This window comes from Psychrobacter sp. (genome assembly GCF_030454045.1).
Lineage (GTDB): Bacteria > Pseudomonadota > Gammaproteobacteria > Pseudomonadales > Moraxellaceae > Psychrobacter.
In genome coordinates this window covers 1-57,671 of the sequence record NZ_JAKDJE010000004.1, presented here as the reverse complement: position 1 = coordinate 57,671, position 57,671 = coordinate 1, and the positions used below count along the sequence as shown (strand labels likewise).

The 57,671-nt window shown below is 45.2% G+C and carries 42 protein-coding genes and 1 pseudogene (1 of these 43 running past the window's edge); 23 read left to right on the top strand and 20 right to left on the bottom strand.

Going from position 1 to position 57,671, the window contains the following annotated elements; translation table 11 throughout:
* The 7 genes and pseudogenes from L0G63_RS01495 to L0G63_RS01465 all read left to right on the top strand — a co-directional run.
* Positions 1–2,416: pseudogene (locus tag L0G63_RS01495) on the top strand (condensation domain-containing protein); it begins 565 nt to the left of the window's first position.
* 105 nt (positions 2,417–2,521) lie between these two features.
* Entirely contained in the window at positions 2,522–3,859 is a 1,338-nt protein-coding gene (basC, locus tag L0G63_RS01490) for a putative histamine N-monooxygenase (RefSeq protein WP_301449068.1), read from the top strand.
* 333 nt (positions 3,860–4,192) lie between these two features.
* Positions 4,193–5,134: an ABC transporter permease gene (locus L0G63_RS01485; protein ID WP_301449067.1), complete on the top strand. Its 942-nt coding sequence runs from the start codon at positions 4,193–4,195 to the stop codon at positions 5,132–5,134.
* Positions 5,131–6,081 (top strand): iron chelate uptake ABC transporter family permease subunit, encoded by a 951-nt coding sequence (locus tag L0G63_RS01480; protein WP_301449066.1) that lies wholly within the window; start codon positions 5,131–5,133, stop codon positions 6,079–6,081. Before L0G63_RS01485 ends, L0G63_RS01480 begins: the two co-directional genes overlap by 4 nt.
* Entirely contained in the window at positions 6,078–6,854 is a 777-nt protein-coding gene (locus L0G63_RS01475; protein ID WP_301449065.1) for an ABC transporter ATP-binding protein, read from the top strand. Before L0G63_RS01480 ends, L0G63_RS01475 begins: the two co-directional genes overlap by 4 nt.
* Positions 6,851–7,825: a siderophore ABC transporter substrate-binding protein gene (locus tag L0G63_RS01470; protein ID WP_301449064.1), complete on the top strand. Its 975-nt coding sequence runs from the start codon at positions 6,851–6,853 to the stop codon at positions 7,823–7,825. Before L0G63_RS01475 ends, L0G63_RS01470 begins: the two co-directional genes overlap by 4 nt.
* Before the next feature lie 295 nt (positions 7,826–8,120).
* Complete coding sequence (locus tag L0G63_RS01465; RefSeq protein ID WP_301449063.1) at positions 8,121–10,424, top strand: TonB-dependent siderophore receptor; 2,304 nt, start codon at positions 8,121–8,123, stop codon at positions 10,422–10,424.
* 346 nt (positions 10,425–10,770) lie between these two features.
* Here L0G63_RS01465 and L0G63_RS01460 read toward each other — a convergent pair whose 3' ends face one another.
* Positions 10,771–11,259, bottom strand: coding sequence for a hypothetical protein (locus L0G63_RS01460; RefSeq protein WP_301449062.1), 489 nt, complete (start codon positions 11,257–11,259; stop codon positions 10,771–10,773).
* A 226-nt stretch (positions 11,260–11,485) separates the two neighbouring features.
* On the opposite strand from L0G63_RS01460, the gene L0G63_RS01455 reads away from it, so the two are divergent.
* Positions 11,486–12,151, top strand: coding sequence for a hypothetical protein (locus L0G63_RS01455; protein WP_301449061.1), 666 nt, complete (start codon positions 11,486–11,488; stop codon positions 12,149–12,151).
* Between the two features lie 155 nt (positions 12,152–12,306).
* Here L0G63_RS01455 and L0G63_RS01450 read toward each other — a convergent pair whose 3' ends face one another.
* The 6 genes from L0G63_RS01450 to L0G63_RS01425 form a co-directional block, all read right to left on the bottom strand.
* Positions 12,307–13,038, bottom strand: a complete 732-nt coding sequence (locus L0G63_RS01450; RefSeq protein WP_301449060.1) for a zinc-dependent peptidase — start codon at positions 13,036–13,038, stop codon at positions 12,307–12,309.
* 422 nt (positions 13,039–13,460) lie between these two features.
* A complete protein-coding gene (uvrA, locus tag L0G63_RS01445) occupies positions 13,461–16,028 on the bottom strand; it encodes an excinuclease ABC subunit UvrA (RefSeq protein WP_301449059.1) in 2,568 nt (855 codons plus the stop codon).
* A 234-nt stretch (positions 16,029–16,262) separates the two neighbouring features.
* Positions 16,263–17,507, bottom strand: coding sequence for a DUF819 domain-containing protein (locus tag L0G63_RS01440; protein ID WP_301449058.1), 1,245 nt, complete (start codon positions 17,505–17,507; stop codon positions 16,263–16,265).
* Between the two features lie 253 nt (positions 17,508–17,760).
* Positions 17,761–19,386 carry a DEAD/DEAH box helicase gene (locus L0G63_RS01435; protein ID WP_301449057.1) on the bottom strand — a complete coding sequence of 542 codons (1,626 nt, stop codon included), beginning with the start codon at positions 19,384–19,386 and terminating at the stop codon, positions 17,761–17,763.
* Positions 19,387–19,948: 562 nt separating this feature from the next.
* The gene (locus L0G63_RS01430) at positions 19,949–21,040 is read right to left on the bottom strand and encodes a DUF1176 domain-containing protein (RefSeq protein WP_301449056.1); all 1,092 of its coding nucleotides are present in this window, start codon (positions 21,038–21,040) and stop codon (positions 19,949–19,951) included.
* 258 nt (positions 21,041–21,298) lie between these two features.
* Positions 21,299–21,466, bottom strand: coding sequence for a hypothetical protein (locus L0G63_RS01425; protein ID WP_301449055.1), 168 nt, complete (start codon positions 21,464–21,466; stop codon positions 21,299–21,301).
* A gap of 252 nt (positions 21,467–21,718) precedes the next feature.
* Here L0G63_RS01425 and L0G63_RS01420 point away from each other — a divergent pair, with 252 nt between their 5' ends.
* A complete protein-coding gene (locus L0G63_RS01420; protein WP_301449054.1) occupies positions 21,719–23,095 on the top strand; it encodes a DHA2 family efflux MFS transporter permease subunit in 1,377 nt (458 codons plus the stop codon).
* A gap of 90 nt (positions 23,096–23,185) precedes the next feature.
* Complete coding sequence (locus L0G63_RS01415) at positions 23,186–23,437, top strand: GNAT family N-acetyltransferase (RefSeq protein WP_301449053.1); 252 nt, start codon at positions 23,186–23,188, stop codon at positions 23,435–23,437.
* Positions 23,438–23,547: 110 nt separating this feature from the next.
* Here the strand turns inward: L0G63_RS01415 and bfr (L0G63_RS01410) are convergent, their stop codons facing one another.
* From bfr (L0G63_RS01410) to L0G63_RS01400, 3 genes are all read right to left on the bottom strand, one after another.
* Complete coding sequence (gene bfr, locus L0G63_RS01410; RefSeq protein WP_301449052.1) at positions 23,548–24,030, bottom strand: bacterioferritin; 483 nt, start codon at positions 24,028–24,030, stop codon at positions 23,548–23,550.
* Between the two features lie 60 nt (positions 24,031–24,090).
* A complete protein-coding gene (bfr, locus tag L0G63_RS01405; protein WP_301449051.1) occupies positions 24,091–24,579 on the bottom strand; it encodes a bacterioferritin in 489 nt (162 codons plus the stop codon).
* A gap of 382 nt (positions 24,580–24,961) precedes the next feature.
* On the bottom strand, positions 24,962–25,153 hold the full coding sequence (locus L0G63_RS01400) for a bacterioferritin-associated ferredoxin (protein ID WP_075107600.1): 192 nt from the start codon (positions 25,151–25,153) through the stop codon (positions 24,962–24,964).
* A gap of 362 nt (positions 25,154–25,515) precedes the next feature.
* On the opposite strand from L0G63_RS01400, the gene L0G63_RS01395 reads away from it, so the two are divergent.
* Entirely contained in the window at positions 25,516–25,845 is a 330-nt protein-coding gene (locus L0G63_RS01395) for a helix-turn-helix transcriptional regulator (RefSeq protein WP_301449050.1), read from the top strand.
* 134 nt (positions 25,846–25,979) lie between these two features.
* Here L0G63_RS01395 and L0G63_RS01390 read toward each other — a convergent pair whose 3' ends face one another.
* The 5 genes from L0G63_RS01390 to L0G63_RS01370 form a co-directional block, all read right to left on the bottom strand.
* Positions 25,980–26,702 (bottom strand): sulfate/molybdate ABC transporter ATP-binding protein, encoded by a 723-nt coding sequence (locus tag L0G63_RS01390; RefSeq protein WP_367618346.1) that lies wholly within the window; start codon positions 26,700–26,702, stop codon positions 25,980–25,982.
* 97 nt (positions 26,703–26,799) lie between these two features.
* Positions 26,800–27,738 (bottom strand): sulfate ABC transporter permease subunit CysW, encoded by a 939-nt coding sequence (gene cysW, locus L0G63_RS01385; protein ID WP_301449049.1) that lies wholly within the window; start codon positions 27,736–27,738, stop codon positions 26,800–26,802.
* Between the two features lies 1 nt (position 27,739).
* The gene (gene cysT, locus L0G63_RS01380; RefSeq protein ID WP_301449048.1) at positions 27,740–28,624 is read right to left on the bottom strand and encodes a sulfate ABC transporter permease subunit CysT; all 885 of its coding nucleotides are present in this window, start codon (positions 28,622–28,624) and stop codon (positions 27,740–27,742) included.
* Positions 28,625–28,842: 218 nt separating this feature from the next.
* Entirely contained in the window at positions 28,843–29,931 is a 1,089-nt protein-coding gene (locus L0G63_RS01375) for a sulfate ABC transporter substrate-binding protein (protein WP_301449047.1), read from the bottom strand.
* 284 nt (positions 29,932–30,215) lie between these two features.
* Entirely contained in the window at positions 30,216–31,343 is a 1,128-nt protein-coding gene (locus L0G63_RS01370; protein ID WP_301449046.1) for a sulfate ABC transporter substrate-binding protein, read from the bottom strand.
* Positions 31,344–31,704: 361 nt separating this feature from the next.
* Here L0G63_RS01370 and L0G63_RS01365 point away from each other — a divergent pair, with 361 nt between their 5' ends.
* A complete protein-coding gene (locus L0G63_RS01365) occupies positions 31,705–32,247 on the top strand; it encodes a hypothetical protein (protein WP_301449045.1) in 543 nt (180 codons plus the stop codon).
* Between the two features lie 122 nt (positions 32,248–32,369).
* On the opposite strand, the gene sat is transcribed toward L0G63_RS01365, so the two are convergent.
* The gene (gene sat / locus L0G63_RS01360) at positions 32,370–33,638 is read right to left on the bottom strand and encodes a sulfate adenylyltransferase (protein WP_301449044.1); all 1,269 of its coding nucleotides are present in this window, start codon (positions 33,636–33,638) and stop codon (positions 32,370–32,372) included.
* 355 nt (positions 33,639–33,993) lie between these two features.
* On the opposite strand from sat, the gene L0G63_RS01355 reads away from it, so the two are divergent.
* The 3 genes from L0G63_RS01355 to L0G63_RS01345 are packed head-to-tail and all read left to right on the top strand — an operon-like array spanning position 33,994 to position 36,952.
* The gene (locus L0G63_RS01355) at positions 33,994–35,679 is read left to right on the top strand and encodes a nitrite/sulfite reductase (RefSeq protein ID WP_301449043.1); all 1,686 of its coding nucleotides are present in this window, start codon (positions 33,994–33,996) and stop codon (positions 35,677–35,679) included.
* Positions 35,672–36,262, top strand: a complete 591-nt coding sequence (locus L0G63_RS01350) for a DUF934 domain-containing protein (protein WP_192993100.1) — start codon at positions 35,672–35,674, stop codon at positions 36,260–36,262. Before L0G63_RS01355 ends, L0G63_RS01350 begins: the two co-directional genes overlap by 8 nt.
* Before the next feature lie 51 nt (positions 36,263–36,313).
* A complete protein-coding gene (locus tag L0G63_RS01345) occupies positions 36,314–36,952 on the top strand; it encodes a phosphoadenosine phosphosulfate reductase family protein (protein ID WP_301449042.1) in 639 nt (212 codons plus the stop codon).
* A gap of 205 nt (positions 36,953–37,157) precedes the next feature.
* On the opposite strand, the gene L0G63_RS13670 is transcribed toward L0G63_RS01345, so the two are convergent.
* On the bottom strand, positions 37,158–37,340 hold the full coding sequence (locus L0G63_RS13670) for an SDR family NAD(P)-dependent oxidoreductase (protein WP_367618348.1): 183 nt from the start codon (positions 37,338–37,340) through the stop codon (positions 37,158–37,160).
* A 281-nt stretch (positions 37,341–37,621) separates the two neighbouring features.
* Here L0G63_RS13670 and cysG point away from each other — a divergent pair, with 281 nt between their 5' ends.
* The 3 genes from cysG to L0G63_RS01330 all read left to right on the top strand — a co-directional run bounded on the left by cysG (position 37,622) and on the right by L0G63_RS01330 (position 45,001).
* Positions 37,622–39,223 (top strand): siroheme synthase CysG, encoded by a 1,602-nt coding sequence (gene cysG, locus L0G63_RS01340; protein ID WP_301449041.1) that lies wholly within the window; start codon positions 37,622–37,624, stop codon positions 39,221–39,223.
* Positions 39,224–39,425: 202 nt separating this feature from the next.
* Positions 39,426–41,042 carry an exonuclease SbcCD subunit D C-terminal domain-containing protein gene (locus L0G63_RS01335; RefSeq protein WP_301449040.1) on the top strand — a complete coding sequence of 539 codons (1,617 nt, stop codon included), beginning with the start codon at positions 39,426–39,428 and terminating at the stop codon, positions 41,040–41,042.
* An 80-nt stretch (positions 41,043–41,122) separates the two neighbouring features.
* On the top strand, positions 41,123–45,001 hold the full coding sequence (locus tag L0G63_RS01330) for an AAA family ATPase (protein WP_301449039.1): 3,879 nt from the start codon (positions 41,123–41,125) through the stop codon (positions 44,999–45,001).
* 118 nt (positions 45,002–45,119) lie between these two features.
* On the opposite strand, the gene L0G63_RS01325 is transcribed toward L0G63_RS01330, so the two are convergent.
* Positions 45,120–49,964, bottom strand: a complete 4,845-nt coding sequence (locus L0G63_RS01325; protein ID WP_301449038.1) for an NAD-glutamate dehydrogenase — start codon at positions 49,962–49,964, stop codon at positions 45,120–45,122.
* A 454-nt stretch (positions 49,965–50,418) separates the two neighbouring features.
* Between L0G63_RS01325 and purD the strand changes: the two genes are divergently transcribed.
* Both purD and L0G63_RS01315 read left to right on the top strand, forming a co-directional pair.
* On the top strand, positions 50,419–51,726 hold the full coding sequence (gene purD, locus L0G63_RS01320; RefSeq protein ID WP_301449079.1) for a phosphoribosylamine--glycine ligase: 1,308 nt from the start codon (positions 50,419–50,421) through the stop codon (positions 51,724–51,726).
* Between the two features lie 413 nt (positions 51,727–52,139).
* Positions 52,140–53,534, top strand: a complete 1,395-nt coding sequence (locus tag L0G63_RS01315) for an AarF/ABC1/UbiB kinase family protein (protein WP_301449037.1) — start codon at positions 52,140–52,142, stop codon at positions 53,532–53,534.
* Positions 53,535–53,591: 57 nt separating this feature from the next.
* Here L0G63_RS01315 and L0G63_RS01310 read toward each other — a convergent pair whose 3' ends face one another.
* Complete coding sequence (locus tag L0G63_RS01310) at positions 53,592–54,281, bottom strand: DUF938 domain-containing protein (RefSeq protein WP_301449036.1); 690 nt, start codon at positions 54,279–54,281, stop codon at positions 53,592–53,594.
* Positions 54,282–54,463: 182 nt separating this feature from the next.
* Here L0G63_RS01310 and L0G63_RS01305 point away from each other — a divergent pair, with 182 nt between their 5' ends.
* The gene (locus L0G63_RS01305) at positions 54,464–54,655 is read left to right on the top strand and encodes a DNA gyrase inhibitor YacG (RefSeq protein WP_301449035.1); all 192 of its coding nucleotides are present in this window, start codon (positions 54,464–54,466) and stop codon (positions 54,653–54,655) included.
* Positions 54,656–54,696: 41 nt separating this feature from the next.
* Entirely contained in the window at positions 54,697–55,878 is a 1,182-nt protein-coding gene (locus L0G63_RS01300; protein ID WP_301449034.1) for an aspartate aminotransferase family protein, read from the top strand.
* A 112-nt stretch (positions 55,879–55,990) separates the two neighbouring features.
* On the opposite strand, the gene L0G63_RS01295 is transcribed toward L0G63_RS01300, so the two are convergent.
* A complete protein-coding gene (locus L0G63_RS01295; RefSeq protein WP_301449033.1) occupies positions 55,991–56,890 on the bottom strand; it encodes a LysR family transcriptional regulator in 900 nt (299 codons plus the stop codon).
* A 720-nt stretch (positions 56,891–57,610) separates the two neighbouring features.
* Here L0G63_RS01295 and L0G63_RS13665 point away from each other — a divergent pair.
* Positions 57,611–57,671: hypothetical protein (locus L0G63_RS13665; protein WP_367618347.1), on the top strand; the 61-nt coding region annotated here is incomplete at its 3' end.

Sequence of the window (57,671 nt, the reverse complement as noted above, 5' to 3'; positions counted from 1 at the left end):
TGTCTGCTTTTTTGATTGGCATGAGGCCATGCAAGCAGATGCAAGCATCAAGCAGCGCCATCATAGAGACAAATCATGGTGGCGGGCGCGTCTTCCAGGCATCGCTCCAATGCCCTCATTACCAGTGGGTGATAGCGCAGCAAAAACGGCGCAGAGTCATTGTCTCAGTGAGCAGCTGACAAGCGTAGAGTACCAAGCGTTACAGCAGCTGGCGCGTCAGCGAAAAATCACCTTTTCTAGCATAATGCTTGGTCTGTTCGCTTTTGCCTTGAGTCAGGCCACCCAAGATACTTTCTTTAGACTCAATGTCCCAACCTTTTGGCGCGCGCCTGTGGTAGACCATATTGACCAGTGTATTGGCGATTTTTCTAATTTTGTCATTGTCAATATAGACACAGCGACAGCCAAAACCTTGGGTACGCTGTGTCAAAATGTGGCTGATCAGATGATTGAGCTGCTAGACCATGCCCATTATGCGGGTGTCAACATCATGAGGGATTTGTCTCGCTATCATGGTGCGGCCCAGCAGACGCCTGTGGTGTTTACTGCCGCTTTGGATTTACCGCAAGGAATGCTGTTTTCTGAAAATGTCAAACAAGCCTTTGGTGACATGATATGGACAACGTCTCAAGGTCCGCAGGTTGCCTTGGATGCTCAGGTGGTACGCGTAGAGAGTGGGATATTGGTAAATTGGGATATACGTCTGGACACATTGCCACTGGCGTGGGTCACCGCGCTGTTTCACTCATTTATCGGCTTATTGAGAGAAGTTAGTCAAAATCCTACTGTTCTTGATATGGCGTTTAATCGACTGCCCAAAGGCATTATTTATCAACCTGAGCCGCAAACTAGTCATCAAAGCGAGCAGCCATCTGATCATAAAACCATAGTGACTGACGAGCAGCCATTGTCCGCGATACAAGAAGCCTATCTACTTGGTCGTACGACACAGTTGCCGCTTGGCGGCGTTGCCATGCAGGAGTTCCGTGAATACTATGGTCGTATGGATATGACTGTGCTCAAGCAGCGCTTGACGGATATTGTTAAGCGGCATGAGAGTCTACGCACTCATATCAATATGACCACACTGACTCAGTATGTGTGTAATGACCTCTATGTCAATCTACAAGAGATTGATCTGCACCACCTCTCAGCCAAAGAGGCCACTATCTATCTACAGTCTTATCGAGAGACGTATACGCACCAAATGTTTGATTTGCAGGGCGCGCCTTGGAACATCACGGCCTTTCATTTAACAGATGGCTTGTTGCGCCTCTTTATACGTTTTGATGCGCTCATTCTTGATGGCCGCGCGATCGCGTCTTTAATGCTTGAGCTGTTTACAGCGCCGTCTGCCACAACCAAGGCTGTGACTGTGCCCGCTGTGATAACAGATATGCCTAAGGCTGAATCTAAAGCGGCGTCACGTGCAGCGGACATGGCCTATTGGGTACAAAAACTGTCTACCGTTACCAACGTGCCTACATTGCCATGGATCAGACCATTAAATGAGCTGGGCGCTGCCCATTTTGTGCGCCGCAGTTTGGTCGTACCAGCGGAGACGTTTCGGCAATTGGGAAAAATTGGGGCAAAACAAGGGCTGTTCAAAAACTCTGTGATTATGGCTCTCATTCTAGAGCTGCTCTCACAAGTGCAGACGAAGCAATCCATAGTGGTTGCGGTGCCTGTTTTACCCTTATACACAGGCACGCTTGTCAATAACTCCACGTTTATGGCGGTTGAGTGGCTAGTTGGTTCAGAAAATTTCGTTAAGCAAGCCTCAAATTTGCAAGTCGATGTGCTCGAAGGCTTACAGCATTTGTCATTTTCAGGGGTGGATTTGGCGCGATTGCTCTTTGAAAAACTCAATGCCGCGCCTGTGTTGCCTATCGTGATTACCAACGGTCTGTCTTGGCCGGTACTGACCATAGATCATGACATGTGCTTAGAACGTGGACTGACGCAAACGCCGCAGGTAGCGATCGATATTCGCTTTACCACTCAGCATGATGGCGCGCTCGTGTTTGATATTGACCATGTGCCCAAAGCCATTGCTACCAAGACCATTGACTGCTTATTGCAGGCTATAGATACCGCGATTCATCAAATTGTCGCCTCACAAGCCTTTCACTTTGATGTCTCACCATATCTTCCTGTCGCTATAGAGCACAGCGCTGACATGACGACCACGTTTTGCCAGCAAGCCTTATTTGATATTTATCTAGACATCATCGGTCAGGTGAGTGATACGCCTGTCGATAAAACCATGAATTTTATGACCATGGGTCTGCGTCCTCAGCACCTCAAAACCATCTCAAAGCGCCTTTATGACACTTATGCAGTGCAGCTCTCGCCAGCGCAGCTATTGCATTGCCGCAATGTAACTGAGGTGCAGCGGCTCTTAAAGACTGGATAGGCCACGCAACAAAGCGCCGCAAAAGAGACATGCTGCTGCAACGACATATCAAAAAACCAGCACTATTGAATATTGGAACCGTTTGACATTAAGGGCTTATGCACAATGAATAAAAAAATTGCTGACATTATAGGTATTGGTCTTGGACCCTTTAATCTGGGCTTGGCGGCATTGCTCTCAGAGCACCGCACTGTTCAGGCGAGATTTTTAGAGCGTAAGCACGAGTTTCAGTGGCACAAGGGACTGCTTTTGTCTGGTGCGACGCTACAAGTCCCTTTTTTTGCCGACCTTGTCACGATGGCAGATCCGTGCCATACGCTGAGCTATTTGAACTATTTACATCAGCATGACCGCTTATACCAGTTTTATTACTATGAACACTTTTTAATCCCGCGCGTTGAATACAATCACTATTGCCGCTGGGCCGTCACACAGTTACCCAGCTGCTATTTTGGTGAGCATGTCGATGATATTACTTATGATGCCAAGCAAGACCACTTTGTCATCGACAGCACATTAGCATCAGGAGAAAAAACGCAATATCGCAGCACCAACTTGGCCATTGGTATTGGTACAAGACCGAATATGCCCAAATGGCTGGCCGATAGTAATCATCCTTTGGTCAAGCATGCCGCTGAGTTTGCCTCCTTACAACAAGCCTTAGCGCAATGCCAAAAAGTGACCGTTGTTGGCTCAGGACAAAGTGCGGCTGAGTGTGTACTAGCACTGCTAGGATCATTGACACCTACTCAAGTTGCCGCAGGAGCGGGCATTCGCTGGATCAGCCGCTCAGCAGGATTTCATCCTATGGAGTCCTCAAAGCTTGGTCAAGAGTGCTTTACACCCGCTTATATGCAGTACTTCCAAAGCCTGTCTCGAGAGAAACGCCGTGACATCGCAGGGGATCAAGGGCTGTTATATAAAGGAATCAGCTGCTCAACCATCGCCGATATATATGATCTGCTGTATGAGCGTTCCATCGGTGGAAAGCCTACGGGCTTATCTTTACATCCAAACTGCGAAGTGGAATCTATTGTAGAAAACGCCCAGTCAGGGGCGCTTGAGATCAAGTGTTTGCACACGCAGCTAGCGCAGCGCTTTACCCTAGAGACAGACGCCGTGATTGCTGCTGTCGGTTATGTGCATGACTGGCCACAATGGCTCACGCAATTAAAAGGGTCGGTACTGGCAACGGACAGTAAGGATGATTTTATAGTGCAAGAAGACTTTACGGCGCTTAGGTGTGATACAGGTTTGGGGCGAATCTTTATACAAAATTCAGAAATATTCCAACAAGGGGTCGGTTCTCCAGATTTGGGTATTGGTGCCAATCGAAATGCAGTGATTATCAATCAGGTATTGGGGCGCGAGGTGTATCGCATTCCTAGCTGTACGGCCTTTCAAACGTACGGTATTCCTAAGGATGCGCTCTTAGATCAGTAATGAGGCTTAGGGTATTTTGATCAGGGTAAATAAATGAACCACTTACGTGTTTGGTGGTCAACAAATGGGATGCTGTCTTACTGACAGTAAGCACAGCCTTTTTTTCTGTTTTTTATTATAAGTATAGTGGGGCATGTCCGCATCGGTCTTATGATTCCGATAGTGTGTGTTAAAACAGCTGAATTTTGTTAGACCGTGCCAAGTATGGCTATATTTACAGCAATGTTTTTTGCTGTTTATGGCGATATTTGTGGTTTGACGCATCACTAACACAGCTGTGTCACCACTGATGCTTATGAGTGAAACTCTATTCTCAAGCGCAGCAGATTTTTCATGATATTAAGGTTGTCAGTTTTATTTGCCACGTTATGTCTGGCCTCTCTTATGATTGGTACCAAACATATAATGTGGTCGGAATTATTTTCTTTTTCTACGGACGCATGGCTGACGCTTATGGCCAGTCGTATACCGCGGCTGATCGCGTTGATACTGACAGGGGTAGGGCTGTCGGTCAGTGGCGTTATTTTGCAGCATATCGTGCGTAACAAGTTTGTTGAGCCTGCAACATCAGGGGGAATGGATGCCGCCAAGCTTGGAATTTTAGTGTCACTGACGATGATTCCTGGTGCGAGTACTGGCAGTAAGATGATATTTGCACTGGTCTTTTGTTTTGCTACGAGTCTGATTTTTATTTATATTATCAGCCGTATTAAGCTTAAGCGTTCTGTACTGATTCCTGTCCTTGGCTTGATGTATGGCAGTGTACTCAGCGCCATCGCTGAGTTTTATGCGTACCAACACAATATCTTGCAAAGCATGCAAGGCTGGTTGTTGGGAGATTTTTCGCGGGTGGTTCAAGGGCATTATGAGCTGATTTATATTATCTTGCCCATCACTATTCTCGCTTATGTTTATGCGCATCGCTTTACGGTGGTCGGTATGGGTGAAGAGATGGCGGCCAGTTTGGGGCTGAGTTATGTCACCACTGCCGCTTTGGGTCTCATATTGGTATCAGTGACAGTCGCCGCATCAGTCATCACCATCGGTGCGATACCTTTTGTTGGGTTAGTCGTGCCCAATCTGGTGGCGTTAAAGTATGGAGAAAACCTGTCGCGAACGCTGCCCATTGTGGCGCTAGGCGGCGCATGTTTGCTGCTGCTGTGTGATGTGTTTGGCAGGCTGGTGATTTACCCCTTTGAAGTGCCCATTGGTCTTACGGCAGGCGGGCTTGGCGGCGTGGTCTTCCTCATGCTGATTATGAGGGGTGTCAGATGACGGTAACCACAAAGTTTCGAATAATGTTTGTATTGATTATTATCTTGGCGCTTATCTTTTTATTCATCGGCTCAGGTCTAGATTTTGATTATTTGATTCCTAAGCGCTTGATTCGCTTGGCCACCATTATTTTGGGTAGTGTTTGCTTGGCTTTTTCAGCCATCATTTTTCAGACGATTGTGGGCAATCGAATTTTAGCGCCTTCGATCATGGGTTACGAAGCGGTTTATTTATTATGGCAAGTGCTATTGCTCTTTTTGATGGGTACGCAAGGGCTACTGTTTTTGGGGGTGAGCGGCAACTTTATGGTCTCTATCGCGCTGATGCTGGCGTATTCGTGGGCACTGCACCATTGGCTATTTCCGCGCTGTAAGAACGATGTTTACACCTTGCTGTTATTTGGCTTGGTGCTGACTATGGTGATTGGCACAGTGACTCAGTTTATTCAATTGCGTATCAGCCCTGGCGAGTTTTCTGTTTTTCAGGGTTTGAGCTATACCTCATTCAATCGATCTCAGCCTGAGACGTTGTTTTATGGGGTACTTGCGGTTGCAACCGCGCTATGGGTTGGCCGCAAAACCTTGCCTATATTAGATGTGTTGGCGTTGGGTCGTGATCAGGCACAGTCCCTTGGGGTGAATCATACCAAGTATGTCAAACGGTATTTGGCACTCATTGCTATTTTGGTGGCAGTGTCTACAAGCTTGATTGGCCCTACGGTGTTTATGGGGGTGTTTGTTGCTAATATCGCGTATGTGCTTGCAGGTAGTAACCGCCACAAGGTCACGTTGCCAATGGCCTGCGCCATTACGATTGCTATCTTTTTAGTGGCTCAGATTTTTGTTGAGCACGTCTTTAATTATAAAACCAGCGTCAGTATTCTTGTCAACCTTGTGGGTGGTATCTATTTTCTAGCGCTGACGGTTCGTACTAGAGGGTTTACATGATTACGATTAACAATGTGTATAAAAGCTATGGCAGCAAAAGTGTTCTGTCTGAGATCAGTTTGGCTTTTCCTAAGGGCGGAGTGACGTCGTTGATTGGCCCTAATGGGGCTGGGAAATCCACGCTATTGATGATGATGGCCAGACTGCTAGAACCAAGTGGCGGTGAGGTTTTATTCGAGGGTCGCGACATCAGTGATATCCGAACTGCTGAATATGCTCATCATGTAGCGACGCTGCGTCAGTCGCCTGGGTTTAATCTGCGCTTAACGGTGGAGGAACTGATTTCTTTTGGACGCTTTCCGTATAGCCGCGGTGCGTTGACGGCAGAAGATCACCATATCATTGATGATGCCATTGAGTTTTTGGCATTAGCGCCTTTACGCTACGCTTATTTAGATGAATTGAGCGGTGGTCAACGGCAGATGGCTTTTTTGGCAATGACCATCGCCCAGCAGACGGATGTGTTGTTGCTGGATGAGCCTTTGAATAATTTGGATATGAAGCATGCAGTACACATCATGCAAGCGTTACGGCGTTTATGTGACGAGCAGGGTCGGACGGTGATTTTGGTGATTCACGATATCAACTTTGCGGCCAATTATTCAGATCATATCGTAGCATTAAAAAATGGGACACTGCGTTTTAGTGGCTCATCTGAGCAGGTGGTGACCGAAAGTAACTTGAGTGAATTGTATGATCTTGAGTTTGAGATTATTCGTAGTGAACGTGGTTGTTTATGCAATTACTTTAATTTATCAGGAGTGAGTATATGAATGTAAGAAAACAAGGTTGGGTATGGATGCTTGCCATCATGGCAGCCATCCCCTTACAAGGCTGTGAAAAAGCATCTCATGAGTCTGCTGCGTCGCAGACGCTAAAGACGCCCATCACCATCGAGCATGAACTTGGTACGACCGTGCTCGATCATCGTCCGCAGCGGGTTGCCGTGCTCGATATGAACGAAGCTGACTTTCTAGACCAGCTTGGTGTACCGATTGCAGGCATGGTCAAAGACTACGTGCCGCATTTTTTGGCTCAATACAAACAAAATGCTGATATAGAGGATTTAGGGGCTATTGTTCAGCCCAATATGGAACGCATATATGCGCTACATCCTGACCTTATTTTGATGACTCCGCTACATGCAGCAAACTATCAAGAGCTGTCCGAGATTGCACCAACGCTACACTTCGATGTGAGCTTTAATGACAGTCAGGCGCATCATGTCGAAAATGTTGAAAATCACCTGTTGGCCTTGGGTAAGATTTTTGATAAAGAAGCTTTGGCAAAAGAGCAGGTCGCGCAGCTAGAAGCAAGAGTGCAAGACGTACAAGCAGTAACAAAAAATCGCCCAGAAAAAGCGCTGGTGGTACTGCATAACAATGGGGCTTTTAGTAATTTTGGCGTGCATTCTCGCTATGGTTTTATCTTTAATGACTTAGGTGTCAAGCCAGCAAGCACACTTGACGATACCAGCCTGCACGGTCAGCCGATTTCTAGTGAGTTTATACAGCAAGCAGATCCTGACATCATCTATATCGTCGACCGTACTGCGGTTATGGAGCATCGCGCGACCATCAGCCCTGATGACGTGAGCAATCCGTTACTGCGTCAAACCAAAGCATGGAAAAACGGCCACGTTGTGTTTGTTGATGCCGATGCATGGTATATCACTGCAGCCAGTCCGACCTCGTTGAACATTATGATGGATGATGTGTTAAAGGGTTATCAGACGACCTCTTAAAGACATCAATGTATCACGGATACTATCGTTGATCTAATTTAAGAGTGGTACAAGGCAACTGAGTACAGATGTATATGTCATATTTCAAGCGAGGTTAACGCTGTAACGCTTTTATAGTGGATTGACTATATCAGATAATTAGTATTGCCAAGAAAGGCAGGCAAGTTGCTCAATCGAAGCTAAAATAAGTTATTTTTTAGCTTCTTTATGTAAATAGTTATCATTTGTATTTTTATTATCATTATTTTTTATTAACTTAATACTTATTTGTTTATCAAAACGACAGGATATCGCTATGTCTCAACTTCAACAACATTCAAGCCAACACCCCAACGTCAAGCAATCTTTCACAGAGCACAAACCATTTTTTGTTCTCAATTATTTTGTCTCAGCAAAACTGGCACTTTTATGTGGGGCAGCTGCTGGTACTGTATTTTTGGGTATGCCCGCCGCTTATGCCCAGACCAACGGTACGCCAGTCAGTAGTACACAAGCCACTGATATGACCATTACTGCACAAAACCAGAGCACAGAAGCGGATCAAGACCTACCAACGGTCACACTACCAGCAATCACGGTTGAAGCTGACGTTGAGGAGAACTCTAACTATGCTGGCGGGCAGGTGACATACACCAATAATATGGGATTTTTGGGTAATAAAGACTTTTTAGACACGCCATTTAGTGCCATCAGTTACACCGATAAATTCATCGCTGACCAACAAGCGGTAGATATTACCGATGTTATTGCTGCAACGGATCCCGCTGTTTATACCAGCGGTGCCAGTGGAGAGAGTCTTGAAAGTTATTATATTCGTGGTTTTGCGTCGAGTAGTAATGATGTGACCGTCAATGGATTGACTGGTATGGCACCTTACTATCGTAGCTCACCTGAAATGTTTGAGCGTGTTGAGGTGCTCAAAGGTCCATCAGCAATGCTCAATGGCATGTCTCCCAACGGCTCTATCGGCGGTTCTGTCAACCTAGTCACCAAACGAGCAGGGGATGAGCCGCTGACACAGCTGACCACTAGATATCTATCAGACTCACAATTGGGCGCGCATGTCGATATAGGTCGCCGCTTTGGTGAAGACAAGCAATTTGGTGTTCGTATAAATGGGGCTTATAGAGAGGGTGATAGCGCCGTTGATGATCAAGAAAAGCAAGCGCAATCAGCAGCTATTGCACTGGACTGGCGCGGTGAGCGTGCACGAGTATCCGCCGACCTTTATACGACAACAGACCATGTGGATGGGCCGACTCGAGGAGTTACATTAGCATCAGGTGTTGATATTCCTAGTGTTCCAGATCCAGATACATTATTAAATCCCAGTTGGGCCTATTTTGAGACTCAAACCAAAGGGGCCATAGGACGCGCTGAATTTGATATCAATGACCAATTGACAACGTATGCCTCCATGGGGGTAACCAAATGGAATTATGACGGACTCAGTGCAGATAATGCTCAGATATCTAATACTGATGGAGATATCAGTACCACCGTTGGATACGTAGGCGATGACAACGAAAGAAGATCGCTTGAAGTAGGCTTAAATGGTCAATTCCAAACGGGCAATATTGGACACCAAATAGCAGTCAATGCCACCCGCTATGAAGAGGAATACAATTTGTATGCAGCAAGATTCCGTGGTGTCAGTGTTGATACCAATATCTACGACCCTGTGTGGGGATCCAGACCTGATTTAGATCTGAATCCGCCACTTTTAACTGCGACAGACACCGAATTGACCAGCTATGGCATTGCAGACACGTTATCGTTTGATCAGGATAAATACCAACTCACCTTAGGGGCTCGCTATCAACAGCTAAAAACAGAACAAACAGGCGGCATGTTATCAACAGGTGCCAAATATGATGAAAATGCCGTAACGCCGTCAGTGGCGCTCTCAGTAAAGATAACCGACCAGACGTCTTTGTATGCAAATTACATAGAAGGACTAAGTAAAGGAGATACAGCACCAACAGATGCAGAAAATGCTGGCGAGATATTTGCGCCTTATAAGACCAAACAAAAAGAAGTCGGTATAAAAATCGATCTTGGTAATTTCTCTCATACTCTAAGTGCTTATGAAATCGAAAAACCCAACAGTTATACCGATACCGATACCAATATTTTTTCTTATGCTGGTGCTCAGCGTAATCGAGGCCTGGAGTGGGGCGTGTTTGGCTCGCCTGCTGAAAATGTACGCTTAATGGGTGGTATCAGCTATATTGATGCTAAGTTGACTAAAATGAATGATGGGGTTAACGAAGGCAACCAAGCGGCTGGTGTGCCAAAGTGGCAATCTAAAATCGGCGTAGAGTGGGATTTACCTCTCGTAGAAAATTTGACGCTAACAGCAAATGCAAATGCGGTGTCTAAACAATATCTCGAAAATGACAATATACAGTCCCTACCAGGTCGCACTATATATGGTGTGGGTGCGCGCTATTTGACTTCTGTTAATGACAAACCACTGACACTGCGCGGTAGTGTCGAAAACGTGATGAATAAGGCCTATTGGACAACGGCACATTACAACGATTTGGCCATAGGTGAGCCGCGTACGTTCTTGCTGTCAGCAACGATGGATTTTTGATTTGACCCAAGGGTTTTCGAAATTGTATAACTGATGAAGGCTCAGCCCTGCATGCTATATAAGTAATAGCATGCAGGGTTTTTTTGATCTATGAAGTCAAGATTAATCTATTCAATGTGTAGGTATTAGCCGCTACAAACCATGAGGCTGTACAGCTTCAATGGTTATTTAACACCGCAAACCTAATTTCATAAAAGTATAATCCCATGAACTTATTGTACGGTAGCCTTAGTTTAACATAATATACATTATGCGAAAACAAACCAGCGGTTTCAGTATAAGAGTAAATATCAATCTGCGTCATATAGCTTGGCGCTAACATTTTTAATATCAATTCAGTTTTCTACTAACGACACGCTTCAAGCAAATGCTGACTCAAAGTTCCACCGTCTTCATTCAAAATGACATCTGCGATTTGGCAATCTCCATTCTTATCAGCAGAATCGCACGTCAATTTATAATAGATATCACCACCTTGCGCCAAGCTGACTTGAACCAATCCTTGCTCAGTCATCGATATTTTTTTGTCTTGAGTATAATCAGGATCTTGAGAATTCCACAACACATCATAATCGATATTGCACGACATTTGATGTTTATCAAAATAATCTTGTTCTAGTTGCATAGCCGCTTGCAAATCTTCATTGGCATATTGCTGTAGCACCGCAGGATTGCTCATGCCTTCATCCCCGATGTCTTGCTGATACATCTTTGTGATGGTTGCAATCTTCATGGCTGCTTGCTTAGGCGATACGTTTGTCAAATCTGCTGTTGCATTTCCGATAGTCATCAGTCCTGTCGTCAATAGCAATGTCAGCGATTTATAGGTTGGCATGGTGCTCTCTACAGAATTTTCTAGGATAAGTGTTACGATCCATTACATCATAGCCATATTAGGACTTTGCTGTCTTATCGTATCATTCAGGTTTACTTACCAAAATTCTGCTTACATATCATTGATATTGCCTGCTAACAACCTTGATTGCTGGCTCTTGTACCAATTTTTAGCAATCCATCATTTCTATACAATTTTCAATAACCACTATGGTAAGGATGCTTTTATGAGACTACCTGCTTTTTTTGATACGAAACTTGCCACATTGGCCTCTAGTAGCCTTTTATTGCTTACTTTGACTGCGACTGGTTGTCAGTCTGCCTCTGAGTCCAGCGAAGCGATTGTCGCTCAACCGACTAGTATCTCATCCCCCCCTACTAGCACCGATATCAGTCAACAAACCCTTAGACAGCAGGCACTGCGCATACAGCATGCATTGGCTAATAAAAATTTTTCTAGAATAGCCAATGACATTCACCCCACGCGTGGCGTACGTTTCTCAATGTATGCTTACGTACGCCCTGAGTCAGACAAGGTTTTTAGCCGCGAGCAATATGCACAGTATTTGCAGCAGTCCAAAATCCGCTTTACTTGGGGTGAACGTGACGGCTCTGGTGAGCCATTAATCATACCGCTACCAGAGTACCTAGACACTTGGGTAAAGGCCAAAACCTTTAATGACGCTACTCTTAGCGTCAATGAGTTTCAAAAAAGTGGCAATAGCATCAATAACCTAAATAAAATATATCAAAACTCTGATGTCGTTGAGTTTTACTATAAAGGTAGTGATGAATACAGCGGTTTAGACTGGCGGGTGTTGCGCTTGGTGTTTGATGAATATCAAGGGAAACGTTATCTCGTCGCTGTTATTAACGATCAGTGGACGGTTTAAATAACAGCGTAAGCATCTGAATGGTCAAATAAATGTATTAAAAAAGGGCAATGCTTCATACACGAAGCATTGCCCTTTTTAGATCTTTATCATATTGAATTATATTCAATTTTTGATATATAAATTTAAAATTATGCTTTTGCCTAAAGTGGACTTTACTTAAAAAACTTCGTCATAATCTCATAAATATCAGGATACGCGTCAACCAGCTTTTGCGGGGTTTCAAAAAACACCTCGCTCAATACCGCAAAAAACTCGGCAGGGTTGGTCGCACCATAACGGTCTAAGCCTGATTTGCGATGCGTTTGAAAATCCTCAAAATCGCGAGTCATAATCTGTGTCCAGCGCTCAGGATCCATATCAGGCTGCATCGGTGGAAAGCCATTGGAGCGGCCATTCATCATATCAAGCTTATGCACAAACTCGTGAATAACGACGTTATGACCGTCACGCTCGCCTGAGTGCTTAGCATCTTTCCATGACAGTATCACAGGCCCGCGCTGCCATGCTTCACCACTACGGTGCTGACTGCCCTCATGCACCACCCCAAACTCGTCCATGGTGGTTTGATTGCTCTTATATGAGCCGCGATAAATAATGATGGATGACCAGCCTTTATACCACTCAAGACCAAGATATAAGATCGGCAGGCAGGCTTGTAGCGCAATAGACTGTCTGACCGCATCGGTAACCTCGAACCCTTGTGCGCCGGTAATAGATTTATCCGCCAAAAACAGCGTCGTCAAGTCAAATAAACGGCCTCTCTCTTCCTCATTTAACCTATCAAGGATAGCGATACGTTCAGCCGCCCGCGCCCAGTCTTCATGCGTGAACTGGCTGTTGTCCAATATGCGCTGCTCGCGCCAGTCTTTTATGATGTCAAACATACACTTTATCCTTATCATTAGTCTTTTATGATGTCAAACATACACTTTATCCTTATCATTCTTAGTATATAGGCCAGCCATTCTACGTATACTATAGCGATAACCAGTAGCACGCCATGATAATTACTATATTAAAATGTATAAAAAACGCCGCTCATAAATAAATTACTGAGCGGCGCAGACTGTCATCCATACATTATGTTTTAAAATTTATACTGTAAGCCTAACTGTAATGACAGTTTAATCTTACCAAAAGGTTGCCGTATTGATGAGCGTGATGAATATTTTAATACCATCCGTCATAAATGGTCAGATACGTTACGTCGCACGTTAGTTGAATTGCCCAAATGCCCTGATAACTATTGGGGATAGACCTTTCACCCTTAGACCCAATTTGAAGACTGGTCGTCACATCAATAAAATCACACTAATAAAAACGGTGCGGTGCGACTGTCTTCTGATTGGGCCACGTCTTCTGGCGTTCCTTGAGCAACAATCAACCCGCCCTCATCACCCGCGCCTGGGCCAATATCAATTATCCAGTCGCTATTACTGGCTACTTGCATATCATGCTCAACCATGATGACCGTATTACCTGCATCGACAAGGCCGTTCAATTGAGCCATTAACATGGACACATCAGCAGGATGTAGCCCTGTGGTGGGCTCGTCCAGTATGTATAACGTATCGCCTCGCTGCGTGCGTTGTAGCTCAGTTGCCAGCTTGATGCGTTGCGCCTCGCCGCCTGACAGCTCAGTGGCTGGCTGACCCAAGCGCAGATAGCCAAGCCCAACCTGTAGCAACGCCTCTAAGGCACGCAAAATAGGCGCTTCATCTACAAAAAACTCATGAGCCGCCTCCACCGTCAAGTTCAGCACTTCAGCGATGTTCTTGTCTCGATACGTGATGGCAAGCGTCTCTTCATCATAGCGATCGCCATGACAGACTTGACACGGCGCATAGACACTGGGCAAAAACAGCAACTCTACACTGACAAACCCTAGGCCTTCGCAATTTGGACAGCGACCTTTTTTGGTGTTAAACGAGAAACGTCCAGCATCATAGCCATGTGCTTTTGCTTGCTTAGTTGCGGCAAACAGCTTACGTACGTCATCGAACAATCCTGTATAAGTCGCCAGATTGGAGCGCGGTGTCCGCCCAATCGCCTTTTGATTGATATTAATAAGACGACGGACTTGCTCCATGCCAGCGACAATTTCACCACCAGTGACTGTCTCAAGCTCTTGCTCAAGCAAATCTGCCTCACCTACAGGCGCTTCTGCAACCGTTTTTTGCCCCAGTGCTGCATTGACCAACTCAACCAATGCTTGGCTGACAAGACTCGACTTACCTGACCCTGATACACCTGTGACACTGGTCATTACCCCAAGTGGAAAGGCAATATCCAATCCTGTGATATTGTTGCGCTCAATGTTGGCAAGATTGAGCCATGCGGTTGGCTGTCTGGTATCAGCTTTCGACAGAGTATTAGGCATATCGTTGGCAAAGAGATATCGACCCGTATGTGACCCCTCAACCTCACGTAGCCCCGCTATAGGCCCACTATAGACGATCTCACCGCCATGCGTCCCAGCTTGTGGACCAACATCGACCACCCAATCAGCATGCTTAATGACACTCACATCATGCTCAACGACGAATACCGAATTGCCAGACGCAATCAGCTCATCTAACGCACCAAGCAGCGCCTGCGTGTCAGCAGGGTGCAGACCTGCTGATGGCTCGTCGAGGACATAGACCACGCCAAACAGCTGCGAGCGAATTTGGGTCGCTAATCGCAATCGTTGCAGTTCACCAGGCGATAGTGTTGGTGTGGTACGCTCAAGTGACAGATAACCGAGCCCAAGCCTTGTCAGTGCTTCGATACGCGAGAGAATATCACTGGCAATACGCTGAGCAACGATGGCTTTTTCGCGGTTTGGTGTGTCATCTGCCACTTTGGTGTGTGCTGTTTTCTCAAGTTTTTGGGCCATATCCGTCAATGTGAGCTGCGATAGCTCACCTATATCAAGTCCTGCAAATTTAACCGACAGTGATTCTTTCTTAAGTTTTTTGCCGTGACATTCTGGACACTCGGATATCTGCATAAATTGCGAAACGCGTTTCTTGGTGCGCGGGCTTTGAGTGGTCGCAAAAGAGTGCAAAACAAAGTTTTTGGCACTGGTAAATGTACCCATGTAATTTGGCTTCTCCCCTTTCTCAATCGCCTCTCGCGTTTGCGCGATATCGTACTCAGGGTAAACAGGTACCGTTGGCGTCTCATCGGTAAACAAAATCCAATCGCGGGTCTCTTTTGGTAAGGTGTGCCAAGGTTTATCAATATCATAGCCGAGCGTGGTCAATATACGGCTCAGGTTTTGACCTTGCCACGCTGGTGGCCATGCGGCAATAGCTCGCTCGCGAATGCTTTTGGTATTGTCTGGAACCAGCAATTCTTCGGTGACTTCAAATACACGGCCAATACCCGAACATCTTGGGCAAGCCCCATCTGGCGTATTGGGAGAAAATGCATCGGCATACAGCATTTCTTGGTCAGCAGGATATGCTCCTGCTCGTGAGTACAGCATACGTAAGCCATTAGAAATAGTCGTCACACTACCCACGGATGAGCGAACCGATGGTGTGCCTCTCTGCTGCTGCAGTGCCACGGCTGGCGGCAGCCCTTCGATGGCATCGACATCGGGCTCATCAACCTGATCGATCAGTCGTCTAGCATAAGGTGAGACCGAGTCAAGATAGCGCCGCTGTGACTCAGCAAACAAGGTTCCAAATGCCAGTGAGGATTTTCCCGATCCAGATATACCCGTAAAGACCACTAAGGCATTGCGCGGCAAATCCACATCGACGTTCTTTAAATTATGAACACGCGCACCTCTGACTTGGATATTTTCTTGATTAGGGTTGTATAGAGCGTTCTTGACGATACTTGTCTTATTTTCTGTTGCTTCTAATTGCTTTGGATTGGCCATGACGCTATTTTTCCTATTGAGACCCTATTTATTGCTAACGTATTTATTATTATTCATCTGAGTAGCAGGAAGGTTAACACGTACTCATGCAGGGGTGTGGCAATGCTTACGTATCAATAGCATAGATAGACAAAACGACAACTTAAGTCATTAGGCACCTTATAATAAAAAAACCCGCAATCATTGCAGGTTTTTTGAGGAAAAAATGCTATCAGAATATGGATAACCTAAACACTAACCCACTACCAAGCGCATCAGCTGGGTGCTAATATACCCGCCAAACGTCCCCACCGCATAGCCCATAATACCCAAAAACACACCAACAGGCGCAAGCGACGGATGAAAAGCCGTCGCGACAATCGGCGCAGAGGACGCACCACCCGTGTTGGCGTTGGAGCCAACTGCCAAAAAGAAAAACGGTGCGCGAATCAGTCTGGCAACAGCAAAGATAATCACGACGTGAATACTCATCCATAAAAAGCCGATAAGCAATAGCCGCCACTGCGAGACAATACCTGCCAAATTGATCTGCATACCAATTGCGGCAATCAGCACGAAGATAAATACGGTACCCATTTTGGACGCGCCCACATGGTCGAGTCTGCGAATCTTAGTAAAAGAAAAAATGACACCTAACAGAGTAATAATGACTACCATCCAAAAGAATGAACTGGCAAAACTATATTGCGCCGCCCATTTATATGGGGCAAAAAAGGCAGCAATTTGTCCACCAACAAAGTGCGCCACTCCTACCATGGCAAAGCACAAACCAAACATCACCATCAAATCATTGATGGTGGCTGGACGGGCATGATCGCGCTCATAGCTTTCGACGGCCTTGATAACTTTATCAATACTACTGGTATCCGCTCGTAAGAATCGATCGATCTTTGCGCTGTGTTTTGCCATTACTAATATTGCCAATAACCACAATGAGGCATTGGTGGCATCGACCAGAATCATCATACCAAACAAATCATCACTGACCCCAAACAGCTCTTTCATTGCCGCTTGGTTAGCTGCACCGCCGATCCAACTGCCTGCCACGGCTGAAAATCCACGCCATAACGTATCATTGAGGAACATTTCAGGCGATACCCACTTAGCTATTCCTAAACTAATGGGACCGCTAATAACAATAGCGATACTGGCGGCAAAGAACATGGCAATCGCTTTCCAACCCAATCCTAGTATTTTGGGAACATCCATGGATAAGGTCATCAATAGCAAACTGGCTGGCAGCAGATACGTCGCGGTAAATCCATAAATCTGTGAACCCACCCCATCGGCGAACACCCCTAAGCTATTCAAAGTAGCAGGTATAAAGCAGCACAGCACAATACCGGGCAATACCGCATAAAACCGTCGCCAGAATTTACCCGGCAAACCTTGGGTATAGAATACTAGACCAATGATTGCCATAATGATACCGAAAGCTAATGTCAGGCTATCAATTGCTAAAGAGGAGGTAGTAGGCATCAAGGCGCTCCGAGGCAAACAACTGGCAAAAGTGAATCAGTATAGACAAGCGATAAAACTCGTGCAAGCAGCCATGTCAATGATCTTAATAACTGCTGAGTTCTAAACGAATCATAGTTAGTCATTCCTGCAAAAGCTTAACTATACCATCAGCGAACAATGGGTCACGCACAAAAAAGCCAGATAACAAGTATCTGGCTTTTTACTACTTTAGACGATTAATTACGAATATTCATCGTCAGCTATAGCGATATTACGAGTTTTTACCACGGTTGCCACCGTTTGGACGACCTTGACCGCGGCTGTCAGAACGATTTGCCGGACGGCCTTGGCTGCCACTTGGACGACCACGACCAGTTGCCGCACGCTCACCATGTGGAACACCGTTGTTGTCGCCACGGCTTGGGCCACCAGTACGCTTACCTTGGTACGGCTTGCCACCTGAACGCTCACGTGGTTTGCCTTGGTATCCGCTGTCATTGCTCGCGCGTTGACCAGTTGGTGCGCCATTACTTGAACGGCCACGACCACCGCCGCTAGATTTGCCAGCGTAACCACCGCTTGAACGACCACGGCCACGACCACGGCCTTTACCTTTGTTTTCGCTAGGTACGTAGGTTTTCTTAGGCTCCATACCTTCAATAACACAGACTTCCATCTTGCGATCTAAGTAACGGTTGATGGCGGCCAATTGTGGACGATCATCCATGCTGCATAGGCTGATAGCCACACCAGTACGACCAGCACGGCCACAACGACCAATACGGTGGACGTAATCTTCAGTCTGACGTGGTAAGTCATAGTTGATGACGTGTGAGATTGCTGGCACGTCTAGGCCACGAGCCGCAACGTCAGTCGCTACTAAGATTTTTACCTTACCATTACGCAAATCTTGAACGATGCGGTTACGCTTGCTCTGTGGCAGGTCACCATGTAGGAAGCTTGCTTTATGGCCCGCTTCTTGTAGTTGTTTTGCCAATTTCTCAGTGCTACGTTTGGTTGCAGCAAAGATAATGATTTGATCCATCTCTTGTTGGCAAACGATTTTGTCAAGCAAGCGGTTTTTGTGATCAAAATCATCACAGTAGTACACTTTTTCTTCGATGTGTGCAGATTCTACTTTGATTGATACGCGCTCAGGGTTCTTAGTGAAGCTGGCAGCGATTTTACCGACTGGGCCATCCCAAGTTGCTGAACACATGACGGTCTGGCGATCCACAGGAGCGGCGCGCAAAATGTCACTGATATCATCAGCAAAACCCATGTCAAGCATACGGTCCGCTTCATCCAGCACCAACACTTCAAGGTTTGATAAATCCACACGGCCTGCTTTTATATGGTCAAGCAAACGACCAGGCGTGGCGACGATGACCTGTACACCTTTACGTAGGGCGGTGATTTGACCGTTATAAGGCGCGCCGCCGACCAAGGGCACACAGAACAAACCGCGCATGTCTTTAGAGTACGTACGGACACTGTCATGGACTTGCTGAGCAAGCTCGCGCGTTGGCGTTAGGATCAGTGCTTTGGTCAGTTTGTCAAAGCTGGTGGCACGGCTTAAGCGATCGAGTACTGGGATTACGAATGCTGCTGTTTTACCACTACCTGTTTGCGCTGACAATAAAAGGTCACGGCCGGCTAGTGCAAACGGAATGGCTTGTTCTTGGATAGGTGTTGGATTGGTATAACCGATGCGATCAAGCGCGGTCAAAATCGGCTTGGCAATATTAAGATCGCTAAAGGTTGTTTTGTCTTCTGAGGCCGCGTCTGTTGCTGCTTGAGCAGTAGCGTCAGTATTAGAGGTGTCAGTGTTTGCAGTAGTGTCGTTGCTTTCGATGATACCGTTTTCAGCGGCAATTGCAGATAAGATGTCAGTCATAGGAATCCTTGGTAAGTATAAGCTGCTGTAAATTCAGCAAACTTGATGCATACCACTGATAACCGTTCATCACGCCGCCTTTATTAAGTAGCTATCGAATCACAAAAAGTGTCGATAATCCGCATCCGAGCCAATTGGGCTCAGAATAATAATAAGTGCTTTCGTACTGTCTGACGTATTTTGGTGGTAGTGCCGAGTGTCTTATCCATGTTTGATATACGCGCATTATCGATACTTTATCCAAAGTAGATAATCGCAAACAGCAACCAATCTAGACCCTATATAGGTCAGTAGATAAGATATGAGTCAAAAATAACGAATATATTTGAAAGGTTATTTAAGCACACAAAATCATCGGCAACAATTACTTATGGTCATCCTAGACCCAAAATCGCAGGCGATGTTATCAATCTCATAATTCACGAAAGCCTAAGCTTGCGTGGCGACGCAGTATAGCACAATAAAAAATTATGTGTAGCCATTTATTCAATTACTGAGTAAATAGCCCGAATAAGTCCTCTATTGAGCATGCTAAACGTCTCATTCAACAAAAAATCGGTGATTATTTGACTACTTTAACATCCGTGACATAAGTCGGCAGCTGCCATGCCCCGCCCGCTTCGATAAGACGGCACAGTCCAGTGGTGCTTTCATGGCTTTTCTCAAACGCGCGGCCCGTCCACACCCAATCGACTTGACTCATACAGTCGCCAATACCGCGACCTTTTTGTACTGAGCTAAGCTTACCTTTGTCGTAATTGGTGGCGCTAGTCGTCACCAAGGTTGGCTTGTAGGGCTTGCTATCATTGATCACCCACACCCCACTACCAGCGTTGTAAGCGGCTGTCCAGCAATCGTGCTGTGCAAGTAGCTGTGAATCATTGAGCCGATTGACTTGCCAAGATGAATCATCTGATAGATTTGGACAATCCGCGTCCGCATCTTTCATGGTTCGTTTCATTAGGGATGCCAATTGAGAAGATCTCATCACAAACTTTTTGCTATTATTGGTATCAGATTTTCCGGCAGGCTCTACAAAACGTAGTACAGGTACTGCTTTAGGGGGTAAGACATTACTATTAGATTTGGTCGCATTATCATGGTTCATCAGCGCACTTGGCGTACCCACGCGTCCTTGGACATCATCGGCCTTTAACATGACCGCACTAGCTCCTCTGTCTGAGAGTTGCCAGCGCGAGTTACGTAATGCGAATGTGATTTTGCTTGATCGCTGAAGGGCGCTAACTAAGGCGGTAACTTGCGTTTGAGTAAGCTCAGCATGGCCTGTTGCCGCAGAATATGGTTTGGTTTCACCATAGTTTCTATCGTTAATAAACAAAGAGATACGGTGGCGGTTGCCAAGCTGCATGAGAGCTTTAGAGGAGCTGTCTTTGGTACCACCAAGCTTGACTTTGCCATCTACAGCGGCGTTTGCCCCTGCACGGCGGGTCAATAAGACAGAGACAGGAAATTCACTATTATTTTCTGCTTGATAGCCTGCTATCCGGCAAGTACGGGTATTATCACAGACCACCTGCCAATCTTGGCTGGTAAACTCAGTTTCAGTTTTGGCGTTCACCATACTTGCTGTACCAAACAAAGCCATACTAACTGCTGCAAGCATAGGTAAGCGCATTTTATTATTGTGTTTCATAATCTATTACTCATCAATTAAATAAGTATAAACACCTGTCGATTACGGTGATAAGCGGTTATCTTAACGCACCAATGTTTCTATCTGTTGTACTAATGTACCATTGTGTAAACACAAAGGAAAGTAAGTGGCTGTATTTATATTCATTTAATTAAATTAAATACAATAAAATCAGGCTGATAAGAGATTTACTTATCAGCCTGATTTCATTCCTAATTGTCACTAATTAAGACCATTCAATGGGTGTGATCTTATAAGTTAATCAATAGGTTTTAACTCTAGGTCTATAGCACGCTTGACGGCAGGTCTCTCAGCAATTTTTTTCGCCCAGCGCTGTATGTGTTTGTAGTCTTGTACTTGCAAAAACTCTGCCGCATCATATAGCTTGCCAAGTACCAACTGTCCATACCATGCCCAAATAATCATATCGGCAATATTATAATCAGCCTCATCATTACCGCATAAAAGTCTTCTCTTGTAATCAATGTTACGATTTTGCTGTGAGTGATGACATATCACCTAATGATTCAAGCCTATCAGGGTATCTCGTTACCTTGAGCTACTTTTATTACGATACAAGCTTTCTTATACTACTCAACTTATATCGCGCATTCTGGCAGCTCTGATTGTCAGAGGCGATTTTTTTGACTTCATAATGAGATACCCAATGGGATTGACATGCTAACGCTCACCCCAACTCAAAATAAATACCTACCCTATGTGTTAGCAGTGGCGCTATTCATGCAAATTCTGGATGCCACTATCCTGAACACCGCACTGCCGCAGATGGCCTTGGCATTAGATGAGTCACCGTTAAAAATGCAGTGGGCCGTTATCAGCTATGCATTGACCTTGGCAATTTTTATTCCAATTAGTGGGTTTTTGGCAGACAAATACGGTACGCGCCGCGTTTTTCTCTCCGCTATTGTGATATTTTGCATCGGTTCACTGCTGTGCGCGATGGCGTCCACATTGAACTTTTTGGTGGTATCACGGGTGATACAAGGTATTGGCGGCGCTATGATGACCCCAGTTGGGCGCTTGATTTTGGTAAAGTCCTACCCGCGTAATCAGTTATTAACGGTAATGAATTTTGCAGTAATTCCTGCCTTGGTCGCGCCTCTGGTTGGACCCTTGCTTGGCGGGTATTTGGTCCAATATGCCAGTTGGCACTGGATATTTTTGATCAATATTCCAATGGGCGTGGTGGGGTTTGTCATTGGCAAAAAACTCATACCTGCGCTGTTTGGGGATAAGCAGTCTTTAGACTGGGTCGGTTTTGGGCTGTTCGCATTGGGTGCGTGCGCGTTGACGTTAGCGGTTGAGATGGGTTCAAAAGTGGGCCACGGTTACAATACGCTATTGCTAGCTGCCGCATCGATTGGTTTTTTACTGACCTATGTATGGCATGCTAAACGCCATGTTGCGCCGCTATTTTCTTTGACACTCTTTAATGTGCCTACTTTTCGTATTGGTATTACTGGCAATCTATCCACGCGTATTGGCATCAGTGCCGTGCCTTTTTTATTACCATTACTATTACAAGTCGTGTTTGAATACACACCTTCGCAGGCAGGCTGGTTATTAGCACCCATTGCAGTTGGTGCACTTGGGATAAAACCCTTTGTCAGCAAAATTATTCAGCGTTATAGTTACCGTACCGTATTGGTATACAACACCCTTATTTTGGGTTTACTGATCATTGTACTAGGACAGTTCTCAGATGCGGCGCAGTGGCCATGGATGATCCCGGTGCTGATTGTGATTGGTGTTTGTAACTCAATCCAGTTCAGTGCCATGAATACCATCACTATCGGCGATTTACAAGGGGCACAGACCAGTAGTGGCAACAGCTTAATGGCCGTCAATCAGCAAATGGCAATCGGCTTGGGTATTGCCTTTGGTGCCGCATTACTAAACTTATTACGTGATCGGTTTCAAGTGGATACCCTACAAGCTTTTCAAATCACTTATTGGGTGCTGGGCGGCTTTACTATTCTCTCAGGGCTGGGTTTTTTACGGCTAAAGCCAGAGGATGGTCGCGGTCTGTACTAATGAGAGAAAATACTATGGCGATAGAAGACGTATTTCTTGAAAACTATGCCGCGTTGATGGCTGTTTGGGAAAACTCTGTTCGAGCAACCCATGACTTTATCACAGAAGAAGATATTGCCTTTTTTTAGACCTATCATCATTAAAAAATGCTTGCCTGCATTGACCCTAAAATGTATCAAAGACGGTAATGGTTCCATGCTGGGCTTTATTAAAATAAAGGGTTCAAAGATTGAAATGCTATTTGTCACAGATAAGGCAAGAGGAAAAGGCATCGGTAAACAGCTGTCGTTTTCCGCTCACCATTTGACGATATGGGCAAACCTTTTCCTATTCTCCATATAACCCTTTATCCCTGTACAAAAAATCCTGTATAAAAAAGTAAGACACAAAAAAGCCAGCATAATCGCTGGCTTTTCATTCGGTTTTATTATCGGCTAGACTAAGCCAATCGTTTAAGGTGTCTCGTCATCATTGATTTGTGATTGAATATAGCGTTCTGCACCAATACTTTCGATCAAATCTTCCTGCGTCTCTAGCCAGTCTTGATATTCTTCACTGCCATCTTTTAACGTGACCAACAGCTGGCGAGAGACATAGTCAGACTTTGTCTCGCACAAGGTGATTGCATCGGTGATGATATCAAATTTTTGCTTCTCAAGGCGCAGATTGCACTCAATCACTTCTGGTACATCTTCCCCAACCAACACCTTACCAAGCTCTTGTAAGTTAGGCAAACCATCCAACAACAAAATGCGTGCGATCAAATCGTCTGACCATTTCATCTCAGCAATCGACTGCTTATAAAGTGAGTCATTTAGAGATTCTAATCCCCAGTGACGGGCAATACGTGCGTGCAAAAAGTACTGATTAATAGCAATCAATGACTGTCCAAGTACTTTGTTAAGTGCGCGGATAACCTCTTTATCCCCTTTCATTGTCTCTCTCCCTTTCATATTTGTACTAAGTGTTATGTTTTATTTATATCTATGATGATATCAAACAAGATTGGGAGTGACTTCAGCCACTTGGGTTTGTAGATAATTAGGCAGACCAATCATGTCAATTAAGCGCAACTGTTGCTCAAGCCAATGCGCATGGTCTTCTTCAGTATCTTTTAGCTGCTCAACCAGCATCTCACGTGTGACATAGTCGTGTTCTGCTTCACAAAGCGCAATGCCTTCTTTTAGATGTTTCTGTACTTTATATTCTAAATCAAGATCAATCTGTAGCATCTCAGGAACCGTGCTGCCGATATTGATCTGATCGATCGTCATGTTGGGTGTACCACTCAGCATGAGAATGCGACGAATAATCGCCTGCGCATGCAGTGTCTCATCTTCCATTTCATGATGGATACGATCGTACAATTTGCCATAGCTCCATTCAGCATACATCTCTGAGTGGATAAAATACTGATCACGTGCCGCCAGCTCACCGCCCAATAAGAAATTCAAATAATCAATAACTTTTTGACTGCCTTTCATAATGTACACTCCTCTATATGTTTTTACCGATCTATATATTCATATATTTACATATAAAGATACCTGAATACGTAAACTGATCAGTAAAGAGTAAAATCTATCGAACGTCTTACAATTTTAGACAGATATAGTAGCATACAGTCGCTACATCGCATGTAATGTTGTGAACTAAGAATGAGATGCTAATTGAGAATTGTAATTAACCACAGCAGTTAAGCACAATATTTGATGTAGAGTGGTAGCAACGATGCTGGCGTATCGATGAGGTTATATGGACGCTTATGACCTATTCTTTATGTATAATAAAATTATATATTTATAATTTGGAATATATTTCATCGGATGGTCAGACCCAAGATAACGGGGTTTGGTTCAAAAGCGCCTAGACAGCATACGCTAAGACATCGAGTGCTGCGTGATGTTCGTCTAAGTAATCATTGACCATAGGCTCACAGCATCCACAGCAAGTTGCAACGTCGAGCGTGTCTTTTAGACCATCGAGCGTATCGACACCAGAGGCAATGGCTGCTTTGATTTGCTTTTCTTTGACGTTATTACAGATACATACGTACATGGATTGGCTCCTCTGAATACCACTATTCGATAATTGCTGTGCACTACTGAGTGATTGATAAGATCATGGGTGAAAGCTGCTAACGATCATTGGCTGTGATGTATTATTAAACACCACGTTTATTCTATGCAGTATAATAACGATAACTATTATCATTTTCAATCACATTCGGTATATTTATCAGTCACAGCATTGTCTCAGGTTATACATTTGTGTAAGCGGATATAAGTGTGCCTGTAACCGAATATTGTGAAAGGTAGTAAATTTACGATGAACTGTAATTTTGATTATTTTTTAATCGATTTTATGAATAACTGCTGGTATATTGAACCCCTATAAACGAAGCACACTGGAATTTTTCTATGTCTGATAATAATTTTACGATACGACCTATTGATCTATTTAAAGTCTTATCTGATCCGACACGTCTAAAAATATTTCAAATTCTTTTCAAAAAAGAAGCCCGTTGCGTGGGTGATCTGGTAGACATACTGGATCAACCACAACCAACGATATCGCGTCACCTGAACCATTTGAAGAAATTGGGTATTTTGAGCTATGTGCGTGATGGCACATGGATGTGGTATGAAGTCGCTGATGATTTGCCAGAATGGTGTCAAGATATCTTGAATATTACTTATGACCAGCTCTTGCCTAATGAGTCAGATAGCGACGCATCAAAGCTTGCCTAGATAGCGCGGCTATTTAGGATGGTTGTCTGTGGTACAGATGACTCGACAAACTAAAAAAACCTACATAAATGTGTAGGTTTTTTTAGTTTGCTTACTCTGATCTGTTATAAAGGACAAAAAGTAAACGCCGAGCCCTATGCCAAGTCTAAGAAGTCGCTGATAAACGCATTGGCTGGATGATGTATCAACTCCTCTGACGTTCCTACCTGCTCTACTCGCCCTTGATTCATCACGACGATCTCATCTGATACCGCACGCGCCTCTTCTTGGTCATGAGTCACCATGATACTTGTGATGCCAAGCTCATGATGGATATTTTTTAGCCACGTGCGCAGCTCCTTACGTACTTTGGCATCTAACGCACCAAATGGCTCATCTAGCAATAGTAACTTTGGTTTTACTGCCAGTGCACGGGCTAAGGCAATTCGCTGACGCTGACCACCTGATAGTTGATGTGGGTACGCATTAGCGACTTGTGGCAGCTGCACCAACTCTAACAGCTCAGCCACGCGCTTATTGATATCCGCCTTACTAGGTCGCTCATTTTTTGGTAGCAACGTCAATCCAAAGGCAACGTTATCCGCGATGCTCTTATGACGGAACAACGCATAATGCTGAAACATAAAGCCAATATGACGCTTTTGTACTGGCGTATTGGTGACATCCAGCTCATCAAACAGTACCTGTCCAGAGTCGGCATATTCCAGACCCGCAATGATACGTAGCAATGTGGTCTTACCGCAGCCTGATGGGCCTAGCAAGGTCGTCAGCTTGCCAGTTGGCACAGTAATATTGATGTTATCTAAAGCCGTAAAGTCACCAAATTTTTTATTAACGTTGCGAATCTCAATGCTCATAATGGTATCTCTTATAATATCTTTTGTCGTATTGAGACTGATGTCTTAACGACTGTGTCAATATGATTGAACAACCCTGAATACTTACCCAAACAACTTATAGCTTACTAGTACTCTCAGCCGTTGACGTCGTTGCATTGGCACTCGCTGGTAGCTCAGGGGCAGCCGCCAAACGTTCAGACTTAGCAAATTTACGCTCTTGCATTTTGGTCATGACTTGCTGAATCAATAGCGTCACTAAGGCAAGTGCGGCAAGTAAGCTCGATAAGGCAAATGCAGCGGTAAAGTTATAATCATTATAGGCAATCTCAACCAACAGCGGTATGGTATTAGTCTCACCGCGAATATGACCAGATACGACACTGACAGCGCCGAACTCCCCCATCGCACGTGCATTGGTCAAAATCAAACCATATAGCAGCGCCCATTTAATATTAGGCAATGTCACATGCCAAAAAGTCTGCCAGCCTGTCGCACCCAAGGTTAATGCGGCTTGCTCTTCAGAGTCGCCTTGGGTCTGCATTAGTGGTATCAGCTCACGTGCAACAAAAGGAAAGGTGACAAATAGCGTCGCCAAAATAATACCAGGTACTGCATAGATCACCTGAAAACCCATGCTCTCAAGCCATCCACCGATCGTAGAATTCAAACCAAATAGAAGTACGAACATCAAACCTGCGACGACGGGCGACACAGAAAATGGCAAATCAAGTAACGTCGTCACCAGCTGCTTACCTTTGAACTGATAGCGTGTGACCAACCACGCAATCGCAATACCCATAACCATATTAATCGGTAAAACAATCGCCGCTGTGATCAATGTGAGTTTGATGGCTTGGAGCGCCTCAGGGTCAACCAATGATGCAAGATATAACTGCCAGCCGTTTTTAAATGCCTCATAAAACACAGCCAGTAAAGGAATGACCAACATCAAAACCATAAATAATACGGCAATGACAATAAAAGTGCGGCGGATCCATGGCGTGTCTTTGGTCGCAGCGTTGCTTTGGTAGTCGTAGCTATTAGATATTTGCATATTAGCGAGCTCCTACGCGGTGCGACAGTTTCCACTGCATGATATTGATGGTCAATAAAATCGCAAACGATATGAGTAGCATAAACAGTGCAACCGCAGAAGCACCTTGAACATCAAACTGCTCAAGTTTACTGATGATAATGAGCGGTAAAATCTCAGACTGCATCGGAATATTACCTGCGATAAAAATCACCGAACCATACTCGCCAGTGGCACGGGCAAACATCATACCTGCGCCCATGAGTAAGGCCGGCAGTAGTTCTGGCAAAATTACTTTGCGAAAGGTGGTTAAGCGATTGGCACCCAATACGGCGGCAGCTTCTTCAAACTCAACCGACAGCTCAGCGAGTACTGGCTGTACGGCACGAACGATAAAGGGAAAGCTCACCACAACCAATGCCAACCAAATACCTATCGGCGTAAAGGCGACCTGAATATCGAACTTGGCAAACCATTGACCAATCAAGCCATTGGGGGCATAAAGGGTGGCAAGCGAGATACCCGTCACTGCGGTTGGTAAGGCAAAAGGCAAATCAACCAAGGCATTAATTAACGACTTGCCCCAAAACTCATAGCGGACAAGTACCCACGCGACAAGCGTACCAAAGACCATATTGGTCAGCATCGCCAAAAACGACATCCATAGGCTCAGCTTGATAGCCGCCGTCACTTGTGGCTGAGTGATGGTTTCCCAAAAACCCGTCCAGCCCATCTGGGTTGTGGTATAAGCCATCATAGCGAACGGTAAGACCACCAATAACGACAAGCTAAAGACAGTAATGCCCATGCTCAGACCGAACCCAGGCAGCACGTTACGCTGACGCAAACGTGTTAGCCACCCTTTTTTATTAGCGGGTTTACGGGCAGAAGAAGATGTTGCACTCATAGTGATGTCCTATTGCCTAACTGATGGTACTTAGCGAGGGTGCTCACTGTAAGACCATTATTATCACAACTGTTATTAAAATTATTATTGGTCGGCTTACAATATAAAGGACATAGTACGTATGACCATGTCCTTTATGGGATACTTCGCGGCTTTTATATAAACAGCGGCATTACGATAGATGGTATGACTGCTATTTATATGAGGCTAGCCAGCCGTTACTGCGGGGCATTAACAGCCAACTGATCAAACACACCGCCATCACTGAAGTAAGTGCTCATGATCTCATCCCATGTGCCAAAGGCATCGTTCGGGCGGAAAGTCTCAACAGGTGGCAATTTGTCACTGTTTTTGTCAAGAACGCTCTTAACGCTAGGACGTAAGTATAAATCGGCTGCTAGTTGCTGAGCAGGCTCACTCCACAAGTAGTCAAGATACGCTTTGGCCGCGTCTGTGGTACCTTTTTTGTCTGTTACCGTCTTCACGACAGCCACAGGGCTTTCTGATTTGATTGAGTATTTTGGATAAACGATGTCTACTTGACCGGCACCAAAGTCAGTTGCAGCAAGGTTGGCTTCATTCTCAAAAGTCACTAGTACATCACCGATACCGCGCTGTACGAAAGTCGTTGTCGCAGCGCGGCCGCCATTTTCATAAACTTTGACGTTTTTGAGCATGTCTTTAACGTAGCCTTTAGCTTTTGTTTCATCTTGATCAAAAGCATGGAGGCCATACCCATAAGCACCTAAGAAGGCATAACGACCATTACCCGTCACTTTTGGATTGGCCATGACAATCTCAACACCATCTTTGGTCAAATCTTCCCAGTCTTTGATATTTTTTGGATTGTCTTTACGTACCAAAAATACGATCGTACTAGTAAACGGCACTGCATTGTCAGGGAATTGGCTTTCCCAATCTGAATCAACCAAACCTTCTTTTTCGAGCAGCTCAATATCTGAGCCTTGGTTCATGGTCGCCACATCTGCTTGTAGACCATTAGCCACAGACAATGCCTGTTTGCTTGAGCCACCATGTGACTGCTTGATAAGAATCTTGCTGTCTGGATGCTCAGCTTTATAATGCTCAACAAACAAAGGGTTGTAGTCTTTGTAAAAGTCACGTGCTACATCATAAGAGACATTGAGTAGCTCAATATTTTGTCCCTCTGTCGCTGCGGCACCATCAGCTGCCTCAGTCGTCTCGCTGTTGCTACAGCCAGTTAGACCCAATGTCAAAGCAACGCCTGCGATACTCAAGGCACTAAGGGTTTTGCTCTTTTGTTGATAACGAGCTACGTCTGTCATAAATACCTCAAAGATGTCAGTTGTGTAATGCAAGTATGCTAACAGCGCCATCTTATTATGTTTAATGATGAATATGCGTATGTTATTGCCAAAAGGGAATAACAAGTAGGCAAAACCAATTATATCAATAAGTTGTTTAAATACTTTGCATATATAACTAGCTGTTTGCTAGTCGATGAATTCCCTACTGGCAAGCGCCTGATATGTATTGCACGCGCGTCACTTGCCAGTGAGGACACAAGCCCTGCTACAAACCAAAACTCAATGACTAAATAGCTAAATAACTACTTAGTACGTGCCAGCTGATCGAAACGACCACCATCTACAAAGAAAGTATCCATAATCTCTGCCCATGGGCCAAAGACGGCGACAGGCTCAAACGTGTCCATATTAGGCAACGTGTCTTTGTGCGCAGCAAGGACTTGCTCATCACTTGGGCGCATGTACATCTCTGCCATCAGCTCTTGGGCAGGCTTGTCCCACAAGCCTTTTAGATAGGCATTTGCGGCTTTGGTTTTGCCTGCTGTGTCAGTTACAGCAGTGACGACTGCCACTGGATTAGCAATCTCAATCGAGTAGCTTGGATAAACAATATCGACCTGACCTTTAGCGAATTGCTGAGCAACCAAATTGGCCTCATTTTCGGTAGTGATGAGTACATCGCCCAGGACACGCTGGGTAAAGCTGGTCGTCGCAGCGCGCGCGCCATTGTCATAAGTGACCACGTTTGCCAACAGTTTTTTGATAAAGTCATTGGTTTTAACCGGGTTGTCACTGCTGTTTTCTTTAAATTGATGCAAGCCATAGCCGTAAGCCCCCAAAAAGGCATAACGTGCCGTACCACTGGTCTTGGGATTGGGCGTGACCACATCGATATCGTTACGGGCTAAATCTGACCAATCCTGAATGTTTTTTGGGTTACCTGCACGAACCAGTAGCACCATAGTGCTGGTGTACGGCACGGCATTATTTGGTAGTGCTTGCTGCCAGTCAGAAGCGACTAGACCTTTCTCAACCAACAGATTTATATCACTCTCTTGGTTAAAGCTCACCACATCTGCTTGTAGTCCATTGGCAACAGAGAGCGCCTGCTTACTAGAGCCGCCATGCGATTGGTTGATATTGACCTTACTGTTTGGATGGGTTTTTTGATAATCAGTGCTAAATAGCGCGTTATATTCTTTATAAAAGTCGCGAGATACATCATAGGAGACATTGAGTAGATTGACATCCTGCGTCTCACCATTAGCATTGTTTGCTGCTTTGTTTTGCGCCCCTTCGGTTGGACTACAAGCTGTCATCATGATCGCTGCTGCAAGTATACTGCTGGTGGTAAGTACACGTGCTTTTATATGTTTATTATTGGTTGGCTGGATGCTAGCCATGCGGAATTTTTGGAATTTTTTTTGCATGATGCTCTCGATAAAGGTGGTAGAAGCGTTTTGTCAAAATTCTGATCATCATAGGGCTTACAATCATTTGAGCTTGGTTCTTTTGACTTTTACTCTGTTGATTTCGGTTTTCGGATGATGAAAGTTATGCTAGCAGCATAAATAGCAAACGCTTAGTGACGAATCCGCTTATCAAGTCCTGATGTTGGCATAAGCACTTAGCATATACTCTTAGGAAATTATGAGAAACGAGAGGTAAATCAGTACAGGCAGATTTATTAAGTAGACTATCATTTATCTAGTCTGTACCATCCTTTTATAGGATACTCTCAGCACTAATGCTGTATTTATTTGACTGTTTTATTTGACCAAAGGCCTTTTTATGATTCTTTTGTCCCATCGCTTTCACTCTGCTGCTGCACTAACATTGATGGCCACTACGATGGTCACTAGCCTAGCTGCTTTAACGGGTTGTCATAGCGTGATACCCACAGTGAAAGATTCTACGCACCGTGCGGTAGCGGTTCACCCAACTCCAGTGGACGTTATCAGTGATGTTATAAAAGACGATATTTCTGGCGATTATGCTTCTGCAGATTATGACAAACGTGCACAAGGATATGACTGGGTTGGCGTGATGGTACGTGCAGAGAGTGATCGACAAATCGATATAAAAGTTCGCTCACGTAGCGATATCAAAAAACAGACTTGTCAGTTTGATGGTAAGGCGACATTAATGGGGCAAGACGCGGCACACGGTACGATTTTTGAGGCGCAGGCAAATGACAGCACCGTCTTTTTTCAATTTAAAGACAATATGCTGACGATTGATAGTCCAGATAGATATGCGCTGAATTATTTTTGCTCAGGCGGTGGCTCACTTACGGGAGAGTATCAAAAGCTGGTAGAAGATTTAGAGATTTGATAGATCACGCTAACTGCGGTGAGAGATGCTAAAAATGATAAAAACAAAAAGGTGCCAGACTCATTGTATGGCACCTTTTTAGTTTTGATATCGCGTTGATGTTTTATGCTGACGCGCTGGATCTATACCGCAGAGGCGCCCGTGAGTTTAACCTCAGCGCGCTCTTCGCGAGCGATGCTGCCGTAGTAGTTGCGTAGTATCTCAAGCACTTCTGGACGGCTAAAGTTCTCTGGTACTTCCATGTCTTCTGATAGCGCTTTACGCAGCTTGGTACCTGATACTTTAACGTGTTCAGACGCGTCATGCGGGCAAGTCTTGTCAGATGCCATCGCATTACAAGCATTACACCAGAACGTCCAGCCAATTTTTAGCGGCTGGGTGATGAGATCGTCTTTGCCAACCTGTTCAAAAATGGTTTGCGCATCAAACGCGCCATAGTAATCGCCTACACCAGCATGGTCGCGACCAACGATCAGATGGCTACAGCCATAGTTTTGGCGGAATAACGCGTGCAGTAAGGCTTCACGTGGACCAGCATAGCGCATATCTAGCGGATAACCCGCTTGAATGACCGTGTCTTGTTTGAAGTAATTATCAATCAAGGTTTTGATGGCTTCTTGACGTACTTCTGCTGGAATGTCACCTGGTTTTAGTGCGCCGAGCAATGAATGAATCATCACACCATCGCAGATCTCAATCGCGATTTTGGCCAAATACTCATGTGAGCGGTGCATCGGGTTACGCGTTTGGAAAGCCGCCACAGTCTGCCAGTTTTTCTCTTCAAAGATTTGACGTGTTTGCGCGGGCGTTTTATAGATACCAGGATAACGCGTTGGGAATTCGCCCTCGCTCAGTACTTCTACGCTACCTGCAATATTGACATCATCTTGATCCAATACTTGCTGGACACCTGGATGCTCTGGATCTGTGGTGGTAAAGACTTGCTGGCACTCGTGTTCTTTATCAATGGTATAGGTCTCTTCTACTGTCAAGATGCCCATAACTTCGCCATCTTGTGCGACCAATGCGACTTTGTCGCCTTGACTCAAACTATCCGCCGTCGCTTTTGGTGCAGACAAGGTGATCGGTATGGGCCAAAACAAACCTGCATTATCCCCACTTTGCAAGCGCATGTTATCAACCACACCTTGCCAATTGGCTTGATTCATAAAACCATTTAATGGTGTAAAGCCGCCAATACCGAACATGATCAGATCACCACGCTCACGTGAGCTTAAGGTAATGGTTGGTAAGGTGCTGGCAAGCTCTAATGCTTGCTCGCGTGCGTCGCCTTCTAACAACAGTGGTTTAAGCTCGGCACTGCCATGTGGTGGAACCAGCTTTGATTGGGATTGAGTTTGGCTTTGGGTCTGAATCTGGGTCTGAGACATATCGTTATTAAAACCTCTTATTAGAAAGAATGGTTGGAAGAGATGAGCAAAAATACGAAAGTGATTAAATATACAAAACTGAGAAGAAAGCCGTCGATAGATAAGAAGTAGCGTACTAGCGATCAGGCGTTAAATTTGATAAGCATAGGCTACCTAACTTTCGTTATGAAAATTTATGCTGTGTTTGGATATGGATATGTCTGAAAGGAATTTATGTTTATAGATAGAAGCTTATATGATGTGACCCTGAATTGTTTAAATGGCGATTTGTGGTAAAGTCTATCACCTACGAGCACAGATATTAGATTGCTGCCATCGCTGCTTTTAAGACTAAAAACAAAACTGAGATTACGTCATGTATCAATATAATTACGCTGACCAGACGTTAGTAGACGAACGAGTTGCCCAATTTCGCGACCAAACTGAGCGATTTTTGGCAGGTGAGCTGCCAGAAGAGCAGTTTTTGCCATTACGGTTGCAAAACGGCTTGTATATCCAGCGTTATGCACCGATGCTCCGTATTGCCATTCCTTACGGCTTGCTTGCCAGCTATCAGCTACGCAAATTGGCTGAGATTACCCGTAAGTACGATAAAGGCTATGGGCACATGACCACCCGTACCAATATTCAGTTGAACTGGCCAAAACTAGAAGAAGTGCCAGATATTTTGGCTGAGCTTGCGACAGTACAGATGCATGCCATCCAAACCTCAGGCAACTGTATTCGTAACACCACAACCGATCCTTATGCGGGTATCCATAAGGAAGAAATCGATGACCCACGCCCTTATTGTGAGATTATCCGTCAGTGGTCAACCTTTCATCCTGAGTTTGCCTTTTTACCGCGTAAATTTAAAATTGCAGTGATCGGTACCGAAGCGGATCGCGCGGCAACGCAAGTCCATGATGTGGGTCTACACATCGTCAAAAACGACGCAGGCGAGCTTGGCTTTGAAGTCATCGTTGGCGGCGGCCTCGGGCGTACCCCTATTATCGGCAAAACGATTCGCAAGTTCTTACCGCGCGAGCATTTGCTCAGTTATCTTGATGCGGTTTTGCGCGTCTATAATTTGCATGGTCGTCGTGACAATAAATACAAAGCCCGTATCAAGATTTTGGTCGACAGCTTAGGCGGCGATCAGTTTGCCAAACTGGTAGAGGCTGAGTGGGAGGCGCACACCAAAGACGGTCCGCTGACCTTGACGGATGACAATTTTGACACCGCTGCCAGTTACTTCAGTATGCCTGATTATCAGTCATTTGATGCGCTCGCAGTACAGTCTGAGCTACAACAACAACTAAACGCTGATAAAGACTTTGCCAACTGGTATAACCAGAATACTGTGGCACATAAGGTGGACGGTTACCGTGCGGTAGTGATCTCTTTAAAAGCCGGACTGGTAGACGGTCGTTATGTGCCATCAGGTGACTTGAGTGAGGCGCAAATGGATGCGCTTGCCGATTTGTCTGATCGTTATAGCTTTGGTGAGTTGCGCGGTACGTATCAGCAAAATCTGGTATTCGCTGATGTGCAAACCAATGAGCTTTATGAATTGTGGCAGCAGCTATCAGATTTGCATTTAGCACGCGCCAATATCAACACCTTAACCGACATGATTGTCTGTCCAGGTTGGGATTATTGCTCACTCGCCAATGCTACTACGCATAATATTGCTGAGCAAATCGAAAAGCAGTTTGATGATTTAGATTACTTGTATGATCTTGGCGATATTCGCCTGAACATGTCAGGCTGCATGAATGCCTGCGCCCACCATCACACAGGGGATATCGGTATCTTGGGTGTGGACAAAAAAGGCGAGCACTGGTATCAGATTAGCCTTGGCGGTAACTCTAGTAATGACGCCAAATTGGGCAAAATCTTAGGAAAAGCGGTGCCAGCGGATGATGTGGCCAGCACCTTACAAACCATTTTAGATGTTTATCTCGATATACGCGGCACTAACGAACAAGATGTTGAGGGTTTTGGTGACGTGATTGACCGCGTTGGTATCGCCCCCTTTAAGGAGAAGGTCTATGGCTAATCATCATGTGCTCGATAGCCATGGCGCAGACATCAGTGGCGAAGATACTTGGCAAGCGCTAGCGACAGCGCAGCTGCCTGACGGTATCGCGTTATCAAACCTGACCTTACTTGAGCTGTTACACAAACAAGAAAAAGTTGATGTACTTGTCCCATTAGCAGATTTATTAAATGCTGATGGAAAACTGGCAAACGGTTTGCTAGAGCAAGTATTGGATATCCTCAAGCAGCACAGCAGCCGATTGGGTGTGTGGATTACGTCCAACACCGATGCTGATGATCTGCCTGATGTAAAAGACTTTTTATTGACGCAAGATTTGATCGTGATTCATGTCCCAAGTTTTGTGGACGGTCGCGGTTTTAGTTTTGCACAGACCCTGCGTCAGCTTGGTTATGAAGGCGATATTCGTATGGCAGGCGCGTTTGGTCGTGATCAAATCGCTTATTTGCTGCGCGCTGGTGCGACCAGCTTTGTACTCAATGAGCATGATGCTAAATCTGATATTAGCCAAGCCTTCACTGCCCTAGCCAGTAGCTATGATGGTCGAGACGCTTCAGCATTACCGATGTTCTCAAAAACCTAAACTCAATATTAAAGAACCATTTTTATAGTAACTATTATTAAGGAATGTATTATGAGCCAATTACACCCAAACCTAGATATCGACCAAGCAAACCAAGATTTGCAAGGTAAATCACCTGAGCAAATCGTTGAGTGGGCATTGACGCAAGCCAAAAACCCAATCATCACCACCAACTTCCGTCCTTATGAGTCAGCGATCTTGCATTTGGTTGCCAAGCAGCGCCCTGACATCACGGTATTGTGGGTAGATTCAGGCTATAACACCGATGCGACCTATCAGTTTGCCAACAAATTGATTCGTGATCTTGATCTCAACGTCGTGACGTATATTCCAAAACAAACCGCTGCCCATCGTGACGCCACCATGAATGGCATCCCAGGCATTGACAACCCGCAACATGGCGAGTTCACTGAACAAGTGAAACTTGAGCCATTCCGCCGCGCCCTTGCTGAGCTAAAGCCTGATGTATGGTTTAACGCGATTCGTAAAGACCAAACCGAGTTCCGTCAAAACCTTGATGTCTTGAGTATGTCTAAAGATGGCGTATTAAAAGTAGCACCATTGTTTGAAAAAACCGATGCTGATTTGGACGTGTACTTAGATGAGCACAACTTGCCAAACGAGCATGACTACTTTGATCCAACTAAAGTAGAAGAAAGCCGTGAGTGCGGATTGCACACGCAGTTGTAATTTTTGATAATTGCTCACAGCATTCGTTAAAAACAAAAAAGCCCTCTCATTTTGAGTGGGCTTTTTTGTTTTACTATTATGAGGAAACGTAAGAATCGTTTGTTATATTATTGACGACCATATCGGCAATTAATAACGTTACTTGCGACCTAACACCCAACCACCCGCCATCAAGACATTTGCGCCTTGCATATAATTAGAATCATCAGATGCCAAAAACACAGCAAGTGCAGCAATCTTGCTTAATAAGATGTGGAATCACCATTTTTGAAGCCAGATAAGGCGCTTTGACATTAATTGCCATCAATTTATCGTAAAAATTTTCTTCTAGCTCAACAGCATTGTCATAAGCATTATGAATACCAGCACCGTTATACAAAATATTAATCTGACTATAGGTCGTCAGTGCTTAATCAACCACTGCTTGAATATCACTCTTTTGCGTCACATCAGATTTTACGAAGATGGCGTCTTGATTGTTATCTGTAATATCTTTGACGATTCGATTGCCGTCTTCCTCATACAATCGCGACTATTCCTATTAGCCAGAAAAATATCAATGAATATTTCAAAAACGAATATACTAATGCCAATTCAATGGGCGCACGAATGAGCGCAATGCACCATAATGGCGCCATGAAGTCATAACAATAAATCGATGGTGATGCTATGAACACGTTTCCCCTATTTTTTAAATTAGACGGCCGCAAAGTGCTTATCGTGGGCGGCGGCGAAGTGGCACTGCGTAAAGCTGATTTGCTCAGTCGTGCGGGTGCGTGTATTACCATCGTATCGCCCGATATCAGCCATGAGATACAAGCCTTGCTTGAGGGTAGCAAGCACGAATTGATTTACGAGAATTATCATAAGACCTATATGTCAGGCGCACGCGTGATTATTGCTGCCACTGACGATGAAACGCTTAATCATGAGATTCACGCCGACGCGACTGCGCTCAATATCCCCGTCAATGTGGTCGATACACCACCCTTATGTGATTTTATTTTTCCTGCCATTATTGACCGTAATCCAATCGTCATCGGCATTTCATCCAATGGTAAAGCGCCAGTGTTGGCGCGTCTATTAAGAGCACGCCTTGAGACATTGATTCCACAAGGCTATGGCAAGCTGGCCAAGCTGGCAGGTGATTTTCGCAGCGAGGTAAAGTCCAAAATACCAACGCTGACGGGACGCCGCCAATTTTGGGAGTGTGCGTTTGAGGGTCAAGTCAGCCAGCTGATGTTTGCTGGTAATGAAACCGAAGCGGCTGCTCAGTTGCAAGCGGATTTAGATAGTACTGCCGCTGCTATTCATGATAAAGCCCATGCTGCGGAAAATACAACGCCTACGCTATCAGACGAGTCAGAAAAAAAATCACCCCCCGTTGGCGAAGTCTATATCGTTGGCGCAGGCCCTGGTGACCCAGAGCTTTTGACATTTAAAGCGCTGCGTTTGATGCAGCAAGCCGATATTGTCTACTATGACGCATTGGTATCGCCACAAGTGCTGGATCTTTGCCGCCGTGATGCAGACAAAGTGTTTGTTGGTAAAAAACGCAGCAACCATACGGTCGCGCAACTGGGTATCAATGAGCTGTTGGTCAATAGCGCCAAAGAAGGTCGGCGTGTGGTGCGCCTAAAAGGTGGCGATCCATTTATCTTTGGTCGTGGCGGTGAAGAAATTGAAAGCCTGCGCGCTCATGGTGTGCCGTATCAGGTCGTACCAGGGATCACCGCGGCCAATGCTGCTGCCAGCTATGCGGGGATTCCCTTAACGCACCGTGACCACTCGCAGTCGGTACGCTTTGTGACTGGCTTTTTAAAGGCAGGCATGCCTAATAGCAACTTTAAAAACTTCTTAAATACTGATGAGACTGTTGTCTTTTATATGGGTCTACATTCGTTGGCACGTTTAACCGAAGGCCTGATGGACGCTGGTCGCAGCGCTGATACGCCGATTGCCGTTGTCTCAAATGCCAGTATGCCCAATCAGCAAGTCCTAACAGGTACGCTTGCCAGCATCGTCAGTCAGCAAGAAACCGCTCAGCTGCCGACACCCGCCCTGCTGATCATGGGGGATGTGGTCGCGCTGCATGATAACTTGGCTTGGTATAATCAATACAATCAAAACAGTGGCCCTTCAGATGAAAACTGGCTGCGCGGCGGTAATGCCACCACACCAAAGACAGCAGCCGTCGGTCAACAAGCACATGCACTGTCGATGGTGACCTCGTTAGATGAGAGCAGTCACGACACCTCAAGCCGTCAGTAGTCCGCAACACCAAATCGCCAGACATATCAAGCACCACTTAAAAAGCCATACTGACTGATATCAAGTATGGCTTTTTTGGTTGATGATAGCACTCACGCATTTGGCATATCACCCGCTACAATCAGGTCAACGCAATATCAGCAAAACGGACGCATTCTTGTTAAAATAAAGGTTCTCTTTTATCCATGATTAGCCGCTGCCTATGCCTGCCTCTCTATCGTCATCCATTTCTGATATCGACATCTTACCCCCGCGTCCACTCACGGTCTTACACACATCCGACTGGCACTTAGGACGCAGGCTCTACGGACGTATGCGCTATGAGGAGTTTGAAGCGTTTTTGGCATGGCTTTATGACACCATTATTAGTCATCAAATCGAGGTATTGATCGTGGCGGGGGACATTTTTGACACCATGACCCCAAGCAATCAGGCGCAAGCTCTGTATTATGAGTTTTTGGGTAAGGTGTCAGTGACTTGCTGCCAGCATATTGTCATTGTCGCAGGCAACCACGACTCCCCCACCTTTTTGGACGCCCCAAGCAAAGTCCTTAAATTTTTAAATGTGCATGTCATCGGAACCGCTTGTGAGGACTTGGCGGATGAGGTGCTGGTTTTGCATGACCGTGACAACCAGCCGCAGTGCATCATTGCCGCTGTCCCTTATTTGCGCGATCGGGATGTGCGTAGCTCGCGTGCTGGCGAGTCTGCAGATAGTAAAGACGCCAATGTTATCAAAGGTATTCGTACCCATTACGATGAAGTAGCAAGCATTGCGAAAGAACAACAGGCAGAATTAATAAAAATTCATCACCGGCGTATTCCCATCATTGCCACAGGGCATCTATTCGCCGCAGGTGGAAAGACGACTGATGATGATGGCGTGCGCGAGCTGTATGTGGGTAATTTGGGCCAAGTCTCTGCGGACACGTTTGCTGACTGCTTTGACTATGTGGCGCTGGGACATCTGCATGTGCCGCAGCGGGTCGGCGGCTGTGAGCATATCCGCTATTCAGGCTCACCCATTGCGATGGGTTTTGGGGAAGCAAAACAGCAAAAACAGGTATTACTTGTACAGTTTGGTGCTGCAGATGGCTTTAATAATGAACACGAAAGTCAAGAAGATAAACATGCGAACGCTACAATCGAGAGCGCCCCTTCTCAACTTGCCAGCAAAGCGGCTACTGTCAAAACCGCAACTGCTAAAAAGCCAATAGAGAAAACGGTTAAAAAGACAGTTGGCCAAGCCGAGCTGTTCATGGATGACTTGTTTGGATTTGATGAGTCATTAGAAGATAAGCAAGTAGAAAAAACGATTGTCACCAATGTCACTTCTGCTCAGCAAGAGCAAAAAAATCAATCATTAGATACCGATATCCAATATAAAACACTGCACCGCGATGAATCCAATCAAATGCAAGTAGTATCCCTACCAATCCCCAAATTTCAACACTTAGCGCAAATCTCTGGTGACCTCGCAGCGATTGAACACACGATTCAATCACTAAGCACGACCGACAGCATTTGGCTAGAAGTCATCTATACGGGGGATGAGATCGTTAGCGATTTGCGAGAGCAGGTGCACGCCATGGTAGATGGACTGCCTTGTGAGGTGCTCAAAATTAAGAACACCCGCACTTATAATAAAGTGCTCAATCAGCAGCAAACCTCGGAAACCTTGCAGGATTTAAACGAAATGGACGTGTTTGAGCGCTGCTTGATGCTAAATGTTATCCCTGACTCGCAAAAAGACGCGCTCCGCAATGCTTATGGTCAAATACTGCACGACCTCCAACATGAGGACAAACAGGCCAAATAGTGCCGTTAGTCCTCACATTTCCCATGCCCTTTTTGTTCCATTTTTACCTTTGCTGCGACCACTAATCATAAGACTGACTCATGCGCCTAATTGAACTTCGACTCAAAAACCTCAACTCCCTTAAAGGCGAGTGGCATATTAACTTTGCTGATAGCGCCTTTACCGACGAGGGTATCTTTGCCATCACAGGACAGACTGGCGCTGGCAAGACCACGATTTTGGATGCCATCTGCTTGGCACTCTATGGTGAAACGCCAAGGATTAACAGTATCAGCAAAAGCAACAATGAGGTGATGACGCGGCAAACGGCAGAATGTTTCGCTGAAGTGGTGATTGATTTAGACGGTACACACTATCGCTGCCGCTGGGGCCAACGCCGCGCCTATAACAAAGCGACTGGCAATCTACAAGATGCGACACATGAGATTGCAAAGGTAAACCACACTGCTCCATCAAAAGAGGATGAGCTGCTAGAGAGCACGCTAAAACATACTAAAAATAAAATTATTGAACTGACAAGGATGGATTTTCAGCAGTTTACCCGCTCAATACTACTGGCTCAGGGCAGTTTTTCGGCCTTTTTAAAAGCCAAAGCTGACGAGCGCGCTGATATTTTAGAAAAAATCACGGGTACGGATATTTACGCGATCATCTCAGCGCAGGTGTTTGACAAAAAACGCAGTGAAGAGGCGATACTCAGTCAATTGCAATACGGCCTAGACGGCTTAGCGCTGTTAGATGCCGATGAAGAAAATCAGTTAAAGCGCGCGCTGCAATCTCATCAAGACAGTCACCGCACGCAGCAACAAAGCATTGAAGATTTGGCCAAAAAAATACAATGGTTTGATAGTGTCACAGCATCCAAAGAAAAAATGCGTGTTTATCAACAGGATCTTGAGCAAGCTCAAAAAGCTGAGCAAGACTTTACCCCCGATGCCAAGCGTCTGACGGCGGCCAGTCAGGCATTGGAGGTTGACAGTCAGTTTATCAAACTGACGAATGCGCGTACGCAGCACCAGCAGATGCAAACTGACGCAAAGCAGCTAAATGACCTCTTGCCAAACCAAAAGGCTGCATTGGAACAAGCCAGGGGGTATCTTGACAAGGCCATTGCTAACGTACACATCGCCGATGATGCCTTACAAACCGCGCTACCCACTATTAAAAAAGCCCGAGACTTAGATATTAATATTGCCCAGCAAGACCATACCTTGCGTGAGACGCAACGTCACCATGACACCCTGACGACAGAAATTACTGATGCAAAGACTGCATTAGACGAAAAACTGCAATACCGCAGCAGCAAGCAAGCCCATTTAGATAAGCTCACTAAGCAGCTAGCGAGTACCACGCAGTTGGCGCAATTAGATGGCGACATTGCTAACTTTGACAGCGATTGCCGCCGTCTAAAAGATTTAATACAGCAAAATGCAGCGCTTTCGCAAGACAAGATACGCCAAACACGTGAGCTAGAAGAAGACAAAACCGCATTGGCAGCACAACAACAGCGCCAACAAGCACATGATGATAAAAATAAAGCAGCTCAAGAACGATTAACCGCACTGCAAACCGCTCAAAGTGATCTTATGAAAACTCAGTCGATCACGCAGATGCGTGCGGTGCAAACACAGATAGACAGCACCAGTCAGCAGCTTGAAAAGCTAGGATTTCACAATCAACAACGCCGTGTCTTGAACATGCAAATCACGCAGATTGCACGTCGCATCGAGCAGTTGGATAGTGAGATTAGTGGCTATGATGATATTTTGGTCAGCAAAAAAACCACGCTGAAAGATACGCAAGAAAAACGCCAAGACAAAGCAAACCAGCTGCAACTACAACAAAAAGTCGCCGCGCTAGAGAGTCATATTGCTAATCTGCAAGACGGTCACCCCTGCCCGCTGTGCGGTGCGCTGGAGCATCCATATAGCGAGCAGCACCCACACCTTGTGCCCGATAGCGACAGTGCGGAGCTGGCGGAGTCTATTCGCACGTTGGATGAAGTCATTGCCGAGCTGAATGACAACATTACGGCCCAGCAGATTGAGCAGGCAAGCAAACGAAGTACACTTGAGAATGAAAACAGTCAGCAAGCCGAACGCACGACGCAAATACAGCAGCATGATACCGCCATCACGGAACTGCTGCATGTTGTCAGCCAGCAGATGGAGAGTAAAGACACTGCCGACAGCACGATTATCACCGTGCTACAACCGTTATTGGCGCTGGGCAGTGATAATGACCTCGAGTCAGGGCTTACTGGCAGTATAGATAAGTTAAATCAGTATAAAGCAGACATCACAGATACTTTAAAACGCTATGACAGCTACGCCGAAGAGTTAGCCCGTGTGCGTGAGACATTAGAGGCCGCAGCACAAGATCAGCAAACGCTGACAAATGACATCTCTGAGCAAAAATCTAAGATTACCATCAGTGAAAATACGATAAGCTCGATTCATGGACAGCTTGCCGCAAATTTTGTCGAGCTACAAACACTCATCACTACCATTTTACAATGTATCGCCACGTATGCCGCCAGCAATTATCCGACAGAGGTGCTTAGCACCCTACAGCGTGCGCCCGATAGCTTACAGCCGCTCGCGGACAGCATTGAGCAGCAATCCGTGCTGAGCAATGAAGAGTACGACCATCATCTTGAAGCGCTACGTGAGCAGCGCCGCGCACTGTTACAACTAAAGGATACCTTTACTGAAGATAAAAACCAACAGCAAGCACTACAGACTGACCTTGAGCGCATACAAGCCTATATTGAGAGCAAAGAATCACAGCTGAACAAAGACACTGATGCCCTGAAGCAAATGATACAAACGCTGGATAAGCAAAAAGACGCCTTAACTCAGCTACAAAGCAAACGTGCTCAACTCTTTTCCGCGTCCGACCTCGATGCCGCTGAGCATGCGCTTAGAGACACTTTAGAACAAGCAAAAACCGATCATGCTACGGCTCAAAGACAGCTGGATAACGAGACCTATAATTTGCAGCAGCTCATAAAACAGCAAGAGACCTTAGCCGAGCGTATCAAAGAGGCTGCGCAGACTTTAGAAATACAACAGAATACCTTTCAAAACGCGCTGGCGGGTTCTAATTTTGCTGATGAGGTGGCATTTTTGGCGGCGCGCCTGCCATTTGATGAGCGCAGTCGTCTAAAAGCAATACAGAGTCGTATTGATAATGCTCTACAGCAGGCACAATCGGCGGTTGCGAGCGTTGAGAGAGAGCTTAACAACTTGCAGTCAGCACCACTAACAACAGAGGACAGAGAGACACTTGCCCAGCAGCAACAGCAAGCTCAAGAAGACTTTAATACACGTATTGAGACGATTGGTGCCATCAGTCAACAGCTACGAGACAATGAAGAGAAGAAAAACACCCAGCAAGCACAGATTGATGCCATCAATACTCAAAAAAACAAACTACAAGTATGGCGACAGCTAAATGATTTAATTGGCTCAAGCAGTGGCAAAAAGTACCGCACCTTTGCGCAAGGCTTGACCTTTGACATCATGATTGGTCATGCCAATACGCAACTGCAAAAAATGAGTGATCGCTATTTACTGGTACGTGATGATGACAGTCCACTTGAGCTGAACGTCATTGACAATTATCAAGGTGGCGAGATTCGTAGTACCAAAAATCTCTCAGGCGGTGAAGGCTTTATCATCAGTCTGGCGCTCGCATTAGGCTTGTCACAAATGGCGAGCCAAAATATCCGCGTGGACTCGCTATTTTTGGATGAGGGGTTTGGCACTTTGGATGAGGATTCTTTAGATATCGCGCTAGATACGCTGACCAACTTGCAACAAGAAGGCAAACTGATTGGGGTGATCTCTCATGTACAAGCCCTAAAAGATCGTATTTTGACCCAAATCAAGGTGGAGAAGCTATCAGGTGGATTCAGTCAGATAACGGGGCAAGGTTGCCAAAGAATTGCGAGCTAAAGCCAAAATGTTTGTTATGACCCACACTTTATAGGGCAATAGTAAAAAACCACCGAACATAAAGATCGGTGGTTTTTTATTAAATCAACTTTTTACTAGCGAGATAATCGAGTCGTGATTATTTAGTTACAAGACCACTCAGCTCACTCATTAGTACTGACAACGTTGAGAGACTGATTTGACCTTCTTCATCGTTGCTATGCAGCTCATCTAAATTGTTCATCTCTGCTGTCACGGTTGCAAGCTGATCAACGTGTCTTGCTCTCCATTCACTAAAGGCTTGCTTGGCATCTGGTTTGGATAAGATAGCATCCATCAATAGACGCAAACTACGTGATAGCTCATTGACTAGCGCATGGCGTGCACGGCGATCCCAATAATCTTGCTGCGGTAAAGTTGCAATATTGTCCATCATCCAATCTAACTGCAACACTTGATAAGCCTCAAAGTATAGCGTTGCAATCTCATCAACAGGACGCTCATATTGCTCTGCCAGCAATGCAGCATCAAGCGCATCGACATAGTACGGTAGCATCGCAAATAAGCTTGCATCGTTCTCAGTTAAGTCTTTTTGCATCAAGCGCTTTGTGTCTTCTTGCAAGTATTGAGCAAATTGCTGCTCGATGAAACCACTTGGCTTGGTGAGCTTTTCAACACTGTCACTAAAGCGGCCAATCATATCTGCCACTTGTAAGTTTTGACCAAAGGCATTGATAAACCAGACCACACCGCGCTCAAGCGCATCACGTAGACGCAGCTCAAGATTCAGCAGTAGGGTTGCTTCAACCTGATTGTCTAGCGCTTCAAGCGCTTTCCAGGCGCGCGATACATTGAACACATCACGGCTGATCACATAACCGCGCACGATCGTTGCCAGTGATTGATCGGTTTCTTCAAAGAGACGGAATAACGCTTCAATACCTAAGCGGTTGACCACACTGTTGGTCAAGTATGTACTGATAATCTCACGATGCAAGCGGTGCTCAGTCATCTCGTCAAAAAAGCGTGACGCAAGCTCATCTGGGAAATATTTGCGTAGCTCATTGATGAAGTAGGCATCGTCTGGCAAATCAGAGGCCAGCAGATTGTCATAGACCCACATTTTGCCATAGGCCAAGACCACAGCCAGCTCAGGATTGGTCAAGCCAGTATCTGCTTTTTGACGCTTAGCAATCTCTTCATCTGAAGGTAGGTACTCAATCGCACGATCCAGACGCCCTTCACTCTCTAACATTTGGATAAAGCGCTGATGATCGCTTAGATTGGCTGCGGCGCGAATATGACTCAGCTCAATGGCTTGTGGTTGCAAGTAGTTCTGACGTAGTACCAATTCTGCTACCGTATCGGTCATACTCTCAAGCAATTCATTACGCTGCTTCAGCGTCATATCGCCTTGCTCGACCACTTTGCCAAGTAAGATTTTGATATTGACTTCGTGATCCGAGCAGTTTACACCGCCTGAATTATCGATGGCATCTGTATATATGCGTCCGCCCGTTTGAGCGTATTCGATACGACCTTGCTGGGTTAGACCTAAGTTACCACCCTCACCCACGATAGCTGCGCGCAGCTCATTACCATTGATACGCAGCGAATCATTGGCACGGTCGCCGACATCGGCATGCGTCTCATTCGCACTTTTGACATAAGTACCGATACCACCATTCCAAATCAGATCGACAGGCGCACGTAATAACGCACTAATCAGATCATTAGGAGCAAGTGTGTCCTCGCTGATTTCAAAAAGCGACTTCATCTCTGGACTGATAGCGATGGTTTTGTCTTGGCGTGAGAATATACCGCCACCTTGACTGATTAAGGAGTCGTTATAATCTGCCCATGATGAGCGCGGTAGCTCAAACAAGCGTGCGCGCTCAGCGTACGAGCTGGCCGTATTTGGGTTAGGATCAATAAAGATGTGTAGATGATTAAAGGCAGCAACCAGTTTGGTATGCGTTGAGAGCAGCATACCGTTACCGAACACATCACCACTCATATCACCAATACCGACCACGGTAAAGTCATCACGGTTTTGGATATCCATGCCGCGCATACGGAAGTGACGTTTGACCGACTCCCAGCCGCCGCGTGCGGTGATACCCATCGCTTTGTGGTCATAACCGACCGAACCACCTGAGGCAAAGGCATCATCTAGCCAAAAGTTGTATTCTGCGGCGAGCGCATTGGCGATATCAGAGAACGTCGCTGTGCCTTTATCTGCGGCAACCACTAAGTACGGATCATCTTCATCATGGCGTACAGTGTTGGCTGGCGGGACGATGTTGCCATCTACAATGTTGTCTGTGACGTCAAGCATACCGCGTAAGAACGTTTGATAGCAGGCAATGCCTTCTGCTTGGAACGCCTCACGACCATCAGCCATGCTTTTGGTTTTGACAATGAAGCCGCCCTTAGAGCCGACAGGGACGATGACGGCATTTTTGACCATCTGTGCTTTGACGAGGCCAAGCACTTCTGTACGGAAATCTTCCATACGATCTGACCAGCGCAAACCACCACGAGCGACCTTTCCGCCGCGTAAATGCACCGCTTCAACGCGCGGTGAATAGACAAATATCTCGAACATGGGCTTTGGCTTGGGCAGATTTGGAATGTCTGCTGCCAAGAACTTAAACGACAAACGATCTTTGCGCTCACCTTCATCATCCGTTTGATAGAAGTTGGTACGAACCATGGCATTAATCAGATCCAAGTACCAGCGCAGGATACGATCTTCATCTAGGCTATCCACATCTGCTAGTGCGGCTGTGATCTGCTCTTGGAATTTGGTCGTTTTTTCTTGGCGCGTCTCATCACTATATTCAGGGTTCATGCGCGCATCAAACAAGCTGCCCAATGCCACACTGATATCACTGTTTTTAACGACAGTTTGCTGAATATAAGCACTGGAGAATGGCGCGCGGGCTTGCAACATATAGCGAGACAAAGCACGCAATACGACCACATCATAAGTATCAAGTTTGGTGGTTAAGACAAGCTCATTGAATGAATCGCTTTCAACACGTCCAGCCCAGATCTGCTTGAGGCTGTCTTCAAACTGACCACGTACGACTTGCATATTGACCGTATCGACATGCTCTAGCGTCAGCTCGTACTCTTGCATCCAAATTGGCTGCTCTGGCAAATCAAACTCATAAGTTTGTGCTGAGATAACCGATACACCAAAATTTTCAAGTATCGGCAATACTTTGGACAAAATAACGGGTTGTTCACGGCCATATAGCTTTAGATGCAATTGATTGTTTGCATCGCCAGTTGAGCGGTACAAGTGCCAAAGCATCGGATTCTCTGCGGTCAGTCCCGCCAGACGCTTCGTATCTTCGACAGCGGTACGCGCATCAAAACGCTCTTGGTAAGCTGCAGGAATGTAATCTAAAAAGCGACGAGTCAAAGCGTTGGCTTGTTGTTCGCCCACATTATCGAGTAGCATTTTTTGATAATTGTCATCCCATGATTGCATGAGTGCAGACAATTTGGCTTCTAATGTTGCGATATTGACGTCATTTACCTGACCTGGGATTGTACGAACATGAACGTGTACGCGGGCATGAGCCGATTCATTGAACTCAGTCGTAAATCCTGAAGACAGACCGTTGTAGGCGTCTTTTAAGACATTTTGTACTTTGATGCGTAGCTCAGTGTTGAACTTATCACGCGGAATATAAACCAAGCACGACACAAAACGCTGATAATGATCGATACGACTAAATAGGCGTAAGCTCTTTTTATCCTGTAGCTGACTGATACCTGAAACAATAGGATACAGCTCTTCGACGCTGGCTTGGAATAAGTCATCACGCGGCAAGGTGTTGATCACATGCATCATTTTATGATGCGCATGGCCATCGCGTGGTAAATCTGCCATGGCCATAATCTGGTTGGCTTTTTCGCGTAATAGCGGTATTTGCTGTACGGTCAGCTGATAGGCTTGCGATGTTAATAGACCGATGAAACGATATTCACCAACCAATTTGCCATTATCATCAAACTTATGAATACCCAAAAAGTCCATATATACTGAACGATGTATCGGCGATACACGGCTGGATTTGGATAGCATCAACACACGTGGCTCGGTCAGTAGCTGCTTTAATCCTTTAGGCAGTTGATTGAAGCTCTCTGACAGCTTGTCTTCTTCAGAACCGCGCAACAGACCAAGACCGCTATTACCGATTGCAAATAAATCTAAGTTGGTGGGGTCGCTGACGTCTATCTCATGACCGCCTTCTAAGCGATACTCACGGTAGCCCAAGAAGATAAAGTGGTCATCTAAGATCCAATCTAAAAATGCTTGAATCTCTTGCTGTGAATAAAACACTTCTGGCAATGGTTTTTTAGACAATTCAGCTTTGATCTCATTTAGCTGCGTGCGCATTTGCTTCCAATCACCAACAACAGTGTCTAAGGTATCAATTTTAGACATGAGCATTTGTTGTAATGCTTCCAAGTTTTCATCATCTTGATACGCAATTTCACAATGGATCAAAGACAAATGTGAGGTCGCACTTTCATGAGCGCCTTCAACATAAGTAATATGACCATCATCATCGCGTTTGACACTAACGATAATATTGTAAGTGCGGTGCACATCGATACCTTCCGCTTCAAGACTCATCAAAATCGTATCGACTAAAAATGGTCTGTCATAAGCCACAATCTGAATGACGGTGTGCGAGCTATGAAAATGCTGTTCTTCTGCTAATGGATTCAATACAGCCAGTTGCGGTTTGCTGCAGTCATAGGCTTGTAGTAGCGTAAAATGGTGTAGCGCCATGCCTGCCAAGTCAGCATTGCTAATCTCCGCTGCCGTTTCTTTGTGCAGCGGTTGATAATAGCTATGAATAAAATGATCAAATAGCGATTTGTCTTTTTGTACATAGCTGGTAGCAATATCGCTTATTTGGCTAATGCGCTCTTTTGCGATACTGAGGGAGTTTGGCATTGTCCGTCGTCCTTTTTATAGGTTTGGTTTGTCTATTTATTTGTGTTTATCAATATTAATTACTGTCCTTGCATATAGCACTTGTTAGCGTGTGATGCTGTGACAGTATATCCAATCATGCAACTTATTCTTTTTTTATAACGTCTAAAGATTGTCTCCTTTTTTTCTTATTTTTATGAATATGTGGCTATCAGGATTTAATACTATCAATATAGTGAAGTTTAACGCACATGCGCTGCGAGCTAAAGCATACAACATCATTTCATGAATCAGCGATATGTCGATAACCTTTGCTAATAAGACAATGATGCTGAATGCCCTAATATTCAAGTTTAGGCGCTGGCAAGTGGATACTCATAGTAATCAGCCCTATTTTTTTGTTAGAATATGCCGATATATCTAAGAGCGAGCGACTCGCTCATTATTAACGTTATTGCTAAGGGCAAAAGGTATGATGAATATTTTGGTAATTGGTTCAGGTGGTCGTGAACACGCGCTGGCATGGCAGTGTGCAAAAGATGACAACGTCAAAAACGTTTATGTCGCTCCTGGTAATGCGGGTACTGCCCTTGAACCTAAATGCCAAAATGTGGTCTTAGTACCGACTGATGATGGCGAGCACGATGCTGTCATTACCTTTTGCCAAAACAACGATATCGACATGGTCATTGTTGGGCCAGAAGCCCCTTTGGTGACTGGCATTGTGGATGCGTGCCGTGATGCAGATATCAAAGCATGGGGCCCAACTGCCTACTGTGCGCAGTTAGAAGGCTCAAAAACTTTTGCCAAAGAGTTCATGGAACAAAATAATATTCCAACGGCATCTTATCAAGGATTTACAGATGCTACCGCTGCCAAAGCTTATGTTGATGAGCAAGGCGCACCGATCGTTATCAAAGCCGATGGGCTTGCTGCTGGTAAAGGCGTGATTGTCGCTGAGACGATTGAGCAGGCGCATGACGCAATCGATGACATGCTCGCGGACAACAAATTCGGAGATGCTGGTAGCCGTGTGGTCATCGAGCAGTTCTTAGAAGGTGAAGAGGCCAGCTTTATTTGCATGATTGATGGTGACAACATCTTACCAATGGCAACCAGCCAAGATCACAAGCGTGCTTTTGAAGGGGATACAGGCCCTAACACGGGCGGCATGGGTGCTTACTCACCTGCGCCAGTCGTCACTCAATCAGTACATGACAAAGTGATGTCACAAGTCATTCAGCCAGTCGTCGATGCGATGAAAGACGCAGGACACCCTTATACTGGGTTTTTGTATGCAGGCCTGATGATTGACAAAGCAGGCGATCCTTATGTAATTGAATTCAATTGCCGCTTTGGTGATCCAGAAACGCAGCCTATCTTGATGCGCTTGCAATCATCAATGGTGGACTTGGTTGCACAGGGGTTGGCAGGTCAATTACCAAGTGAAGCAAAATGGGAGACGCGCCCTGCCCTTGGTATTGTGGTTGCATCAAAAGGCTACCCTGAAACATCATCAAAGGGCGATGTCATCGCAGGCTTGCCAGAGCTAGATAATGCTGATAATACCGTTAAAGTATTCCATGCGGGTACAGCGTTCTCTACTGATAATGAAAACGAAATCGTCACTAACGGCGGACGCGTATTGTGTGTGACAGCTTTAGCAGACAGTATTTCTGATGCTCAGCAAGCAGCACTAGCAATCACAGCTGCTATTAGTTTTGATGGTGCTCAGTACCGCCGCGACATCGGTCATCATGCCATTGCGCGTGAAAACGTCTAATAAGTAGCCCTTTATCAAATGAAGCACGTCTTTTACTAGATACGCCTGATTGAGACAGTACTACTAATATCTCATACTATTATTTGACCTAGCATCGCGCTAGGTCTTATTTTTTGCTATTCATTGTTCCTACTGATTTTTAACCAACTGCTCTTACAAAATAAGCCGACCGCGCAGTGATAATGCAGATTTGAGCATGATTTTCAACATTAAATCGGCAAAGCATGATGCAATGAATGCTACTTACAAAGTAACTTACAAACTAACTTACAAACTAACTATCAACAGCCAGCCTGCGCTCATAAACCCTATGCGCTTTATATGATACAATTTTGTACCCGTGCATCACATCTCCCTTGTATTGTAGGTCCCGAACCCACAAATCAATACCAACTGGATGAATGATTATATTTATGGCAAATGATACGTCTAAACCTTCTAGCAAAAAACAATCAATCGATAGTCTAAAAACCTCCGGGTTCGATCGCCGCTTGTCGATTGCCAAAACATCCTTAAACATTGGTCGTCGTTGGGCGGGTAATAGCGTGTCTGGTATGTTTTTAAATAAAGAAGCACGCACCGCACGTAATCAAGCGTTTATGGAAGCTCAAGCCAGTTATCTGGCATCAGAGCTTGGCAAGCTAAAAGGGTCTGTTGTTAAGATTGGTCAAATGCTGGCAATTTATGGTGAGCATATATTGCCACCAGAGATCACTCGTGCTCTACAGACGCTCAATGATGACACAGCAACCTTGACTTGGCCTACCATCGAGCAAACATTGCGCCAGTTGTTAGGCAATAAATTGAATGAGCTTGACGTCGACCCTGTACCTATTGGAACGGCTTCTCTTGCCCAAGTCCATCGGGCGACAGTATTAGCAACTGGTGAACAAGTCGTGTTGAAGATTCAGTATCCGGGGGTGGCCGATGCCATCAATTCTGACTTGGCTCTGTTTAAGCGCTTACTAAAAGTCAGCAATATCGTTCCCCAAACGCGCGCACTGGATACTTGGTTTGAAGAGATACGTGATCTACTCCATCACGAAGTTGACTATGAAGCCGAAGCCGCCACGACAGAGCGTTTTTACGAGCGTTTGAGTCATGATCCTCGTTATGTTGTTCCCAAAATTAATCGGGCTTACTCAAAAAAACGTCTATTGTGCATGTCATATGAACCAGGCATTACTGTCGTTTCTGAAGCATTACAATTACTGTCTCATGAACGCCGTAATGCTATTGGACAAGCTGCTATCGAGATCATGATGCAAGAGATTTTTGTATGGGGTGAGATGCAGACCGATCCTAACTTTGGTAACTATCTGGTTCGAGTCAGTGACAATGGAGATGATATCGATAAGCTGGTGCTTTTAGATTTTGGCGCGATTCGACAGTTCGATAATAACTTATTGACGATTGCACGTGGATTATTAAAAGCAGGATATCACCATGACCATCATGCAATGACACTTGCGATGACAGGTTATGATTTTTTTGACAGCATGAGCAATAAGGTACGTTCTGATATTGCCTCATTGTTCTTATTGGCGACCGAGCCCTTTAGCAACCCGAATATAAATGAAGACATTCCTACTCAGTGTTTAGACGAGCAAAAGCGTTATATTTGGGCAAATAGTGATTTACACTCTCGCTTGTCTGCTGCTGCTACTCGCTCTATGCAGTCTTTTGAATTCAATCTTCCACCAAAAGAATTTATGTTCATAAGCCGTAAGTTTATTGGTGCCTATACGCTTTTGACAGTTCTCGATGCTCATACCAACTCTAATAACTTGGTGAAACCTTACTTATAATTTTGTATCTAGTAAAATTTTTGCCGTCCCTTAGTGAGGGCTTTTTATTTTCTACATTTATTTGCTTAGGCTATTATATTTACGATCGTGGTTGGCATGCCAACTATCAAACCGGGTTTTATACCATTTTGGCTTACAGATATTAAGCTCCCAGCACACCTCTTCCCGAGCCAGATACTTCACTTCAAAGTGCGTACGCTGACTGTCAGTTGGTACTCGATGACGGCTATTTGGCAGGCACCATAGCTTGGCTGCCTGCCGCTCTGCATTGTCCATATATGATTCGATGTTCGTAACCAGTACGATCTCCCCACCCACCTTTAATCGAGACAAGAGAAATTCAAAAAAAGGCATATTGAGCCACTGCTGGTTAGGATTATGTTGCTCAGGATTGGGATAAAGAATAAAAATTTTGGCCGCACTATTGGGTTTGATGGCATATACTATCCAAGCGATGGCATCGGCATGGATCGCATCTAGGTTTGGTAGGTCTTGTTGCTTAGCCAGTTTTGAGAAAGCGTCAAACTTATTGCGAGTACGTTCAATCGCTATCAAATGCTTATCAGGATTTTGCATAGCAAAACTCAGCGCATGCTTGCCCTTCCCTGCGCCAATCTCCAGTATTAGCGGTTTGTCGTCTGTATTTTCGCTGATAATTGTTGGTGTAATAAAATCACGCGGTGCGGAGAGCTTTTGTGGTTGAAAAGCACGCTCTTGTTGATGGGTAAGCTCAATATGGTCTGTCATCTACTATCCTTAAAGCATTTATCTTTTGTCATTATTCTGCCCCATGCTATTATATAGCCAATCTCATCGAATAGTAATATAGCGATAGCCAGCCCTCCCAAATCCATCGTCATTTATATGACGGCCAGTGACTGCTTGGCACCAATAATACTAACAACATCAAGGATACTGTCACCTTTATTATGACTGACTCTACTCCCAACACAGCTCCCAAAACCTACCCTTGCCCGCGCTGCGGCACTCAAACTGCTTGGCAAGACAATAAATATAAGCCATTTTGTAGCAGTCGTTGTAAGCTCATTGATTTGGGCGCGTGGGCAAACGAAGACTATACTCTACCTGCTGAAACCACGCCTTTTTCTGACGAGCTATAACTTACCTCTCTATCCAACTTATTATACCAAGGATGTTTTACATGTCTGCTACTTACCTTATGCCTACTTATAATCGTCAACCCATCAGCTTTACCCGCGGTGCAGGCAGTTGGCTATATACAAAAGACGATACGCCATACTTAGATGCCTTAACTGGCATCGCAGTTTGCGGACTAGGGCACTGCCATCCACAGATAACCGATGCTATTCAGCAGCAGGCATCTACCTTGGTTCATACGAGTAATTTGTTCGGTATCGACTGGCAAGAGCGCGCAGGAGAGGTGTTATGTAACGCCGCCCAAATGGACAGCGTATTTTTTGCCAACAGTGGCGCTGAAGCCAATGAAGCGGCACTAAAGCTTGCTCGCCTATATGCATCGCAGCAAGACTTTGTGCGTCCAAAAGTGATTGTTATGGAGCAATCCTTTCACGGTCGTACATTGCTATCTTTATCAGCCACTGCCAATCCAAAAGCTCGTGAAGGGTTTTATACGCTAGACGATGACTTTATTCGTGTACCATTTGGTGACATTGCTGCCGTTCAGCAGGCTGCACTGGATTATGAAGAGATCTGCGCTATTTTTGTAGAGCCTATTCAAGGAGAAGGTGGTCTCAATACGGCAGATAACGGTTTTACGTATTTAGAGCAACTACAGGCAGAATGTGACGCCCACAACTGGCTATTTATGCTTGATGAGGTGCAAACCGGCAATGGTCGTACTGGCCAGTATTTTGCCTATCAGCATAGCAATGCTCGTCCTGATGTATTAACCACTGCCAAAGGTTTGGGCAATGGATTTCCAGTCGGCGCTTGTATGGTACGTGGCCGTGCCAATGGCTTATTTGGCGCAGGGAGCCATGGCTCTACTTACGGTGGCACACCGTTAGCCAGTCGTGTGGTACATAGTGTGTACGATGTGCTTGCAAATAGCGACATCATGGAAAACGCGGTGACGGAAGGACTATTTATCCGAGAGAGTATAGTCAATGCACTAGGACAGCATGGTGTGAGCAGTCGCGGTGCTGGTATGATGATTGGTATTGCGCTGCCAGAGGATATGGACTGTAGCCAACTGGTAGATCGCGCCCGTGATGAGCAAAACCTCATCATCAATGTGACGGGTGGGCATGTGGTGCGTTTGCTACCCCCGCTCAATATGAGCCGTGATGAGAGCATACAAGTCGCTGATCGCTTGGTCGATCTATTGAGACCTTCATTCTAAAGCCCCTTAAAACTTAGATATAACTAACATAAAAAAAGCCTATGGTTGATGATATCCGTAGGCTTTTTGCTGACTACTTCTTAAAACGATTTGTACTTAGTGTGAGCAGCGATTAGTTGGCATGAAAGTACTTTTTTAATACTTCTAGGCAACGAGTAATTTTAGCTGGCTGTTGATCACGGTTTAAGGTGACAGCATATAATACAAAACTTGGCAATTGATAACCGGTTAGCACCTCTACCAGCTCTCCGCTCTCAAGCTCTTTTTTGATGTCCATTTCCATCATTCTCACCAAGCCATGGCCTTCTTTAGCTAACGTTGTCGCCATAAAAACGTTATTGGTATAGATACGCGAGTTCATTTTCACACGCGTTTTTTTGTTCGTTTCCGTCTTGATCATATCGACTTGATTGGCATCTTTCATGATTTCGATACAAATGAGCTGATGATCAGCCAAATCTTTTGGTGTATTAATCTTAGGATGCTGACGCAGATATTGGGGTGAAGCCACGAGTAACTGGCGCACATCGGTGAGAGGATGGCTACTTAGACTCGAGTCATTAATCGATGGACTCATGCGAATGGCGATGTCGATACGCTCATCAATCATATCGATATAGTGGTTGTCTGCAAGATAGGTCACGCTCAAATCATCGTGTGCCGCCATCCATGTGGAGAGCGCTGGCAATATATGATTCACACCAAGCTCAGGCGTCGTTGATACACGCAAACTACCCGCCAACTCATCTCGCAATTGATTGACTTTGATCCGACCTTGTTCGGCAGCACTGACCACATCTTTTGCAGACTCATAAAAGCTCTCACCAGCTTCCGTTAAGCTGAGCTTACGAGTCGAGCGATGTAATAACACCACACCCAGCTCATTTTCGAGCGAACGAATTTGCTGACTGACTGCACTGGTGGTAATACCAAGCTCGCGAGCAGAACCACTAAAAGAGCCGTGTCCGACCACACTGGCGAACACAGCCATACCGCGTAAATTATCCAACATATTCTCACCTAAACTTCATTTCAGTTTTTAATCTAACTTAACCATTATAACGAATTTTGCTTTATATTATCGTTATTAAATATTTTTCATTTTTTAAGAAAGCAAATTGCTTATTCAATAAAAACAAAAAATATCAAGGCGATAGCACAATATCACCTTGATATTTTATATAAAACCACTGCTAAAACATATCTATATTTTTAAATGAGGTTAATAACAGCTTTTTTTGAAACTTAATATAGCTGTACTTTACCCATTTTTCCTTCACCGCGCTCAGTCAAATATTGCATTACTGGAGTGTGTAGCAATTTCGTCTCAGCAACAGTTTTGGCTTGCTCCAGACGTTTTTGCTGGCGACGCTCTGGTGTTTTGTCATCGCTTTGCATAATACTACTATCAATTTTTAAATCAATCTCTGCACTTGTGAACTGTTGCTGCAGCTTAGCAGCTAACTGCTGGAAAGTCGCTTGTAAATGTCTACTATCAACACTGGTCAAAAACGTGGCTGTGCCATTACATTGACCTACCATCGTACCTTGACGGGCAAGTGCCAACTCATCCTGTGCCAACACTTCTGCCTCACGAGCTGTCTGTAGCCAATAATCCCATTTTTCCGAGTTCCACTCCCCTGTCAACTCTTGAGGTGCGCAGCGTAATAAAGTACGAGGATCTTCATCTAATGGTACTGCTAACTGAGAATCATTTGCGTCAGGCTCAACAATTGGCTCAGGCTCAACAATTGGCTCAGGCTCAACAATTGGCTCAGGCTCAACAATTGGCT

Excerpts from the sequence above, each read along its gene's own strand:
- L0G63_RS01435 (WP_301449057.1), bottom strand. The coding sequence starts at position 19,386 with ATGACTGACATCTTATCTGCAATTGCCGCTGAAAACGGTATCATCGAA.
- uvrA (WP_301449059.1), bottom strand. The coding sequence starts at position 16,028 with ATGGCCAATCCAAAGCAATTAGAAGCAACAGAAAATAAGACAAGTATC.
- L0G63_RS01370 (WP_301449046.1), bottom strand. The coding sequence starts at position 31,343 with ATGCAAAAAAAATTCCAAAAATTCCGCATGGCTAGCATCCAGCCAACC.
- sat (WP_301449044.1), bottom strand. The coding sequence starts at position 33,638 with ATGTCTCAGACCCAGATTCAGACCCAAAGCCAAACTCAATCCCAATCA.
- L0G63_RS01355 (WP_301449043.1), top strand. The coding sequence starts at position 33,994 with ATGTATCAATATAATTACGCTGACCAGACGTTAGTAGACGAACGAGTT.
- L0G63_RS01460 (WP_301449062.1), bottom strand. The coding sequence starts at position 11,259 with ATGCCAACCTATAAATCGCTGACATTGCTATTGACGACAGGACTGATG.
- L0G63_RS01475 (WP_301449065.1), top strand. The coding sequence starts at position 6,078 with ATGATTACGATTAACAATGTGTATAAAAGCTATGGCAGCAAAAGTGTT.
- L0G63_RS01480 (WP_301449066.1), top strand. The coding sequence starts at position 5,131 with ATGACGGTAACCACAAAGTTTCGAATAATGTTTGTATTGATTATTATC.
- L0G63_RS01295 (WP_301449033.1), bottom strand. The coding sequence starts at position 56,890 with ATGTTGGATAATTTACGCGGTATGGCTGTGTTCGCCAGTGTGGTCGGA.
- bfr (WP_301449051.1), bottom strand. The coding sequence starts at position 24,579 with ATGAAAGGCAGTCAAAAAGTTATTGATTATTTGAATTTCTTATTGGGC.
- L0G63_RS01345 (WP_301449042.1), top strand. The coding sequence starts at position 36,314 with ATGAGCCAATTACACCCAAACCTAGATATCGACCAAGCAAACCAAGAT.
- L0G63_RS01485 (WP_301449067.1), top strand. The coding sequence starts at position 4,193 with ATGATATTAAGGTTGTCAGTTTTATTTGCCACGTTATGTCTGGCCTCT.
- L0G63_RS01440 (WP_301449058.1), bottom strand. The coding sequence starts at position 17,507 with ATGCCTACTACCTCCTCTTTAGCAATTGATAGCCTGACATTAGCTTTC.
- L0G63_RS01395 (WP_301449050.1), top strand. The coding sequence starts at position 25,516 with ATGTCTGATAATAATTTTACGATACGACCTATTGATCTATTTAAAGTC.
- L0G63_RS01365 (WP_301449045.1), top strand. The coding sequence starts at position 31,705 with ATGATTCTTTTGTCCCATCGCTTTCACTCTGCTGCTGCACTAACATTG.
- cysT (WP_301449048.1), bottom strand. The coding sequence starts at position 28,624 with ATGAGTGCAACATCTTCTTCTGCCCGTAAACCCGCTAATAAAAAAGGG.
- cysG (WP_301449041.1), top strand. The coding sequence starts at position 37,622 with ATGAACACGTTTCCCCTATTTTTTAAATTAGACGGCCGCAAAGTGCTT.
- L0G63_RS01425 (WP_301449055.1), bottom strand. The coding sequence starts at position 21,466 with ATGATTATTTGGGCATGGTATGGACAGTTGGTACTTGGCAAGCTATAT.
- purD (WP_301449079.1), top strand. The coding sequence starts at position 50,419 with ATGAATATTTTGGTAATTGGTTCAGGTGGTCGTGAACACGCGCTGGCA.
- L0G63_RS01325 (WP_301449038.1), bottom strand. The coding sequence starts at position 49,964 with ATGCCAAACTCCCTCAGTATCGCAAAAGAGCGCATTAGCCAAATAAGC.
- L0G63_RS01305 (WP_301449035.1), top strand. The coding sequence starts at position 54,464 with ATGACTGACTCTACTCCCAACACAGCTCCCAAAACCTACCCTTGCCCG.
- L0G63_RS01420 (WP_301449054.1), top strand. The coding sequence starts at position 21,719 with ATGCTAACGCTCACCCCAACTCAAAATAAATACCTACCCTATGTGTTA.
- L0G63_RS01335 (WP_301449040.1), top strand. The coding sequence starts at position 39,426 with ATGCCTGCCTCTCTATCGTCATCCATTTCTGATATCGACATCTTACCC.
- L0G63_RS01430 (WP_301449056.1), bottom strand. The coding sequence starts at position 21,040 with ATGAAACACAATAATAAAATGCGCTTACCTATGCTTGCAGCAGTTAGT.
- L0G63_RS01375 (WP_301449047.1), bottom strand. The coding sequence starts at position 29,931 with ATGACAGACGTAGCTCGTTATCAACAAAAGAGCAAAACCCTTAGTGCC.
- basC (WP_301449068.1), top strand. The coding sequence starts at position 2,522 with ATGAATAAAAAAATTGCTGACATTATAGGTATTGGTCTTGGACCCTTT.
- L0G63_RS01455 (WP_301449061.1), top strand. The coding sequence starts at position 11,486 with ATGAGACTACCTGCTTTTTTTGATACGAAACTTGCCACATTGGCCTCT.
- L0G63_RS01470 (WP_301449064.1), top strand. The coding sequence starts at position 6,851 with ATGAATGTAAGAAAACAAGGTTGGGTATGGATGCTTGCCATCATGGCA.
- L0G63_RS01330 (WP_301449039.1), top strand. The coding sequence starts at position 41,123 with ATGCGCCTAATTGAACTTCGACTCAAAAACCTCAACTCCCTTAAAGGC.
- cysW (WP_301449049.1), bottom strand. The coding sequence starts at position 27,738 with ATGCAAATATCTAATAGCTACGACTACCAAAGCAACGCTGCGACCAAA.
- bfr (WP_301449052.1), bottom strand. The coding sequence starts at position 24,030 with ATGAAAGGGGATAAAGAGGTTATCCGCGCACTTAACAAAGTACTTGGA.
- L0G63_RS01450 (WP_301449060.1), bottom strand. The coding sequence starts at position 13,038 with ATGTTTGACATCATAAAAGACTGGCGCGAGCAGCGCATATTGGACAAC.
- L0G63_RS01400 (WP_075107600.1), bottom strand. The coding sequence starts at position 25,153 with ATGTACGTATGTATCTGTAATAACGTCAAAGAAAAGCAAATCAAAGCA.
- L0G63_RS01465 (WP_301449063.1), top strand. The coding sequence starts at position 8,121 with ATGTCTCAACTTCAACAACATTCAAGCCAACACCCCAACGTCAAGCAA.
- L0G63_RS01315 (WP_301449037.1), top strand. The coding sequence starts at position 52,140 with ATGGCAAATGATACGTCTAAACCTTCTAGCAAAAAACAATCAATCGAT.
- L0G63_RS01390 (WP_367618346.1), bottom strand. The coding sequence starts at position 26,702 with ATGAGCATTGAGATTCGCAACGTTAATAAAAAATTTGGTGACTTTACG.
- L0G63_RS01415 (WP_301449053.1), top strand. The coding sequence starts at position 23,186 with ATGACTTTATCACAGAAGAAGATATTGCCTTTTTTTAGACCTATCATC.
- L0G63_RS01350 (WP_192993100.1), top strand. The coding sequence starts at position 35,672 with ATGGCTAATCATCATGTGCTCGATAGCCATGGCGCAGACATCAGTGGC.
- L0G63_RS01310 (WP_301449036.1), bottom strand. The coding sequence starts at position 54,281 with ATGACAGACCATATTGAGCTTACCCATCAACAAGAGCGTGCTTTTCAA.
- L0G63_RS01300 (WP_301449034.1), top strand. The coding sequence starts at position 54,697 with ATGTCTGCTACTTACCTTATGCCTACTTATAATCGTCAACCCATCAGC.